We start from the raw sequence: 57,671 nt of genomic DNA on the forward strand, positions 1-57,671 counted from the left end.
CCACCACCTACAAGCCCAAGAGCAAGGTCAACAGCGGTGACATCCCCCTGGTCGTATACTGCCGCCAGTCCCTCAAGCCGCACTTCGACTACGACCACATCTTCAAGGTCACCGAAAACGGCCTGGACTTCTTCCAGGACCTCTTCGACTACCCCTACCCGTACCCCAAGTACGAGCAGGCATTCGTACCCGAATACAACATCGGCGCAATGGAGAACCCCGGCCTGGTCACCTTCACCGAAGACTACATCTTTGTCTCCGGCGCAACCGAGGACGACCTCGAAGGCCGCACCAACACCATCTGCCACGAAATGGCACACATGTGGTTCGGCGACCTCGTCACCATGAAGTGGTGGGACGACCTGTGGCTCAAGGAATCCTTCGCAGACTTCATGGGCACCCTCGGCGCTAAGGAAGCCAACAACTTCAACGACGCATGGGTCACCTTCGCGAACAACCGCAAGGCATGGGCATACATGCAGGACCAGCTGCCCACCACCCACCCCATCGTCGCTGACATCCCCCACCTGGAAGCAGCATCGCAGAACTTCGACGGCATCACCTACGCAAAGGGCGCATCCGTGCTCAAGCAGCTGGTCGCCTACGTCGGCTTCGACACCTTCATCGAGGCAGCACGCGTGTACTTCAAGCGCTTCGAGTGGGGCAACACCTCTCTGAACGACTTCCTGCAGGTACTCAACGAGGTGTCCGGCCGCGACATGCAGGCATGGGCTAACGCATGGCTGCAGACCTCCGGCGTGTCCGCACTGGGCACCAAGCGCGTCTACGGTGAAGACGGCCAGCTCACCGACCTGATCCTCACCCAGGAACTGCCCGCACAGCAGCCCGCAGGTCTGGGCCGCCCCCACGTGGCAAAGCTGGAAACCTTCGCGCTGACCGACGGCAAGCTCACCTCCACCGGCCTGCTCTCCCTCGAGTACCCGGCAGAGCCCGTCTCCGAGCACCGCGTGGATCTCACCGAGGAGCAGAAGAAGCTCGTTGGTGAAGCTGACCTGCTCATGCTTAACGCAGAGGACCACACCTACGCCAAGGTTGCCCTGACCGACGAAGACGGCCTGCAGGCAGCTATCGAAGGTGTCTCCACCCTCGAATCCGCACTCTCCCGCGGTCTCATCTGGGGATCCCTCTGGGAGAACGTACGCGATGCACGCCTGCCCGTCACCACCTACGTCGACGCAGTCGTACGCAACGTCTCCAAGGAACCGAGCGCATCCCTGCTGGGCACCATGGTCAACAACGCACAGGTCGCTATCGCAACCTTCTCCGCACCCACCGGCCGCGAGCGCCTCTACGACGCTCTCTACGACGCATTCGCAGCCGCACTGGCGCAGGCTAAGCCCGGCTCCGACGAGCAGCTGATTCTGCTGCGCGCCCTGATTTCGGTCTCCACCAACGCGACCAAGGGTGAAGAGCTCTGCCGCGATATTGCCCGCGGTGCTTTCGAAGACACCACCGGCGATATTGCTGACGCAACCGGCATTCCTTACGACCAGAACCTGGGTTGGAGTGCACTGGGTGCGCTCGCAAGCCGCGACCTGGTGACCGTTGAGGATCTGGACCGTGCGGCGAAGTACAGCCCCTCCTCGATCTCTTCGAATGGTTACGCGTACGCGATTGCTGCCCTGCCCTCTGCTGAGCGTAAGGCTACCGCGTACAAGACCATCATGGAAGACGAGTCGCTGTCGAACGACGCTCTGGCTTCGACCATTAACGGTTTTGCTCGCGGCCCGGTTGAGCTGCGTGAGTCCTACTACGACTCCTACTTTGAGGCTCTGCTGCCCATTTGGGCGTCCCGTTCGATTGGTATGGCGACCCGCATTGTGCGTGGCCTGTACCCGAAGGCTCCGTACAACACCGGCTCCACCGAGGGTCTGGGCGTTGAGGGTAACCCCTCCGTTGCATTGGCTCAGCGTTGGCTGGAGGCGAACCCCGAGGCTCCTTCGGCTCTGCGTCGTCTGGTTCTGGAGGCTCAGGATCACGGCCACCGTTCGATTGTGGCTCAGAAGTTCAACGCCTCCCTGCAGGACTAAGCTGCATGGTTTGAGGGCTTGTGGCGGGGTGTGAGCCGGTATCTAGACTAGGTTCCACTCTCCCCCGCTAGGTTCTCTAGCCTCTTTGAGAGACTGCCGTTCGGCACGCTCCCGGTAACGTACCGGGACGTGCCGGGCGGTGGTCTTTTTCTGGCTCATCTATAGAATTCATAGCGGCGGTATGCCGTCCAAATATTTCCCTCATACAGTGGTTCACATACTGACAAGGGCACTTATTACCGGGGCAATTTCGCCAGGGCGCAAAACTATATGCACCCGGTGCTAAAAGACAGATAAATGTCACCCGTTTTTGTGAGCTGTCCACGCTGAAAGCATGAGAGAATAGACTAGGTATCCGCTCGCTTAGACACATCAGAAGGAGTTTTCAGTGGTCGATTACGCACTCGGTGACCGCGGTAGCGTTGACATTGTCACCGATGATTACTACGAAGCAGAAACCCTCCAAATCTTTGAGGAACTGCACATCGACCGTGAACGTATCTGGTACGGTGAAGCGCGCCTCGTTCCCGAACCGGATAACCCCTACGAGCCCAATAGCATTGCCGTCTACATTGACGAATTCAAGGTAGGCCGCATGAGCCCGGCAGACTCCGCCGCGTACTGGGATTCCATTACCCGCGTGGTCGCCTCCGGTTACGAACCCATTGCGCACCTGCAGCTTTCCGCCGTTGCCGTGCGTGCTGAAGGCGGCGGCATGCACGTGAAGAGCACCGGTGTGCTCTCCCTGTCCGCACCCGGCTCTCTCTTCCCCCTCAACGACGCACCGACCCGCGCGACCCTGCTACCCCAGGGCCCGTCGATGAAGGTGCTTGATGAGAAGGAACACTCCGAATACCTGCACAGCATCCTGCCGCCCAGCGGTGAAGGTCGCGTGATTCTGACCCTGGAAGCGAACCAGCTCAAGACCTCCGACGGCCGTTTCGTTGACAGTGTTGAGGTGCGCCACGACCGCAAGCTCGTGGGCCGCCTGAGCACCCAGATGTCTGAGCAGCTGACGCCCGTCATCCGTTACGCTTTTGAGAACGACCGCCTCACCAGCGCGTGGGGCACTATCCGCGGTAACACCCTCGAGCTGTCCCTGACCGTTCAGGCTGCACGCCCCGCCGATATTCCGCAGGAATGGTACGAGACCCTGCCCAACAACGTTCCGGCTCTGCTACCCGTTGGTGAAGAGTACGATGTGCCCGCCGCATTCGTGCCCACCGAAGGTGAGCGTCACTACCTGGAGTCCTCCGCACAGCAGGCACCGAAGAGGCGTCGCGGTTTCATGAGCTCCCTGACCGGCGGATCCTCCGCCTCCGAGCCGACCCGCAGCGAACCCGCCGCAGAGAAGCCTATCATCGAGTACAGCATTGAGGAAGAGGAATACTACGAGCCGAACGAACGCGACCGCCTGGTGAACCTGGTCAAGGGTGCAGGCCTCGCCGTTCTGGTCGCCGGCCTGATTTCGATGCTGTGGACCCCGATGCTCGGCATCCTCATCGCTATTCTGGGTGGCGCCGTCGCGGCAGTCGCCTTCTACTTTGGTCGTCAGACCTACTACGAAGCCTACGACGACGAGTACGAGGAAGAATACGAAGAAGAGGGAACTGCTGAAGAAGCAGAAGAAACCACTATGAAGGCATAAGCTCCTCTGCGACAGAGCGTAAAGATACGAAAGGGCGGCTACCCCACCATCACGGTGAGGTAGCCGCCCTTTTGCGTACCCGGTTTCTCCCGGAACGGTTAACCAGGAACGGTTAAACACAGCGGGGGTGAAAGCCTCATCAGCTTTCACCCCCGCAAGGAGTCAGATCTTAGTCCTGGCCGTAAGTCGCCATGAACTGATCCATGCTGTCATGCTGCAAAGCATAGGACAGGTTAGCATTCGCAGCCTGGTTCACGATAACAATCGACTGACCGTCGTAGGACCAACCCGGACCAGCATTCGGCAGGGTGGTCATACGCATCGTGGTGTCACCGCTAGTCAGCACCGGAGCCGCAATTTGGGCAATCTGCGCTGCATCCAGACCGGAGTCCACGCGCATATATCCTGCGATAGATTCAACAGCAGACTGGAAAGAACCCACATTATTCAATGCGCCCTTAGCTTTCATCGTGTTATACATACCACGCAGGAACGCACGCTGGTTACGAACACGCTGGTAGTCGCCGTCAGCGAACGGGTAGCGAGCACGCACGAACGCAAGAGCCGCACCACCATCCATATGCTGCATACCCTGCTTGAAAGACCACGCATTGATATCGAAGTCGAAAGGTACCTGAACATCCACACCGCCGACCGAGTTCACCAGAGCTTTGAAGCCCTCAAACTCAATCTCAGCCACGTGATCAATCTTGATACCCAGCAGGTTCTCAACGGTTGCCACCTGCAGAGAAATACCGCCGTAGTTCAGTGCGGCATTAATCTTTGCCGCGCCGTAGCCGGGGATGTTCACCCAGGTATCACGCATAATCGAGACCAGGTACACGCCCTTACCATCAGCAGGGATGTGAGCAAGCATGATGCTATCTGCACGGGAGCCGCTCACCTGAGCTGCTTCAGAACCGGAACGAGTATCGCTACCGAGCAGCAGGATGTTCTTACCCGGACCCTTCACGACATTGTAGCTGTAACCGTCATCCAGGATGCCGTCGCCGTCCTTATCGTGATCGCTCGCGTTAGCTGCAAGAGCCGCAGCAGCATCGGAGCTGTTCTCACCATTAGCACCGTTCTTGCCGGTATCCGAGTTGGTGACGGTCGGAGCCTTCAGATCCGTCACGTTGAGCTTCTTAGCCTCGCCAAGCTGCTCCTTAATTTTGCTGAGGTCTTCATCCACCTTAGTGATGGAGTCAAACTTCTCGGTCTTGCTATCCCAGGTGTGGCCAGCACGCCAAATAAAGAAACCAATACCGAGGGTAATAACCAGCAGAAGAATCAGCAGGATCAGCAGAATACGCTTGACCCATTTCTTCTTCTGCGACGGTTCAGAGTGAGCGTCGCTCATTAAGTTGTCCTTTGTTTGAGGTGGTGATACGCGAGGCGCGCAGCGCATCCAGCGAAGTCTCTAGAATGCAGAGAGCCGGAGAATACCCGCCGATACGGGGCGGCGCTGGAGGGCACAGAAAATGCACAACTCGCAAAATACTTTCCCATTGTAACGCTGTCAGCGGGTCTGCGCACCGGCGAACGAAAGGTTTTACACTACAACTTTCCTCACGTTCACGCGATTTATTTTGCTATGTGCCGCAGAACGCACAATGCCCCGCCTCCCTGAAAACCAAGGAGAACGGGGCATTGATTTCGCTAAAAAGCAAAACTGGGACAGAAGATTTACTTCTTGCCGAAGTTGCCGAAGCGTGCGTTGAAGCGCTCGACGCGACCTGCGGAGTCCATGATGCGCTGCTTACCGGTGTAGAACGGGTGCGACTCGGACGAGATTTCAACCTCGACGATCGGGTACTCGTTGCCGTCTTCCCACTTCTCGGTCTTGTCCGAGGTCATGGTGGAACGGGTCAGGAAGACCTTGCCGGATGCGAGGTCGCGGAACAGAACCAGGTTGTAGTCCGGGTGGATTTCTGCCTTCATTGATTACCTTCTTCTGCTACTGGATTTTGCCAGTAGCCCTTATATAGATGGAGTAGGTTTTTCGATGTGCAGCTATCGAGAAAATCTCAGAGCGCATCACCATTGTGCCCGCATTGGGCGCGCACAACCCATTAAGGGTACCACCTTCACGGATTAAATCCCAGTACGTTCCCTCACAGACACCAACCCACACACCGCAAACACACCCGAAGAAGGTACTCACGCGGGTTAATAACCAGATTAGGAATCGGGTTATGAACGCGGGCGAGTCTCCCAGAACGCCACGGCGCTCGCCGCCGCAACGTTCAAAGAATCCACACCGTGCGACATCGGAATCATCACCGTATCGTCACACGCCGCCAAGGTGCGGGGCGACAGACCGTGCCCCTCCGTGCCCAGAATCAGCGCAAGCTTCTCATCCCGGCGAGCAGACAGCTCCTCCAGGGTCAGCGAGTCCTCCTCCAGCGCCAACGCCGCGCTCTTAAAGCCCAGCCCGTGCAGGGTCTGCAAGTCAGCAGGCCACGACTCCAAGCGAGCCCACGGCACCTGAAAAACAGTACCCATCGACACGCGAATCGAGCGGCGATACAGCGGATCAGCACACCGCGGAGTCACCAGCACAGCATCCACGTTCAGCGCGGCAGCCGAACGGAAAATAGCTCCCACATTCGTGTGGTCCACAATATCTTCCAAAATCGCCACGCGAGAGGCACCCTGCAGCAACTGCTCCAGAGGCTGCGGCGCCGGACGAGCCATCGCCGCCAACGCACCACGATGCAGATGAAAACCGGTCACCCGCTCCAGCTGCTCTTCACTACCCACATACGCGGGAGTGTCAGGATGGGCACGCAAAACATCCGCCAAATCATCAGCCCACTTCTCACTCATCAGGAAAGAAACAGGCTGATGACCGGCAACGAGCGCACGACGAATCACCTTCGAGGACTCCGCAATGTAAATACCCCACTGCGGTTCCATGGCGCTACGAAGCTTCACGTCAGTCAGCTGCGTATAGTAGCGCAAATCCTGCTCGGGTGCCTGCGCCAGAGCCGTGACCGACTCGATGGCGTAGACACGCTCGGCACGCTCAGCAATCTGTTCGGCGCTCAGCTGCTTCGGGGCACGGCTCATGCGCGCTTGAACGCGGAGTAACGACCCGCGGAGGTGACGGTCAGAGCCAGGTCCATGTCGTAGGTTGCTGCGAGGTTCGCCTCGGTAATGGTGGACAGGATCGGGCCGGCAGCGACCACGCCGCCGTCACGGATCAGCAGGGCGTGGGTGAAGCCCGCCGGGATTTCCTCGAGATGGTGGGTGATAAGCACGGTAGCCGGTGCGTAGGGGTCAGCGGCAAGTGCGGTCAGACGCTCGACCAGGTCCTCACGGCCGGAGATGTCCATACCTGCGCCGGGCTCGTCCAGCAGCAGCATTTCCGGGTCGGTCATGAGAGCGCGGGCAATCAGTGCACGCTTGCGCTCGCCGTCGGAGAGGGAACCGAAGGTGCGGTCAGCGAGGGTATCGACACCCCAGTCAGCCAGCAGCTCGGTTGCACGCTCGTCGTCCATGACGTCGTATTCTTCCTTCCAGCGGCCGGACACGGCGTACGCTGCGGTCACGACGACGTCAGAGACCTTCTCGTTGGCGGGAATCTGGGTAGCCGAAGCACCGGAGGACAGACCAATGCGCGGGCGCAGGTCGAACACGTCAACAGCGCCGAGGGTCTCGTCAAGGATTTCAACCTCGCCGCTGGTCGGGTGCAGGCGGGCTGCCGCAATCGAAAGCAGAGTGGACTTACCGGCGCCGTTGGGGCCCAGAACGACCCAGCGTTCACCTTCGTTCACAGTCCACGAAACGTTGTTAAGGATGGGGCGGCCGCCGCGAATCACGGAGACATTCTGAAGGTTGAGTACGGTGCTCATGGTTCTTCTTCCAGTGAGTTAGATGGATGGGATGCGCCTCTCACCCCGCAACCCGTGCCGGGTTATCGGAGCGGTTGGCGCACATAGTGCGCGGGCACCCCACATTGGGTTCCTCGCGCAAAATCTAGGAGCTATAGGGGGCTCAGGGGCTATAGGTGCCGCCGCGTCGAAGGCGGCGCGCCTCATCAAATGTACCTTGTCAGATGTACCTTGTCAGGGGTGCGGGCGCATCCGCAACGGCACCTATAGCGGCAGAGTTATTAGTCGATGAAGCCGCGTGCGCCGCCGACCAGCTCAACGTGGCCGGTCTCAACGTCTGCGGTGACCATCTTCGCGATTTCCTGCGCGAACTCGTTGACGGTGTAGAGCTTGCCAGCGGTTTCGCGGCGCTGCTCAATAGCGCCGGGGTGCAGGCGGTTCAGCAGGGTTGCGGTGACGGTGCCTTCAATCATGTCAGCGGATACGACGACCAGGGAGATACCCTTCTCGGAAAGCGCGGGAATCTCGGCGATCAGTGCGTCTTCGCCTGCGCGCTTGGACTCTGCGACGGGCTTGTACTCGTCCATGGTCTCAACCTCGCGGATGAAGTGCGCCTGGTGGCTGGTCACGAACACGATGCGTGCGCCTTCGGGCATCTTCTCTGCAGCCAGGCGTGCCAGGTTCAGCTGTGCGTCACGGTTCAGGCGCATTGCGTAGTCTTCGCCCATGCCGGTTTCCATGCCGCCCGAAGCGTTCAGGATCAGGTAGTCCAGGGAGCCGAAGGTCTCCACGGCGGTGTTGACGAGGTTCTGCAGGTCCTCGCTGTTGGTCACGTCAGCCTGCACTGCGATTGCCTTGCCGCCAGCCTCTTCAATAGCCTTGACGATCTTGTTCGCGCGCGGTGCCTTAGAGCGGTAGTTCACCACGATGTTCGCGCCCTCAGCGGCGAGAATCTGCGCGGTGTCTGCGCCAACGCCGCGGGAGGAGCCGGTAATGATGATGGTCTTGCCGGTCAGCTGTGCCATAGTTTTATGTCCTTAAGTCTAGAAAGGGTGCGCCCACGCTCGGGCGCTTCATGCAGTCCGTACGGGGTGGGGTTAGTGACCCATGCCCAGGCCGCCATCAACGGGGATGACAGCGCCAGAAATGTAGCTAGCCTCATCGGATGCGAGCCAGCGAATCACGCGAGCGACCTCTTCAGCCTCAGCGAAACGACCAGCCGGGATGGATGCCAGGTAGTTCTTCTTGGTCTCTTCGGGCAGAACCTCGGTCATTGCGGTGTTAATGAAGCCCGGTGCCACCACGTTAGCGGTGATGTTACGGCCACCCAGCTCACGGGTGATGGAGCGTGCCATGCCGACCAGTGCAGCCTTAGATGCGGAGTAGTTGACCTGACCGGGGGAACCGTACAGACCCACCACGGAGGAAACCAGGATGATGCGGCCGCGCTTGAGCTTCAGCATGCCCTTGATGGCGCGCTGAACTACGCGGAAAGAACCGGTGAGGTTGGTGTCGACCACGTCGGTGAAGTCGGATTCCTTCATGCGCATCAGCAGCATGTCGCGGGTGATACCTGCGTTGGCGACCAGCACCTCCACGGGGCCGAATTCTGCCTCAATTTCCTTGAATGCTTCGTTAATGCTGTCGGCATCGCGTACATCTGCCTTGACGGCGAAAAATTCTTCGGGGGCTTCACCGCTACGGTAGGTGATGCAGACGTTGTGTCCTGCTGCCTGGAATTCCTTGGCAATTTCGTAGCCGATGCCTCGGTTGCCGCCGGTGACCAGCACGGTCTTGGGAGTGTTCTCGCTCATGAGCTTCCTTGATGAGTCGACCCCTCGCAATCAGAGCCGATGCAGCGGCTCCACGGTTGGGGTGTGGACGGATGGACAGTCGAACCTTATTTTACCGCGTTTTAGGGTGATGGTGCCGCAGGCTACACTCCACTCTTGAACACTGAACACCTACTCCCCTTCTTTTGCATACCTCATCGGGCGCGTACACTAGCTGAAGCGGAACAGCCCGCGCCCCCTTTCTACGGGCTCGCGCGGGCACGAAATAACACCGCACGTAGAGGCGCAATAGTAAGGATAAGAAGACATGGATCTGCTCGGTTCACTCTCTCAGGATGCACAGCCCGAGTACGCCAAGTGCTCCCGCAAGGGCTGCCAGCAGGCGGCAGAATTTCAGCTGCTCTGGAACAACCCGAAGGTGCACACCCCCGAGCGCCGCAAGATCTGGTTGGCGTGCTCCGAGCACGTGGGCTGGCTGGAGAATTACCTGCGCGAGCGTGAGTTCTGGAAGCAGACTCTTCCGTTTGAAGGGTAGTGCTATGTGAGAGGTGGCTCCGCTTGAGAGGTGGCTCCGGTTGAGAGACAACCCCGGTTATCGAAAGTAATTTCGATATATGCTATATTTGTTCTAATGAGTTCGGGTGAATATAAGGAGGCACCTCCCCATGATGGGCTATTCGCACACTGTCAGCGCCGCAGCTGGCTGGCTAGTGCTCGTCGAGACGGGAGTGGTGCAGGTTCCCGATACCCCCACCCTCATCGTGACCACCCTGGCGTGCGCCGGTGCGGGCATGCTGCCGGATATTGACCACCACAACGGCAGTATCGCCAACTCCATTCCGCCCATTTCACGCTGGGTAGCACGCATTGTCGGGGCAATCAGCGGCGGACACCGCAAGGGAACGCACTCTATTTTGGGACTGGTGGCCTTCTGGGCGATTGCCTACTTCAGCACCAACCTGAGCTACAACGGAATCCCCTGGGCTTCACTACTTCTTGCCGCATTCTCGGGCGGTCTAGCCTTACGTGTGCTTGGCGCACCGGGTGGATGGATCGGTGCCGTCGCCCTCGGGTACGCCGCCTACACGACCGATTCGCTGGCACTACTCCCCTGGGCTATTTCGGTCGGCGCCACCATTCACCTGATTGGCGACCTACTAACAACCCGCGGACTGCTACCCCTCTACCCCATTGTTATCAAGCCCCTGGTGGCATCTCCCCTATGGAAAAAGAGCGGCTACATGGCGCTCCCGATCCTGGGTGATGCGGGCAGTGTACGCGAGAAGGCACTCGTTCTAGCACTGACCGGGTACGTCGCCTGGTACGCGGCAGCCATGATGGGCTTTACCGAATACCCCCTGCAAATGTTTGGACTGGGTATTCACGCCGCATAACTAAATTCTCAACGCATAACTGAATCCTCCATGAGGACAGCATCACTGAAGACAGCAAAGCGCCCCGTCACTTCCCTACGGAAGCGGCGGGGCGCTTTTCTAATCCTTATCCCGACCTATCGGGGTGAGAGATTAAGCGTCCTGGATGGGCCAGAAGACGTCAACCTCAACGTTCTCTTCACCGGAGGTGGGGTACTTCTCGAACTCAGTGTTGTGCATTGGCAGTTCTCCTTCGTGAGCGGGCGGGAATCTCTTCTCCCCCGCGTTAGCTCACCATCCGTAGTGAGCCCTAATGTTTCGCATTTGCGTCCTCGCAATGGCGGGAACAGTTACAAGTCTACGCCCCATACATGTTGGGTTTCTACCATTTTTCCCACAATGTATGTAGAGACACACGAAAAATTCAAAAAGCCCACACAGACCCCCTGAAATATCGCCTAAGAGCTTTTCTTTCCCTCCGAAAAACCCACAAGGCAACATTATTTCCCGTCAAATACGCCACGAGTTTCGTGTGCCAGAACCCACAGTTCCCATGCACGGGAACGCAATAACACCACATATAATCAGAAAACAATACAACCCCACGGGTCAGGTCACATTTTCGGCACTATTCACGCGAAAAAATACCGACAAAATCTTCCGCAACGCATCTTCAGAACATAGAAATACGCCCCAGACAATACGCCCCGGACAATAGAACAACGCGCACAATAAAACAACGCGCGATACACACAAGACACGCAAAGAGGCCCCGGCGCCACACGGCACCGGAGCCTCTTCCATGCTTTTATGTCGGTGAATAGTGCTTTACGCCAGCCTTTACGCCAGCGAAATCAGATCCTGGTAATCCTTCGACCACAAATCCTCCACCGCATCCGGCAGAAGCAGCACACGCTCAGGATTCAGCGCCTCCACGGCGCCCTCATCGTGAGAAACCATCACAATAGCGCCCTGGTACGCCTTCAACGCATTCAGAATCTCCTCACGCGAGGCGGGGTCCAGGTTGTTGGTCGGCTCATCGAGCAGTAGCACGTTCGCACTCGACGCCACCAGGGTCGCCAGGGACAGACGGGTCTTCTCGCCACCGGAAAGCACACCGGCAGGCTTATCCACGTCATCACCGGAGAACAGGAACGAACCCAGAATCGTACGCACGCGGGTGTCATCCAGATCCGGCGCAGCAGACTTCATGTTCTCAAAGACAGTGCGGTCACCATCAAGAATTTCGTGTTCCTGCGCAAAATAGCCCAGCTTCGCGCCGTGACCGTACACGACCTCACCCGTGTCAGGCTCAGTGGAACCAGCCAGCATGCGCAGCAGAGTGGTCTTACCGGCACCGTTCAGGCCCAGCACCACCACACGCGAACCTCGGTCAATCGCCAAATCAACGTCCGTGAAAATCTCCAGAGAGCCGTAGGACTTCGACAGACCTTGAGCAGAGAGCGGAGTCTTACCGCACGGCGCCGGATCCGGGAAGCGAATCGCCGCAACCTTATCGCTCTGACGCTCCTCCTCCAGGCCGCGCAGAAGCTTCTCAGCACGCTTAATCATCTGCTGAGCAGCAACAGCCTTCGTCGCCTTCGCGCGCATCTTATTCGCCTGCTCCATCAGAGCATTCGCCTTCTTCTGCGCATTCGCACGCTCACGCTTGCGACGGTGCTCATCCTGCTCACGCTGAAGCAAGTAGTTCTTCCAGCCCATGTTGTACTGGTCAATCACGCAGCGGTTCGCGTCCAGGTAGAAGACGCGGTTGACGACCAGTTCCATCAGCTCAACATCGTGGCTAATGACCATCAGGCCGCCCGAGAAGTTCTTCAAGAAATCGCGCAGCCACAGAACAGAGTCGGCATCCAGGTGGTTGGTCGGCTCATCCAGCAGCATGGTGTCCGCATTGGAGAAGAGAATACGCGCCAGCTCCACACGGCGACGCTGACCACCCGACAGAGTGGACAGCGGCTGGGCGAGCACACGCTCCGGCAGGTCCAGGTTGGAGGTGATGACCGCCGCCTCCGACTCCGCCGCGTAGCCGCCGCCGGCGATGAACTCAGCCTCCAGGCGGTCGTAGCGGCGCATACCCTTAGCGCGCACCGCCAGGTCCTCACTCGCCATGTCTTCCTGCGCCTGACGCATCTTGCGCGCCACACCGTCCAGGCCACGCGCCGAGAGGATGCGGTCACGAGCCAGCTGGCTCATGTCATCCACCTTCGGGTCCTGCGGAAGGTAGCCGATAGTGCCGCTACGGGTCACCGTACCGTCAGCGGGCAGGGTCAGACCGGCAAGCACCTTAGTCATAGTGGTCTTACCGGCACCGTTGCGGCCCACCAGACCGATCTTGTCGCCCTTATCGATGCGGAAGGTGACCTCTTCCATGAGCAGGCGCGCGCCTGCACGCAATTCGAGGTTCTGTACAGCAATCATGGGTGCCTTTCCGGATGGCGGTCTGGTGTGTGGTCTTGGGGTGCTCGGTAGGCGGGGCCCGCCGGGGTGTTTATGGTGAGCGCGCGGAGCACCTCATCAATTTTAGTGCAGGTGTGCCGAGTGCGCATGTGGGAAACCTTTTGTTTTTGTGGCGTGAGGTGTACTATACATACCGAACACTATTTGTAGAACATTGTTCAAAAATTGGGTTGTGACAAGCAGTCAACCACCGCTACCCTCAACTCCGTAGAAAAATCTGCGGAGAAATACGTATCAAAGGAGTACCACCTCAATGACCGATTCCGCGCGCGAATCAGCCCAGGCAGCCCAGGCAACCCAGGCACCGCGCCGTAACGTAGCGGCAAAGACCTCGCTTGCCACCGACCTCTCCCTCATCGCAGTGTTCGCGGGCTTCATCGCCGCGCTCGCCATCATGCCCGCCATGAGCCTGGGCGGCATCGCGGTTCCCTTCACCTTCCAGACCCTCGGCATTTACATCACCGCTCAGGTGCTCGGCGGCAAGCGCGCCACCGCCTCCGTGGCGCTATACCTGCTAGTTGGTTTCGCGGGCCTGCCCATCTTCGCTAAGGGCGGCGCCGGTTTGGGTACGCTCGCCTCCCCGAGCGCCGGCTACCTGCTCGGCTTCCTGCCGTTCGCAGCCATTGCCGGTACCCTCGCCTACCTGTTCACCCGCAACACCCGTTCGGTGGGTGCGACCTTCCTCATGGCTCTGCTCGCGAACTTCTGCGGTTTTGTGGTTCTGACCGCCTGCGGTATCGCCGGTATGATGGTGAACGCCCACATGAGTTTTGACGCTGCCTTCGCCGCCGCCATGGTGTTCGTCCCCTGGGATCTGGCGAAGTCCACGATCGCGGTTCTGGTTGGCCTGTCGGTACGCCGCGCCTTCCCGTCCTTGGCTTCTGCCCAGCGTTAAAGGCACACGATGTGCCCCACGAGAGGAAATCTATGTTTTTTCGCCGCTCCACGCGTCAGAACGCACCGCAGGATGCGCACGCAACGCCCGAGCAGACGATGAGCACCTCTTCTAGCATGCCCGCCCTTGAGCTTGAATCGGTGAGTGTTTTCACCGAGCTACCCGAAGGCGGGCATCGCCGTATCCTCAAGGATGTGAGCCTGCGGTTCACGGCGAAGCGCACCGCGGTTCTGGGTCTGAACGGTAGCGGCAAGTCCACCCTACTGGGGCTTTTCAATGGGCTCACCCACCCGGATGAAGGTATTGTGCGCGTGAACGGCGTCGACACCCTGGAGGCGCCGAGCCGCGGCTCGAAGGGTGCGGGTGCTCGCGGTAATTCGCAGGGCGCTTTTGAGGGTGTGGGCATGCTCTTCGCCCAGCCGGAGGCGCAGCTGATTATGCCCACCGTTGCCGAGGATATTGACCTGAGCCTGCGCCGTGCCGCAGCCGTTGAAGGTAGTTCCCTCAGCGGTGATCAGCGCCGCGAACGGATTCGTGAACTGCTCCGTGAGCGCGGCCTCGAACGTCTGGAGGACCAGAGCGTTTTCACCCTCTCAGGAGGCGAAAAGCAGCTGGTCGCTCTCACCAGCGTTCTGGCGGCGCGCCCGCAGATTCTTCTGCTCGATGAGCCGACCACCCTGCTGGATTTGCGCAATCGCGCACGGTTGCTGAAGCATTTGGAGTCGCTGGATCAGATGCTGGTGCTCAGCACGCACGATCTGGATTTGGCGGCGTCCTGCGATGAAGCCGTGATCATTCATGACGGCCGTTTGCTCGCTCAGGGGGATGCGGCGCAGCTGGTTCAGCAGTACCGCACGTGGTGTGCCGAGGGGTTCCCCAACGAGGACGCTACCGAAGGTCTGGATTCGTCAGGAGGCGCGCATGGGCGCTAACACGCCGCGCGTGAACCCTCGCCCCGCCTCCCAGGGCTCGGATTTCAACCCCGGTACCCTGCTGGTGGGTTTCTACCAGCCGTTGAACACGCCGGTGCATCGGGCGCCGCTGTGGCTCAAGGGCACGCTCTTCTTTGGGCTGTTCCTGCTGTTGGCGGTGACCGGCTGGCAGGTGGCGCTGGTGGCTTTGGCTGCGTCCACGCTCTGCGCGTTGTGGGCTGGTGTGCCTGCCTCCCAACTGTGGCTGGTGGTTCGCACACTGTCTCTGCTGCTACTGATCATGGTCGCCTATTACGTGTTTACAGGGCAGTACGCCTCCGGCGCGGATGCTATCGCGACGATGCTGACGGCTTTCTACGCTTCCCGCACCCTGCTGGTGAGCACTCCCCTGCCGGTTCTGATTGACGGTTTTGTGAGGCTCTGTTCGCCGCTGCGTTTCGTGGGTCTTTCTCCCGAGCGTCTGGGTCTGCTGATCGCGCTGATGATTCGGTCGATTCCGGCGCTCATGGACCGTTGGGGTGCGTTGCGCAGGGCGGCGGTGGCGCGTAATCTACCCAAGCGCATGTATTGGCGGCTGCTGATTCCGTGGGTGGTGCAGGCGGTTGATTACGCGACGGCGACCGCTCGTGCTTTGCGGGCACGACACGTGGACGAGCTGAAATAGCGCAGATACGCGAGAGGGGCGGGGTGAACCGTAAAGTTCACCCCGCCCCTTCGCTGTGCCTCGCCTAGCTTAGGCTGGTTTAGGGCGTTTCAATGAGGAGCGCCGCCGGCAGCTGCTCCCACCACAGGTACCAGTCGTGCTGGCCGTAGAGCGCCTCCACAAGCTTGTCGAAGCCGCGGTAGACACGCACCGGCATCGCCGAGGAAACCATCGTATGCTCAACCGCCAGGATCTCTGCGTCGCGGCGGGTTGTGACCGGTACAGGCGTGTAGAACTCGATAAAGTCCGAGGCGATAACAGCCGGGTAGGCGTCGTCGCGTTCAAACCAGTAGCGGGCAATGGACAGCATCGCCTCGGGGCTGGGGCTGGAGTCCCACCCGCCGAAAGGCAGGTAGGCGAACACCCCGGAAGCATCCCACAGCGGCAGGTCCATGATGAGCAGTTCCGCGGCGCTGTCAATGTCGGTGGCTTTGACCTTCTCATTGATAATGCCTGCGGTCAGTTCGAAGGGGTACTCCGCTTTCAGCGGCATAGCGATATCGTCTTCACCGAGTTCGCCGTTTTCCATGAGGAGGCGGTAGGTCTGCAGGTAGGTGCTCTCGTTCAGGTGCCGGAACGCCTCGTGCGCGGCAATTTCTACACCGACCTGGTCCAGGTAACGGTGATGGTCGGTGATGAGGTCGTGTGCGTACCGCTTGATGGTGTCGGCGGTGATGTTCTGCACGGGCGTTGAAGTACGCAGGGAGACGTTATTCTCAATAGTTCCGAGCAGGGTCGGGTCGAGGGCAACCACGATGGGGGTTGTTCCCCGGTTCTTGCCCTCGTAAAGGTGTTCGAGGTATCGCCGGTTAAGTTCGGCTCGTGGGGCGCCGTGGCGGATTCGCTCGTGTGGGTAGGGATACAAGGCGACGAAGCGCTCATAGAGCTCTGCCATGGTGTTCTCCGATGTTTGGTTGCCCCCAGTTTATCGCGTATTTTCGCGCAAAAATACGGGTTTTTGAAGGTTTTAGCAGGGCACGGAGGGCGCGCGATTTTTTCGTTTGATGAGTGTGTATCGGTGTGTGCTAAACACGCTTAAACTGCCTTAGTGTTGGGCGGTTTGTGCGCCGATTTTCGCTAGAAAAAGTTAGAAATTTTTCGCCACCATATGAGATTTTGGGCGAGTTACACCGGGCGGTACCAAAGGGTTCGGCGGACACTTTCGCGGAGGGGCGGGCGCCTCCTGAATGTCTGTTACCAACCGCAGATACGCGGCAGAAAGGGCACCAAACCCACAATTTCAGAAGGAAAAACACCCTCTTTTCTTCTTCGGCGCGTCATATTTGACGTATTAGGGGTTTTTCGGGCGAGTTCCGTCACCGCCGCGTAGCTGCTGGAGTAAAGTGTTGGTACCAGCTACCACCCGTGCCGCGTTGGTACGGAATACGCCGCTGGGACCATCAACTCGCAGGAGTTCAAACCAACGGAGGTTCTCATGTCGAATAACTACTACAAAGAGATGGTTCGCCTGGCTGACAGCATCGCTGATAAGGCGCATGAGGGGCAGACTGATCGTAACGGCTGGCCCTATATCTCCCATCCCCGCCGTGTGGCTCTTGGGGTGCGTAAGCTTGCTAGTGAGTTGGCTGCCGCAACTCACCCTGATATCTCTTTGGAGGAGCTGAAGGCTGAAGCGCAGATTGTGGCGCTGCTGCATGACACGGTGGAGGATACCGGCGTTTCTCTCGCTTTCTTGGCGCGTCATTTCTCGGCGCGTATTGTGGATGCGATTGAGGCTTTGACCCGCCGCCCGGGTGAGTCGCGTGAGTCGTATCTGAGCCGGGTGCGTGTGAATGATTTGGCTCGTCTGGTGAAGCTTGCCGATATTGCGGATAATACTGACCCGCAGCGTTTGGCTCTTCTGGAGGAACCGACTCGAACCTGCCTCATGATTAAGTATGAGCACTCGCTGAAGCTGCTGCACCTGAACGACTAGGTAGACGACGAATAGCCTCGTCTTAGCGATGTAAGGAACCCCCGCCTCCGCCGCGTACACGGTATACGGAAGGCGGGGGTTCTTTTCGCCCTAGTTTGTTTGCCCTAGTTTTTGCCCAGCCCCCAGTCACCCAGTCACTCGGTCGCACAGTCCCCCGGCAGATTCGCCCCTCCCAAAAGACACAAAGACCAGCACACAAAAAAATACCCGCCCGGTGCCGAAGGCATACACCTTCCGCACCGGGCGGGTACCTTATCTGCGAGTCAGGAGCTTAGATGTTGAAGCCCAGCGCGCGCATCATATCGCGGCCGTCCTCAGTAATACGCTCCGGGCCCCACGGCGGCATCCAAACCCAGTTCACACGCCAAGAATCAACCAGGTTATCCAGGTTAGCCTGAACCTGCTCCTCAATAACCTCCTGCAGCGGGCACGCCGCAGTAGTCAGAGTCAGGTCCAGAATGAGGGTTCCATCCTCATCCCAGCGCAGACCGTAGAGCAGACCGAGGTCAACAATATTGACGCCAAGCTCCGGGTCAATAACCTCCTTGAGGGCTTCCTCAATCTCTTCCTGAGGAACACGACCCTGCACAGTCTCAGTCATAGTTCTATCTTTCTGTCAGAATCCGGTAAGGAGAAGAAGCTTACTTCTTACCCACGTAAGCTACGTAGCCCTCTTCTTCCAGGCGGTCAGCCAGCTCGGGGCCGCCCTGGTCAACCATCTTGCCGTCCACGAACACGTGCACGAACTGCGGCTTGATGTAGCGCAGGATGCGGGTGTAGTGGGTAATCAGCATGACGCCCATATCGTTCGCCTCATGCGCACGGTTCACGCCCTCAGACACGATCTTCAGTGCGTCAACGTCCAGACCGGAGTCGGTCTCATCCAGGATGCCGAACTTGGGCTTGAGCAGCTCCAGCTGAAGAATCTCGTGGCGCTTCTTCTCACCACCGGAGAAGCCCTCGTTCACGTTACGTGCGATGAAGTCGGGGTCAATCTCCAGGTTCTTCATGGCTTCCTTAACGTCCTTGGTCCAGGTACGCAGGGAGGGAGCCTTGCCGTCCACAGCGGTCTTAGCGGAACGCAGGAAGTTGGACATGGTCACGCCAGGGATCTCCACCGGGTACTGCATAGCCAGGAACAGGCCTGCGCGTGCACGCTCGTCCACGCTCATCTCGGTGATGTCCTCACCGTCGAGCAGAATCTGACCGGAGTCAACCTGGTACTTGGGGTGGCCAGCAATGGTGGAAGCCAGAGTGGACTTACCGGAACCGTTCGGGCCCATGATTGCGTGAATCTCGCCCGAGTTGATGGTCAGGTTAACGCCCTTCAGGATGGGCTTGGTGGTTTCGTCGTCGAGGATAACCGAGACGTGAAGGTCCTTGATTTCAAGAGTAGACATTGATTTCTCCTGGTAAAGCTTAGTTGTTGCTGAGGGCGAGCTCTGCCTCAAGGGCCTCGGTGAGCTGCTCTTCAAGTTCGGGAACACGAATCTGCTGAATGATCTCGTTCAGGAAGCCGCGCACGACCAGACGGCGTGCCTCAGCCTCCGGAATACCGCGAGCCTGCAGGTACCACAGGTGCTGCTCATCGAGCTGGCCGGTGGTGGATGCGTGGCCGGCGCCCTCAATCAGGCCGGTCTCAATCTCCAGGTTCGGCACGGAGTCGGCACGGGGGCCAACTTCCAGCAGCAGGTTACGGTTCAGCTCGTAGGTGTCGGTGCCTTCTGCATCCTTACCAATCAGAACGTCACCAACCCATACGGAGTGCGCACCCTTACCCTGCAGTGCGCCCTTGTAGGTCACGCGGGACTTGCAGTTGGGTACGGAGTGGTCCACGAACAGGCGGGACTCAATGTGCTGGCCGGCGTCTACGAAGTACAGGCCGTACATTTCAGTCTCAGCGCCGGGAGCGGTGAACTTGGTGGAGGGGGTCACGCGCACCAGGTCGCCGCCGAGGGACACCACAACGTGCTTGAAGCGTGCGTTGCGGCCCAGCTTAGCGTAGTGTGCGGAGGCGTGGATTGCGTCGTCAGCCCACTGCTGCACGGAAACAACGTTCAGCTCAGCCTCGTCGTTCACCACGAACTCAACATTCTGTGCCAGGACGGTGGAGCCGGTGTGGCGCAGAACCACGACAGCCTTCGAGAAAGGCTTAGCCTCAATCACGATGTGCTGTGCGGCAGGCTCGTTGCCGGTGCCGGTGATGTCGATTTCCACGTGCTCAGCCAGTTCAGCTTCGGCGGGGATGGTCACCACGGTTGCTTCGGTGAAGCTGGACCACGCGTTCGCTGCCACACGGTCCTCGGGGATACCTGCGGAGCCGATGCGTGCATCCTCGCGGGAGACGGTCTCAACCTGAACCTGCTCGGGTGCAGTAATCTGCGGTGCCGGTGCGGTGCCGGTCAGCTTCTCCAGGTGCAGGCCGCCCAGACGCTTCAGCGGGGTGAAGCGCCAGTCCTCTTCACGACCGGTCAGGGGTGCGAAGTCCTCCACGTTGTAGGAGGTCTTACGCTCTGCACGGGATGCTTCGAGTACCTTCTGGATGTTGTTCGGGTTGGAGCCCTGGTGGTGTGCCTCGGTGGCACGGTACAGGGTGTCATCGTGGGCGAACTCGGTGGCGAGCTTCTCGCCCTCCTGGTCCATACCGGGGATGATCGGGGAGTGGTAACCCAGGGTTTCTTCGTTGGTCGGCATTAGCCCACAGATCCTTCCATCTGAAGTTCGATCAGGCGGTTCAGTTCGAGTGCGTACTCCATCGGCAGCTCACGTGCGATGGGCTCAACGAAGCCGCGGACAATCATTGCCATTGCTTCTTCTTCGCTCAGGCCGCGCTGCATCAGGTAGAACAGCTGGTCCTCGGAGACGCGGGAAACGGTCGCCTCGTGACCCATGGTCACATCGTCCTCGCGGACATCCACGTAGGGGTAGGTGTCGGAGCGGGAGATGGTGTCCACCAGCAGTGCGTCACAGACCACGGAGGACTTGGAGTGCTTAGCGCCCTCACGAACCTGAACCAGGCCGCGGTATGCGCTGCGGCCGCCGTTACGTGCCACAGACTTGGACACAATGGTCGAGGAGGTGTTCGGCGCAATGTGAACCATCTTCGAGCCGGTGTCCTGGTGCTGACCCTCACCCGCGAATGCGATGGACAGGGTCTCACCCTTAGCGTGCTCGCCGACCATGTAAACAGCCGGGTACTTCTGGGTGACCTTGGAGCCGATGTTGCCGTCCACCCATTCCATGGTGGCACCCTCGTGCGCAACCGCACGCTTGGTCACCAGGTTGTAGACGTTGTTCGACCAGTTCTGGATGGTGGTGTAGCGAACGCGTGCGTTCTTCTTCAGCACAATCTCAACCACTGCGGAGTGCAGGGAGTCGGACTTGTAGATGGGGGCGGTGCAACCCTCAATGTAGTGAACGTAGGAGCCTTCGTCCGCGATGATCAGGGTGCGCTCGAACTGACCCATGTTCTCGGTGTTAATGCGGAAGTACGCCTGCAGCGGGATCTCCACGTGAACTCCCGGGGGAACGTACACAAAGGAGCCACCGGACCATACGGCGGTGTTCAGTGCGGAGAACTTGTTGTCACCAATCGGGATGATGGAGCCGAAGTATTCCTTGAACAGTTCGGGGTATTCGCGCAGACCGGTGTCGGTGTCAACGAAGATCACGCCCTGCTTCTCCAGGTCCTCACGGATCTGGTGGTACACGACCTCAGACTCGTACTGTGCAGCCACACCCGCGACGAGAGAGTTACGCTCCGCCTCGGGAATGCCCAGACGCTCGTAGGTGGTGCGGATGTCCTCGGGCAGTTCCTCCCAAGAAGCCGCCTGACCCTCGGTCGAACGCACGAAGTACTTGATGTTGTCGAAGTCGATTTCGGAAAGATCCGCACCCCAGGTGGGCATGGGCTTACGCTCGAAGAACTTCAGCGCCTTCAGACGCATGTCCAGCATCCACTGGGGTTCGTTCTTCTTTGCAGAGATGTCGCGCACGACATCCTCATCCAGGCCGCGCTTTGCTACCTGGCCTGCTTCGTCGGAGTCTGCCCAACCGTACTCGTAGTTGCCAATGCCCTCGAGTTCGGGGTTCATCTCCAGGATCTCTGAAATGACGGTGTCGTTGGCGTTCTGCCCAACTTTCTCAGTCATTACGGCCTTTCTTCGATGGTTATTACATTTCTCGCCGCCACCTGCCGGTTGCAGGCGCGGTAGTTGAGGGGGGCTGATGCCGCGCTCAACCACGATGCGTGATGCGGTGTACGCGGTGTGCTTGCGGTGTACACCGCGTGGTTGCGGGCGGATTTCAGCGTGCGGCTCGCACCCTTGACGGGTTCATCGGGGTGTGCCGCTGGGTACTGCGGTGATTGTTACGCGGAAGATTCCTCCGAAGGTTTCCCTGCGGATTCTTCTGCGTTCTTCTCACTCTCGGCGGTGACGCGGTTCAGGGGCACATGCGTGGTACACACGTGAGCACCCGAAGCCATGGTTGAAAGCCTACGGACATCAACGCCGAGCAGGTCAGAAATAATCCCGGTTTCCTGTTCGCAGAACACTTGGAAGTCTCCAGCGAGGTCGCGCACCGGGCAGTGACCCTGACAGAGCTGAATACTTGCCAGGAAATGCTCGGGAACAGTTCGTCCTGCAGGAGGAGCGGTGACCTGCGCGGTCGCCACAAAACCATCCTTGCTCATTGCCTCTGCGAGCGCCTGCGCTCGGGCTGCCACATCGTCACCGGCGGCTTCTACGACGGGTCGGTAGCGGGCTTCCATTTCTGCGGCGCGGGCGGAGGCGAAAGCTTCGAGAGCTTCCTGGCCGACCGTGTCGCGGAGCATTTGCAGGGCTTCGCGGGCGATGATGAGGTAGTCGTTGCCGAGGCGTTCGTGGCCCTGGGGGGCGATCACGTAGCGGCGGGCGGGTCGTCCGGCTCCGGCGCCGTGCTTTTTGATGGGCGCAACCTCGATCATGTTGTTGGATTCGAGGGCGTCGAGGTGGCGGCGTACCGCTGCGGGGGTGAGGCTGAGGAGCTCACCGAGGGTTGCTGCGGATACGGGGCCGTTGTTGAGGACTTCACGCAGGACGCGGTCTCTGGTGCGTTCTTCTGCCTCGGCTTTGCGCTTGGATGTGCGTGCCGCGGAGGACTTTGTACTGGAAGCACCAGTAGAGCCCGAGGCGGCGGTTCGGGTGCCGTTTCGGGTCTGCGCCTCGTTCGTTGAGACGCGCTGAGGGGTCTTATTCACGGAATACACAAATAAAGTATGTCCTAATTAGTTTTTCTTTGGCTAGTTAGGTACCCCTACTTGCTAACTTTTCTACCTTAAAGTGAACTTTTAAGTCATAACGGGTGTGCCTTAAACGTGAGTTAGGGCATAAGATGAAGGGGGCACACACGCTCATTCATCGAAAAAATCGAAAGTGACTGTCTATGGAGACCACCACCGCGGGCCAGCAGAACCGCCCGGAGCGTGCATCCGCCGTGCCAACGGCACACGCTGAGCACCACACGGAGCCCAGCGCCTCCCCCACCGCACGACGACGCATCATCACCGAAGAACCGGCGCTCAGTATTAAAGACCTCATCAAAGAGTTCAAACCCTCACGCGCCTTCCGCGCCAAATACCCCGAACGGCTCACCGCCAGCGGGCTCTACCGCGCCGTCAACAAAGTCAACCTGCGCGTCTTCCCCGGCGAGGTGGTCGTCCTGCTTGGAGCTAACGGCGCCGGCAAGACCACGACCCTCGCCTGCGCGCAGGGTCTGCTCAAACCCACCCGCGGTACCGTGCGCCTCCTCGGAGAAAACCCGCTGCAGGCGGACCCGGAGCTGCGCGCCAAGGTCGGCATTATGCTCCAGGACGGCGGCCTGCCCAACGCCATGCACCCCATCCCGCTGCTGGAACACATCTCCACCATGTACACCGACCCGTACCCGGTCGAAGAGCTGGCAGAACGCCTGGGCATTGATGCCTTCAACGGCACCACAATTCGCCGCCTCTCGGGTGGTCAGAAGCAGCGCGTCTCCCTTGCCGCCGCCCTCATCGGCCGCCCGGACGTGCTCTTCCTCGACGAGCCCTCCGCAGGCCTGGACCCGCAATCCCGCAACGTCGTCTTCGACATCATTCGTGAACAGCGTGAACTCGGCACCGCCATTGTGCTCACCACGCACCTGATTGACGACGCGCAGAAACTCGCCGACTACGTGTACATCATTGAAAACGGCACCACGGTTCAGGAAGGTACCGTCTCCGAGCTCATCGCCAGCGACGGCACGAACCGCCTGCAGTACAGCCTGAACGCGCCCACCCCCACCCGTGAGCAGCTGCTACCCGCGCATCTGCGTGCCGGTGTGGAGCTCATCGAGAAGGTGCCCTACACCCCGGCACGTGACGGCGCCCCCTCCGTGCCCGGCGAGTATGAGCTGGTTGGCGCGCTACGCCCCGAGCACCTGGCGGCGTTCACCGCGGCACTCGCCGAGCGTTACCTCATGCCGATTTCTCTGACCATGGAACCGAAGACCCTTGAGGATGTCTTCCTCGACATTTCAGGACGTGATATCCGATGAGCAACACCGCACGCACCAACAACCGGGCCGCAGAAAACGCTGCCGAAAACGCTGCCGAAAACCTTGTAAAAGAGAACCGAGCAGAAGAGAACCGCGCGGAAGGGCACCGCATGGAAGAACGCGCCGCGAACACCCGCCCCAAGGTTTCTTCTATTGACGAAGACGAGGAGTACATTCCCCCGCGCGCGAACTACCCGCTCGTGCGCGTCATTGAGCAGGGCCGCTACGAAACCATGGCGATGCTACGCAATGGCGAACAGCTGATGCTCAACATTATTTTTCCCGTCATGGCGCTCATTGCCCTGCGGTTCACCGGCCTGATTGATGAATACGCTAACTCGGTCGGTGTCTCCCGCATGGACGCGGCGGTCCCCGGCGTTCTGGCGCTCTGCGTGATTTCTACGGCGCTGTCCGGTCAGGGCATTGCCACCGGTTTTGATCGCCGCTACGGCGTGCTGCGGTTCCTGGCGACCACTCCCCTGGGCCGTAACGGCCTGATCATGGGCAAGTGCATTGCGGTGCTGGTGGTCGTGGCGATTCAGTTCACGCTGGTGGCGGTGCTCGGGTACGGTCTGGGGTGGCGCCCGGACGCTATCGCCGTCTCGCGCTCCATCATCACGATGATTATGGGCGCCGGCGCATTTACGGCGCTGGGTCTGCTCATTGCCGGTACGGTGCGCGCGGAGGCGACCCTCGCCATCGTGAATATCGCCTGGGTGATTCTTGCCGGTGCCGGCGGCGTCGTGTTCCCGCTGAAGTCCTTCCCCGACTGGTACGCCGCGGTTGTGGCGTGGTCGCCCTCGGCGGCTCTGGGCGATGCGCTGCGCGGCAACTTCATTCAGCATCAATGGCTTGCCGACCCGCACTGGGTATTGATCGTATGGACCGTGGTCATTGGGTTTATTGCCTCACGCAAGTTCAAGTGGTCCGACTAGTAGTGATCTAACTAGTAGCGACCCAGATAGAAGCATCCCAGCTAGAGGCGACCTGATCGCCCCTGATGGTCACAGCCGCAGGTAAAAAGGCACAGGCAAAAGGCACAGGCTAAGCCGCGGGTTAAAAGGTGGGCGCCGGATATGTTCCGACATATCCGGCGCCCATTTATTTAACACAAACTTTTAGCCTCAACCGCACACAAAATGTACGGTCTGAGACTAAAAGATAGCACCCCCTCCAGAACCTTATATCTCGCCACCACAGCAAGATAGTCATCAGTTTCCGCGCGGAGGAGGGGCTTCAATCACCGAGATGCAGACCGACCCAACCACTGTTTCGGTCTGCAACCTTCCTGCTCAACCTTAACATGAGCTTCACCACTTACACAAAAATTGTTACATTACTGAACAATATTCAGCCACGAGCTCAGCAATACCACCCAAAAGTACGCACCCCACACCCGGAAAGACCAGTCAACAGAGGCATAACAGCCCGTATCACCCTGTGTGTATCACCGCGTATCACCCTGTGAATGTCTGCATTCACACACCGGATACTGCCGTCCGGTGAACTATCCTGTTAAAACGAAAGGGTCGAAACAAACCTCCCGGCTCCCCGCACCTACCCGGGCATTTACCGGGGCATCTACCGGGTGCTTACCAGGGCACTTACCCGAGTACCTACGCAGGTACCCATCGGCGCGGGAATATGCACCCCCGAAGGCACGTTACACCCGACGGACAGCGCGCTAGCACAAGCCTGCTGGCGCATCCACTCACGTTGTGAAAGGACACCCCACGTGGCAGAGAACTTCCAGTGGACTGAAACCGACCAGCGCGCCGTAGATACCGCACGTATCCTCGCCGCAGACGCCGTAGAAAAGGTCGGATCCGGTCACCCCGGCACCGCAATGAGCCTGGCGCCGGTCGCCTACCTGCTCTTCCAGAAGGTCATGAACCAGGATCCCTCCGACGACCGCTGGGAAGGCCGTGACCGCTTCATCCTCTCCCCCGGCCACACCTCCCTCACCCTGTACACTCAGCTGTTCCTCGGCGGCTACGGCCTCGAAATGAAGGACCTGGAAGCCCTGCGCACCTGGGGCGCCCTCACCCCCGGCCACCCCGAATACAAGCACACCAAGGGTGTAGAAATCACCACCGGCCCGCTCGGCCAGGGCCTGGCATCCGCCGTCGGCTTCGCCTACGCACAGCGCCGTATGCGCGGCATGTTCGACCCCGAAGCAGCACCGGGCACCTCCCCCTTCGACCACCACGTCTACGTCATCGCCTCCGAGGGTGACGTGCAGGAAGGCGTCACCGCCGAGGCGTGCGCGCTCGCAGGTCACCAGGAGCTCGGCAACCTGATTGTCGTCTGGGACCGTAACCACATCTCCATTGAGGAAGACACCGACGTTGCCTTCACCGAGGACGTAGCAAAGCGCTACGAGTCCTACGGTTGGGATGTTCAGCGCGTGGACTGGACCCGCACCGGCGACTACGTTGAGGACGTCGCGGAACTGTACGCCGCTATTGAGCGTGCGAAGGCTGTCACCGACAAGCCCTCCTTCATTGAGCTGCGCACCATCATCGGCTACCCCGCCCCCACCAAGCAGAACACCGGCGCAGTGCACGGCTCTAAGCTCGGCGCCGATGAGGTTGCCGCAACCAAGGAACTGCTCGGCTTCGACCCCGCCAAGAGCTTCTTCATCGAGGAGAACGTCCTGGCGCACACCCGTCAGCTCGTTGAGCGCGGCGCAGCGGCACACAAGGCATGGGACGAGAAGTTCGAGGCATGGGCTAAGGCAAACCCCGAGCGCGCCGAACTGTACAAGCGCCTCGTTGCAGGCGAACTGCCCGCAGACTACAAGGCTGCTTTCCCCGTGTTCGAGGCTGGCACCTCCGTGGCAACCCGCGCGGCATCCGGCACCGTCATCAACGCTATCGCTGACACCTTCCCCGAACTGTGGGGCGGCTCCGCTGACCTCGCCGGCTCGAACCTGACCACCATCAAGGGTGCAGAGTCCTTCAACCCGGCATCGCGCAGCACCGAAGACTGGACCGCCAACCCCTACGGCCGCGTGCTGCACTTCGGTATTCGCGAGCAGGCTGCCGCAGCAATCGTCAACGGCATCGTGCTCTCCTCCCCGACCCGCGCTTTCTCGGGCACCTTCTTCGTGTTCTCCGACTACCAGCGCCCGGCTGTTCGCCTCTCCGCACTGATGGGCGTTCCCGCACTGTACGTGTGGACCCACGACTCCATCGGCGTGGGCGAAGACGGCCCCACCCACCAGCCGATTGAGCACCTCTCCTCCCTGCGCGCTATCCCCGGCTTCGATGTGGTTCGCCCCGCGGACGCTAACGAAACCGCCGTCGCATGGCGCACCATCCTGGAGAAGTCCGACCGCCCCGCAGGCCTCGTGCTCTCCCGCCAGAACCTGCCCGTTTGGGCTCGTGAAGACGTGCACGCAGACGCTGAGGGTGAGAAGTTCGCTTCCGCTGAGGGCACCGCACGCGGCGGCTACATCATGGCTGATACCGAGGGCACCCCGGACGTCATCCTGATTGCTACCGGTTCCGAGGTTGAGCTGGCTATTCAGGCTCGCGCAACCCTCGCGGAGCAGGGTATCGCCGCTCGCGTGGTTTCCATGCCTTCGCGTGAGTGGTTCGCTGAGCAGGATGCAGAGTACCGCGAGTCGGTTCTGCCCTCCTCGGTTGCGGCCCGCGTCTCCGTCGAGGCTGGCCTGGCAATGAGCTGGTACGACCTGCTCGGCACCGCCGGCCGCGCCGTATCCATCGAGCACTTCGGTGCATCCGCCGATGCGAAGACCCTGTACCGTGAATTCGGTATCACCGCGGAGGCTGTCGTGGCTGCCGCTAAGGAATCCATCGACGCCGCTAAGTAAGCGATAACAACACCGCGGTAAACAACGTTGCGGTAACTGCCGCGCACACTGCGCTCCCCCCTGTGAGGGTGGGGCGCAGGCGCAACGGGTAGGCTCCGGCTGACCACTCAGCCGGAGCCTCCCGCCGCCCAGTAGATTTCACTGATATCTCAAATTTCAATTTCGACAAAGAATCGAAGGTTTTCACATGTCTGAGTCCACTCAGAAGCTTTCCGACGCCGGTGTCTCCATCTGGCTTGATGACCTCTCCCGTGAGCGTCTGACCAGCGGCAACCTCGCCGAACTCATCAAGACCCACAACGTTGTCGGTGTGACCACCAACCCCACCATCTTCGCTGGCGCGCTCTCCAAGGGTGCCGCATACGCTGAGCAGATGCGTGAACTTGCCGCCGCTGGCGCAAGTGTTGAAGAGGCAGTCTTCGCCGCAACCTGCGACGACGTACGCGCAGCCTGCGACGTGTTCGCACCCGTCTACAAGGCATCCAACGGTTTTGACGGCCGCGTCTCCATCGAGGTTGACCCCCGCCTGGCACGCGATGCTGAGGGTACCGCCAAGATGGCGCGTGAACTCTACGAGCGTGTGGGCCGCGAAAACGTCATGATCAAGATCCCCGCAACCCAGGAAGGTCTGCGCCCCATCGCAGAGACCCTGGCTGCTGGCATCAGCGTGAACGTGACCCTGATTTTCTCCCTGACCCGCTACCGCGAGGTCATCAACGCCTACATGCTCGGCCTGGAGCAGGCGCTGGAGAACGGTAAGGACCTGTCCACCATCCACTCGGTCGCGTCCTTCTTCGTCTCCCGCGTAGACACCGAAATCGATGCGCGCCTCGAAGCTGCCGGCGGCGACGCTGTGCAGCTCAAGGGCAAAGCGGGCCTGGCAAACGCACGCCTCGCCTACGAGGTGTTCGAGGAAATGTTCTCCTCCCAGCGTTGGGCACGTCTGGAAGCACACGGCGCAAACGTACAGCGCCCGCTGTGGGCATCCACCGGTGTGAAGGACCCCGCACTGCCGGACACCCTGTACGTCACCGGCCTGGTTGCCCCCAACACCGTGAACACCATGCCCGAGGCAACCCTGAACGCTGTTGCCGACCACGGCGAAATCACCGGCAACACCATCGTGCCGAACTACTCCGAGTCCAACAAGGTTCTGGACGCTATCGGTGCCGCAGGTATCTCCTACACCGAGGTCGTGGAGAAGCTCGAGGTTGAGGGCCTGTCCAAGTTCGACGTCTCCTGGGAAGAGCTGCTGCAGACCGTGCGTGAGGCACTCGAGCAGGCTAAGTAGCCGCACCTCGGTAGCCCCACAACACCTCAGTAGCCGCCGAAAATATAGTGCGGCACTAACCGCTGTCGGTGTGCACCGCCCGATGCGCACCGCGGCACCTCAACCTAATCTGCCGGGGTTCCCGCCAGAGCTTCACCGCTCGGGGAATCCCGGCGGGTTAGGTGCCCCTCATGTCATTCCGTCAAAACCGGTACAATACAGGGTACACACCTTCCAGAATGCGGCATCGCCTCCGCGCGAATAAGGTACGAACCGCGCGCCGCACGAACCAACCAAGGCAATCAAAGGAATATATTGTGACTAATGGTCATGAAGTGAACCCCCTCAGGGATACTCGCGACCGCCGCATTACCCGCATTGCGGGGCCGTCCGCGCTCGTCTTCTTTGGCGTGACCGGCGACCTTGCCCGCAAGAAGCTGCTTCCGGCAGTGTATGACCTCATGAACCGCGGTTTGCTCCCGCCGAGCTTCGGCCTCGTCGGCTTCGGCCGCCGCCCCTGGAGCGATGACGACTTCCGCGCCTACGTGCGCGAATCCGTTGAGGCAAACGCCCGCACCCCCTTCCGCGAGGACGTGTGGAACCAGTTCCAGCAGGGCATGCGATTCGTTGAAGGTGCCTTTGACGACGACGCAGCCTTCGAAAAGCTCAAGAGCACCCTTACCGAACTCGACGAGCGTGGCGCCCACGGCAACCACGCCTTCTACCTGTCCATCCCGCCGAAGGCATTCGAGCAGGTTCTCACCAAGCTCGCCGAGCACGGCCTCGCATCGCGCGATGAGGATACCGTCAACCCCGTCGACGGTTGGCGCCGCGTGGTCATCGAGAAGCCCTTCGGCCACAACCTTGAAAGCGCCCGCGAGCTGAACTCCATCGTGGAGGCGGTCTTCCCGCCCGACGCGGTGTTCCGTATCGACCACTACCTGGGCAAGGAAACCGTGCAGAACATCCTTGCAATGCGTTTCTCCAACCAGATGTTCGAACCGCTCTGGAACTCCAACTACGTTGACCACGTCCAGATCACCATGGCCGAAGACATCGGCATCGGCTCCCGCGCAGGCTACTACGACGGTGTGGGTGCAGCCCGCGACGTCATCCAGAACCACCTGCTGCAGCTGCTCGCCCTCACCGCTATGGAAGAGCCCCTCAGCCTCGACGCCAAGCACCTGCGCGCCGAGAAGGCTAAGGTCCTCGAAGCAGTCCGCATTGACGACCTGCCGAACTCCTTCGCGATTGGCCAGTACGCCGCAGGTTACCAGGGTGGCGAGCACGTCAACGGCTTCTTCGACGAAAACGACATCCCCGCAGACTCCCGCACCGAAACCTTCGCCGCACTGAAGGTATCCATCGCAAACCGCCGCTGGGAAGGCACCCCCTTCTACCTGCGTGCCGGCAAGCGACTGGGCCGCCGAGTCACCGAAATCGCCGTGATCTTCAAGAAGTCCTCCGACCGTCTCTTCGGCGAACGTGAAAACCCGCAGGTCGGCCAGAACGCCATCGTCATCCGTGTGCAGCCCGACGAAGGCATGACCATCCGCTTCTCCGCGAAGGTGCCCGGCACCCAGATGGAAATCCGCGACGTCAACATGGACTTCGGCTACGGCCACTCCTTCACCGAAGAGTCCCCCGAAGCGTACGAACGCCTCATCCTGGACGTTCTGCTCGGTGAGCCGCCGCTGTTCCCCCGCCACGAAGAAGTTGAGCTCTCCTGGAAGATCCTCGACCCCTTCGAAGAGTACTGGGAAGAAAACCGCATTAAGCCTGAACCCTACGAGTCCGGTTCGTGGGGTCCGCGTTCGGCACACGAGATGCTCGAACGCGACAACCGCGCTTGGAGGCGCCCGTGATCTCGCACCTGCATAACACCACCGTTTCCGCCATCAACAAGGAACTGAGCCACCTGGCGGCAGCCAACGGTAGCCTCAGCAGCGGACGAGTACTCACCCTCGTGGTCCTCGCGGAAAAGGGCCACTCCCGCGAGGCCATGCGCGCGGCAATTCGTGCATCCCACGAGCACCCGAGCCGCGTCATCGTGCACATTTCGCATGACCCGCTCGACCCCGACCAGCTGGATGCAGAAATCCACCTCGGCGGTGATACCGGCGCGTCCGAGATGATTGTTCTGCGCGGCTGGGGTAGCGCATCCCGCCCGACTGAGGCGCTGATTTCCGGTCTACTACTGCCGGACTCGCCGATTGTGGTCTGGTGGCCGCACTCGGTTCCGGAGAACCCCGCGCAGCACTCCATCGGTCGTATCGCTCAGCGTCGCATCACCGACTCTGCGCGCGCAGAAGACCCGAAGGAAGCTCTCAAGCACCTCGCCGAGGTGTACCGCGCCGGCGACACCGACCTGGCGTGGACCCGCCTCACCCTGTGGCGCACCCAGCTGGCTGCGCTCCTGGAGCAGGTGCCTTCCTCCCCCGTACGCCGCGTGGTTGTGTGGGGTTCGAGCAAGTCCCCGTCCGTGGTGCTGCTCGGTACCTGGCTCGGTTGGAAGCTCAACGCACCCGTGCACCTGGCGACCATCGGTGCGGCAAACCGCGGCCTGTACCGCGTCAGCATCGAGCGTGAAGACGGTTCCGTGACCATGTTCCGCCCCGGTATTTCCGTGGCGACCGTTTCCACCCCGTACGCGCCCGATCAGCAGATTGCGCTGCCGGTGCGTACCCTCGCCGAGTGCATCTCTGAGGAACTGCGCCGCCTCGACCCGGACGACACCTACGGTGACGTGCTGAAGCAGGCACTGCGCACCGTAACCCTCGTCGATGACACCTGCCAGCCTGAAGACATGCTGGACCTCGAAGAATACCCGGAGGTTTTCGATGCCTAAGATTCAGAACATGGGCGCATCCACCCCCACCCTGGTGGCGCACCCGACCCGCGAGGCCCTCGCAGCGGACGCGGTGACCCGCATCCTCGACATCATTGAGCACGTGCTCTCTGAGCGCACGATTGCCCACATTTCGCTGACCGGCGGCACCATGGGTATCGCCACCTTGAAGGCGTGGGCTGAGAACGAGCGTGTGAAGGATATCGACTGGTCCCGCGTGCACTTCTGGTTCTCCGATGAGCGTTACGTGCCCGAACGTAGCCCCGAACGTAATGACGGTCAGGCTATTGAGGCACTGCTCGCTCCCCTGCTTTCGCACGGCCTGGTTGTGGGCAATGTGCACCGTATGGGCCCGTCCGATATTTTCACCGGTCTTGAGGCTGCCGCCGAGCACTACGCTTTCGAGATGCGCGACTACGCCGGTTCCGCACCGGCTGTGAGCGTGCAGATGCCCGAGGGCGCAACCGAACTGCCGCTGGCTGGCGGTCACGGTGGCGGCGCAGGTCACGAGCACGGCGGCTCCGGCGGCTGTGGTTGCGGTGGCGGCGGTTGCGGTGGCGGCGGTTGCGGTTCTTCCGCACCCGAGCAGTCCATCGAAGAGACTACCCTCGACGAATTTGACGCTGAGGCTGCTGAGCCCGCAGGTGGTTGCGGATGCGGCGGCGGAGGCTGCGGTGGTGGCGGTGGCGGCCAGTGGCCCGCACCGGTCTTTGACATCACCCTGCTGGGCATGGGCCCGGACGGTCACATTGCGTCCCTGTTCCCGGGCCGTAAGCAGGTTCTGCTGGGTACCGGTCTGCCGGAGGACCCGGTTGAGGGCGGTAAGGCTGTGACCGTGATGGTTTCTGATTCGCCGAAGCCACCGGCTGAGCGTGTGTCGGTGACCCTGCCGATTATCAACAATTCGCGTCACGTGTTCTTCCTCATCACCGGTGAGGATAAGCAGGATGCGACCAGCCGCCTGCTGGCTGGCGCGAAGCTGGACGCTGAGGACCTGAATGCTGAGCTGCTGCTGGAAACCCCGGCGGTGGGTGCGCGCGGTAAGAAGCAGACCCTGATTTTTGCAACCGAGGAGTCGCTGGCTCCTGAGAACCGCCCGTAAGGTTCCGGTTCTGGCGCGGTTCTGAACTGCATCAAGATAAAGAGTGGAGCCCCGGATTGTTTCGACTATCCGGGGCTCCACTCTTTACTACGCCCGCCTACTTTTCAGCAGCGGCAGGATTCTGCGACTGCTGTTCCTGGGGCTCCTCCGCTTCATCCTCGAAGCCCACGTACAGTGCCGCCAGCGACGGAACCGTCGCCTCCAGCACCTCCTGCGCCTCCTCGGGGCTCGGGGCGAGCTTCGCGCCGGTCAGCTGCAGGTACTCGCGCACCGTCATGGGCTGCGCCCAATCGAAGTGCTCACGCACGGCAGTAATGTTCGCGCCGGACTGCAGCACGTTAATGCCGCGGGCAAGACCGATATCCGTCACCTTCACGATGGCATCGGTCTCCTCCGGGATGTCGTACGGGTCGCGGTTCTGCAGGTCCACAATGAACGGCAGCACGCCGCGGCTCTCAGCGCGCAGGGTGAACTTGGTGTGCACCTGGCTCACCTCGTGCACCTCGCCCACACCCACGGCGGGTACCACCATGAAGCCCGCCTGCAGGTCGTTCACCGCGTCCAGGGTGCGCGCCTCTCCGAAGCCGGAGTACAGCTGCACCACCGGCACGAGGTAGCACACCTCCGCCTTGAGCGCCTTGCGTGCCTCAATGTCGATGTACTCCCAGGCGCCGCCGGTACCGTCGGTAATGTCGCCAGAATGGTGCGCGTAAATGGCGCCCTGACTGTTCTTCGCGGTCTGCGACCAGTAGCTGATCTTGTCCATGTAGTTGCCTTCGGCGTCAAACATCATCAGCGACAGGTCAATGTCCACGCCCTCATCCCAGAAGCAGAAGAGGCGAATCACGCCGGTGGGCGACAGGTGCACCGTCGAGGTGTTGTAGCGGCCCATACCGTCCAGGGAGGGGCGGGCGCTGCGGGTGTTCAGCGGCATGATCGTATCGCCCACCTGCTCGGGCAGGTAGATGCTGGTCTCGGCAAGGCGACCGGACAGGCCGATCTCGACCAGGCGCTCCAGCAGGTCCAGCACCGCCGGGCTGTACTCGCGCGCCGGAATCATGGTGGCGATACCGGTTTTGGACAGGTTCATGCGCTGCGGGGCGGCAGGCTGAGCCTTCTGAGCGGAAGTCGCGGCACGCTGAGTGTTTCGCGGGCTCTCGGGGACAGAGGTGTGCGGGTTAGACAGGCCGGCGTTACGGTCAAAGAACGAGCCCAGCGGGTTCGGGATGCCCGCGTTCTGCATGAGGTTCTGAACCCTGGCGACGCCCTCCGCGTTGCGGCGCGCATAGTCGGCCATCTCCCGGTCCTCCTGCACCGCCACAGGGTTGGCGGGGCGTTCCTTCGGCGGGTTCGCGAGCGCGTTACGCTGCAGGGTCACCAGGTTGCGGATCTGCACCAGGATGGGCGCGGAAACGCGCGGCGCCACGGCGGCGAACGCGTCAAAGATGACCTGCTGGCCGGGGCTCGGGGCGGTGTCGATGCCGTAGCGGGGCGCTTCGAAAGCATCCAGGGCGCGCACCAGCTGGCGTGCGAACACGCCGGGGCGGGTCGAGAGCAGACGTGCCACGTTCTGCGCATCCCGAGTTGCGTAGGCGCGGTCCACCAGTGATTCGAAGCTGTACACCTCGCCGCGGTACAGGTCGTCAGCCCAGCGGCTCAGCGCGGTCAGTGACGGGTAGTCGCCGGGGTGAACCGCCTTGACGAGGCGCTTGTACATTTCGGCGGCGGGTGCGCTGTCGTAGCGGGCACCGACCGGGTCAGCCTCCAGTACCCGGTTGAGCAGGTGCGCGATGCGGGTGCGTTCGCTACGGCGCAGCTTCAGGCGCGGCGCGATGCTCAGGCTCAGGTCCCCCACCGTGCCGTTGAAACGCAGACGCGAGTAGGCGGCGGCGAGGGCGAGCGCCTCCTTCATGGTGCGCAGGTGCTCAGCGTCTTCGGGGTGCAGGCAGGCGGCGATGAACACGCGGTTTTCGCGGCTGCTATTTTCCGGTCGGGCAGCCGGCAGCGCGTCATGCTGGGAGAGGAAACGGCGCAACGCCACAAGGTCGCGCTGGTCGGTCTGGTTGTACGCCTGCTGCTGACCGAGCAGCTGCTGGTAGAGGGCACCCGCCATGATCAGGGCGTTCTGCACGCCGCTGACCATCTGCAGGGGTCGGCGGTTGCGTTCCATGCTGGTGAAGTTGGAGCGACTCATCGGCTGCTGCCACTCGTAGGGCACGTAGTTCTCGGGCAGGCCGCCAAGGATACGCTCGGTGCCGTCCGGGTTGTAGTACGGGTTGGAGAGGTAGTGCATGATCTGCTCGGTGTAGCGCTGCTCGTCGGTGAGCGTCAGGGCGCGCAAATCAAAGTCGCGGCGGAACACGCGGCCGGGGCGGTACCCGTATTCGTAGGACCAGATGGTTGCGAACAGGGCGAATTCGTTGGCGCTGGCGTTCAGTGCCTGGGCGAGGGACTCAGGGCTGAGGGTCAGACCGCAATCGCTCAGGACGGATACTCGCCCCAGGTCGGTGTCGAATGCGCCGGAGTGGTGCAGCTCGTTAATGCTCGAGTAGTTCGAGCGGTAGTAGGGGCCGTCCAGGTCGGTGAAGACGTACACGCCGTAGCGGCGCATCAGGATGAGGCGCACGAGGGGGCTGAGGCCCTCGGGCGCTTCGCCGTGAAGGTAGGCGGACTCGTTGAGGTAGGGTGATTCCTGCAGGTAGGGGGATGCGTCGTAGGGAGTGGTCACGGGTCGTCCTTTCCGTTGGTCTCACCCGGCTGTCACCGTCGGTGGTGTGTTTATGTTCTTATCGTAGCGGTGTGGGTGCGGGTTGTCGCTGGGTTTGGTCATCGGTGACCTGCGGGGGCAACAGGCGGTTACGTAAGCGGAGCCTGGGCGGTGTTTATCCGTCGCCTGCTTATCCGCCGAGTGCTTGTCCATCAGCCGCTTATCTGTCAGCCGCGTGGGAACGGGGTTAAAAGAAAAATGGCGGGAAGCGAAGAATCCGACAAATATAAGAAAAAGATATTTCAGAAAGTAGGACTCTTCATGATCCGCCATTGCTTATAGAGTACTCCCGCCCCGCGACGGTGGTCAAGCCGTTTCGTCACCGAAGCATGCTCGGGGGTTTTCCACCCGCCGGTGAGGCTCTAGCTAAGGGGCAAGTAGCATCACCGGCAGGTAGGTTTTTTCGGGTTAGGACTCCCCGAGCAGGGCGAGCGCGGCTTCGCGGGCGGCAAGCGCCTCCTCCGTCTTGCGGGCAGGCACAGCAGCCAGGGCACGCAGTGCCTTCGCCAGCACCGTGGAGCCCTTCATCTTCGGCTCCAGGACGGCGGGGATCTCAACCGGCGTGCCGTACAGTTCGGCAAGCTCCACCGCCAAGCGCACATAGTCGCCGCCCTTCGTCAGCCCACCAACCATCGGCAGCAGCAGACGCAGAACCTGCAGTACACGCCAACCCGCCAGCGGACTAATAGCCGACACCTCACGCAGGGTCGCCACCAGGCGGGTCGGAAGAACCATCCCGTCCTCCAGCGCCCACTTCAGGGTCTCCGCGAAGGTTCCTGTATCCAGCAGGCCCGCCTCAAAGAGTGCCGCAATGGCTTCTGCCGCCGCCAGACGGTACTCGGGGTTCTTCGCGCTCGCCACGTAACCGAGCAGAGTGCAGGTCGGGGCGCCCACCTGCACGGTGGACTCCCTCAACGCACGCATGAGTACGGGAACGGGGGTGATGGTCTTCTCCTCAACGCACTGCGAAGCGGCAAACAGGAAGTATGCCGAGAGCAGGTCCGGGTTGTTCTGAAGCAGCCAGGACGCCCACTCGGTGAGCGCCGGGAGGAAGTCACCCAGCCAGCTGTCAACTCTGTCGAGATTCAGCAGATACACGAAGGGAATAAATGCGGTGTTAAGAGCCTCGTAGGCGATGGCCTCCTCGGGGCTCATGCCAGCGGTTGCACGGCTCAGCGCCTCGCGAGCCTCATCCACGGTATCCGCGATGTCGCCCTTGACCTGCCACATGGGCTGGTACTTCACGAATTCCTCAACGTTAAAGTTTTCGAAGCCTGCCTCGCGGAGACGACCCGACCTGCTGGCCTCCTGGTATTCCCAGACTCGATCATTGTCGAGACCGCGGTTGAAGCCGCTCCAGGGCATATCCATGCCAGAAACAGTGCGATAAGTCCAGTCACTGTAGGTCAGCTGGCGGGCGGGTAGTGGTGCGCTCAGCAGGCGCACCGTACGACCATCCGTGTGGTACTCTCCCCCGGCAGCAACGGCACGCATCTGCTCGCGGAAAATCTCGTGGAGGTCACGGTAACCCTTCAACGGCTTGTAGTCAGCATTCCAGAGATGGTGTTTATTCTGAATAGTCAGACGTATCATCTCTTCCTTGCTCAGGAGCGCGTTACTCGGGCAGGCTCGTGCAACCATCTCACTACGGTCGGAATACTGCAGGAGCGGCGTCAGCTCGGGTAGCTCCCACGATTCGTATCCCGCGGCCTCGGCGTTAGCTTCCAACACGGCGCACAGCGCAGGCATGTACGCGACGTTGTTGTAGTAATATTCGCTGGCAATCTTACGCAGGGTACGAAGCTGCTGCTGATCCACCGGTGCAAGCTTGCCGGTCGCCGCAAAGTGGTAAAGACGAGCCAGGTTCTCTCCCCGAGTGCTGGGAGATTCGTCCCCGGTAATTCGACCGGAGTTTGTGTTCGACTCCTCCGTAATGAGGGTGCAGAACTCACCCAAATCCGCGATGGATGCGACGGATTCTCGGCACTCAACGCCGGGCAACAGCACCGGCGGCACCTCTACGGAGGCGCCCGCCGCCTCCGCCTCTTCCTGCTGGGGCAGGCGGTCTTCGGGCAGGCATGCTTCTGCGGCGCCGCGCAGTTCCAGGGGTAGCACCTCGTAGGCTTCGAGGACGCGCTCGGCAACGTAGTTGGCGAGCGCCACCTGCTCGGCGGTTTGCGTCTTCTTGCGCTTGGCTTTGCTCACGCCGGCGTACTGGGTGGCGATGAGCTTGAGCAGGCGCAGGGCGCCGCGCTGAATCTTCTTTTCGGTGCGGTAGAGGTTCGCGCCGAGTGCGTCGATGAGCTGTTCCAGGTCGAGCTGTTCGAGGGGTTGCAGGTCGGGGGTCTTCTGCAGGTTGGCGGGTGCGCAGGCTTTGAGGACGTTCTGCAGCATGGTCTGCGCGAATCCGACGGAGGCGCTGGGCTCTGCGGTGAGGACAGCCATGAGCTGCCCGAAGCGTGCCCGGTTTTCTGCGTCGGTGGGTTGCAGGTCGGCGTAGACGGAGTGGAACGCAGCCGAGTTGAATGCACTGAAATCGCTGGTCAGGCCGCGTAGCAGGGCGTCCAGAATCTCATCGCGAATGTCAAAGTATTCGCCCATGAGGCGGCAGAGTTCCGCGCTTTCACCCATGTGGTTGCCGTAGCCCTTGAAGAGCACCCCCTCGGTGCGGAAGACCGCCCAGAATTCTTGGTCGAGCAGGGTCATATCGCGGGTGAAGAAGGTCTTGAGCTGGGCGTGGTTGCTGGTGCTTCCTTTCTTCACACAGGGCAGGGCCTCGTGCAGGAAAAGGACCAGGTATTCGGGGGCTTCGCAGCTCAGGTTGCGTGCGCGAAGTAGCGTGTAGCAGGTTTCCCAAATCTTCTTCGAGCGAGCCCAGGAGTTGGGTAGCCCCTCAATGAAACGCAGAATCCACTCGTCGGGTCGTTCGGTGGCGCCGAGCAGGAACGCGTCAATCAGCTGCTGATCCGGGCGCCCCTCCCAGAGCAGGGTGCGCATGGCGCGACCGGCGGAGCGGTGGTATTCCCACGGGTCGCCGTCGGGGGTGCGCACGAGCGCCCCGGCAACATAGGCGGCGAGCGGGGTGCGGTTAATGTGGTCGCTACCAATCACGTTCTTGGGGGTGAGGGTTCGGGCGAGGGAGGCGCGTTCCTCCTCGGTGGCGCCGGTGATGACGGCGTGGTACTCCTGCACGTCAGTTGATTCTGCCGCCATGAGGGCCTTGAGGGCGGCACGGCGCTCTTCGAGGGTGCGCTCCCCTGCGTTATGCTCGCTGGCGCTGCGCTCGTTAGGGTTGTGCGGCTGGGCGGTATCAGTCATTGGTACCTGCTTTCAGAGTTGATGGTGAATGGTTGTGAAGAGTTGAACGGGTGCGGGCGGGGCGGTTAGCCCTGCACCTGCTTGAGGATATTCCGGGCGTACCGCGCCTTCTGCGAAGAACCGGTCAGCGTACCCAACCAGGCACGCAGCGGCTCATCCACGAGCTGCGCACGGGTGGCAGGGTCGATAGTCGCCAACGCCTGGCTGAAAGCGCCCAGCAGCTTACCGAGCGAGTTCGCCCCGGTATCCAGGTGCGGTATGAGGCGCGCGAAGAAGCGCACCGCCGCCCGCGCATCCAGCTGGGCGAAGTCGGTGAGGGCGAGCGCCCAACGGTTCAGCATTGCCAGCGGCACAAAGTTCACGAACCCTGCGGTGGCATCCTCAAGGCTGAGCTGATCGTCCAGCACGCGGTGCATAATTTCCACGGCGAGGGAACGAATTTCGACGCGTTGCTCCGAGAAGCCCGCGGCAAACACGAACGCGCAGGCGGGACCCCACGCGCCGGGGTGCGCCGCCAACGCCAAATACAGGCTCCGGTCAAAGGCGCTGTGGTCCAAGCTGTACCAGTTGCTGCTAGCGCAGTAGAAAGCCAGCGGTTCTGCCCGCGAGGGGTAGAGCAGGGCGTACTGTCCTTCTTCGTCGTGGTGGGCGGTGGCGAGTCCGCGGAAAGCGTTCAGCTCGGGGGTGGAAGCACCGTGCGCCACCCCGTTCAGCTGAAGGCCCCAGCTTTTTTCCCGCTGGGCTACCGTGATGGATTCCAGGTAGGGGTTGACGCGCCCGGTGGCGAGGGTGCCGTCGAGGGCGGAGCGGAGCACACGAATCTGGGTAGGAGCAGAGCGCGGGGCGTCCTCCTGAGCGTTCTTCACGTATTGCTCTTCGAGGCTTTCAAGCAGGGTCAGCGCCTCAGCTCGGCGGCTCTGTGCATCCTGTCGCTGCTCGTCGGTAGCGTACGGAGGCAGCACCTCCGGCACGCGCACACGCAGTAGCGCCGCCGTGAAATCCTGACGTAGGATGGGGGCTCCATCAGCCAGGTTCTTGGCGTACCGGCGCACCAGGGTATCCGGATGTACCCACCCGCCGAACAGCTCAGGGGTGGCGAGCGGCGTGTAGCTCTGCCTGCTCTGCAGCACGCCGAGGGCGTCCTTGAATCCGGTGCTGAAGAACGTGGCGTGGCGGGAGTACATGGTGTGCAGGTTCGGCACCGTACCGGGGTCTTCCTTCGGGGTCATCTCCGACGCCTTCGGGCGCTCACGCAGCTTCCCGGCGGCGGCAAGAACCGTCAAGTGCGCGCGCATGTCGAACCATGTCAAACCCCAGTGGTTCAGCTTTTTCAGGCAGATAGGAACCAGCTGTTCGAGCAGGTTCGGGCTTTGCGCGGTGCCGTCGGCGCTGAGCAGGTAGGCGGTGAGCAGTTCCAGTTCCAGCTCGCATCCGGCGTGCGTTTCGGGAAGTTCCGCTTCATTGAGCGTATCGGGGGTAGTGCTGGGCGCGACCTGATGGTGCAGGAGCGCACGGGCGCGTTCTTGCACGTCAGATGCGGTAACGGGGCGCACGGGGGTGTCCCAGTACCGGTGGATTACGGCGCGGGAGGCGGCGAGCGCCTCCGCGGCGGCGGCCTCAATGTCAGCAGCTTCAGTGAGGGCGGCGCTGTCCTCGCCGCTCCCCCGGCTATTCTCCGGGCTGTACCCATCTTCGAGGAGCGGCGAGCCCTTTTCCTGAATCTGTGCCACAACCAGCGGATCGAGCTGGGATCGGTAGTCGCAGTAGAGTTCGCGGGCGCGCTCGGCGAACACGATAGTCTCGGCGCTCGCATCGTCTGCGGCACCCGCCTGAACCCATTCTTCGAGGTGTTTGAGGGCGGCGGCCTGCACCTGCGCGTGGGTGTGGCTGAGCGCCATGACTACAGCGTCTTCGCAGGCGGCAGCGTCGAGGGTGCCCGCCCGGTAAAGCGCCTGGAGCATGGTCAGGATTTTGAGTGCGTTTGCTTTGGTTCCGGCGCATACGGCGGGTGCCGCGTAGGCAAAGGCGGTGGCATCCAGCGCCTGCGGGTTTTTGCTCCAGAGGCGGTGAATATGCTGCACGCCGAGGGCCACGCTCGGGCCGATAGGCGAGGAGAACAGCGTCAGAAATTCGCTCTGACGTACCGCGATTTCTTCGGCGGTGAGTTTGAGTCCGGTGACCAGGCGTGAGAACCAGCCGACCCGGTACGCCGGGAAGTCGCTCATGAGGGAGCTCAGGAGCGCGTCAATGAGGCGGTCGCGGCTGATCAGCCGGGTTTCGGTGGCTTCGATGAGGGCACAGGACCAGCCGGGGTTGTTGTCCTTCTGTCCAGGCTTGTAGGAGTCGCGCTGGGTGAGGGATACGTCCCGGGTACCTTCGACGGCGAGCATGCCCCAGATGAGTTCTTCGCGGAGCTGTTCGTCCTCGCGCAGCAGCGGGAGGATCAGCTCACGGTCGCAGTTGATGAGGGCAGTGTAGTATTCCTCGTTGTGTTCGAGGCACGCCCCACCGTAGAGCTCAGCTAGGCGCATGGCAACGCCTCCGGTGAACCAGCCGAACTCTGCGTAGGCTTTGACGCGGTCCTGCGTGACGGTTCCGGGCGTGTTTTTACCGAGCTGGGAGCCGTATGGGGTGGTGACAATGTCGAAGTACTGCCAGCGGCGGTAAATCTGTTCGAAGGTACCGCCGACCGCCAGGATGTTGGCGAGATTGCGGTTGAAGTGCATGATGTCGCTCCAGGTTTTTTGCTGCCTAGTGAGCGGGTAAATGACTTCGCCGGGGAGTGGCTCGGTGATGACACCTTCGGGGAAGGTGTGTGTTTCGGGGCGTTTGCGCATGGTGGTCTTTCGGTAGGAAGCTGAGGCGAGCTTTTGGGGCGTCGTCTTTTAGTGCGGTGCGTGATGTGTCGGGGTGTTTACCCTAGCCGGCGGCGTGTTCGCGGTAAAGAATACTGACCGCCAGGGCGTGCTTGCAGGGGCCGCGCGTACCGCGGTACTTCAACCACCAGGGGCAGGAGCAGAGGTACCCCTCCACGGCGTACGGGTTGGCGGGTAGCACCACGGTGTACATGTTCGCGCCGCTGCGCACACTGTACTCACCGGTGCCGTGCTCCCCCGCCCCGACTCGCTCAATGGCTCCGGAATCGGCAAGCTTTTTCGCGCCAACCAGGCGCGGATGCATGGCGGTCAGCGCCTCCGGATGCACGGGCAGCGGGCGGTGGAAATACTCGCCAGCGTGCGCGTCAAAACCAACCTGACCGGAGGAAGCCAGCAGGGCGAGGGCGTCGCGGGTTGCCGCCTCGTCCAGGCCTGCGCGGGCAGACATGACGGGCACGTCAATGCGCGGCTCGAAGGAAAGCAGCACACTGAGCATGTCAGCGTTCTGGGCGGTGTTCGGATTAGACAGCGCCTGCAGCACGGATCCCTCACCGGAGAACCCACGTGACTTTTCAGGGCTCAAACCAATGCTCAGGCGTGCACCGGGCAGGTGCGCCACCCACACGCTGGGCACGGGCGCGTTACCGGCGCTCACGGGCTCACTGTACGCGTCCAGGCGCTGAATGTGGCGGATGAGCGGCTCAAGCACGCGCAGACGCTCGGGGCCCGCCACGCATACGGATCCGGCGGTGGCGCGGGTGGCAAGCCGCAGGGAACGCACCGCGCGGGTCGCCCACAGGACCGCCTTGGTGCTGGAGTTACGCGGCAGGGAGTGGATGAAGGTTCGGGCGGCGGCAGCGTCCAGGCTGTGCACCGGGCTCATGCGGGATGAGAGCATCTGCGTTTCTGCAAAGCCTTTGAGCCAGCGGATGGGCAGCGGCACTTTTTCTTCCATGACGGAGCCGTCAAGGGTGGTGGTGAGCAGCCCGTCGTCGCCGACGTTCAGGTGGATGGGCTCCCCTGCCCTGAGGGAGGCGAGCGCGGCGCGCAGGGGCGGGTTGACGTCTACGTTGGTGACGCCTACGGCGCTGTGGCTGGCGTCGAGTGCGCTGGAGTCAACGTCGAGGCGCGCGTACACTCCGCAGCAGGCGCTGAAGGATTCGAAGCGTAGGCCTTCGGCGGTGCTGGTGACGACTGGGTCTGCGGCGCGTAGGGCTCCGGCGAGGGAGCTGGGCGGTACGTAGAAGCGGGTGCGGGCGACCCTGGCGACGACCAGTAATGCGGTGGCGTAGACGTCTGCTCGTTCGAGGAACCCGGAGAAGAAGTACGGGTGGGAGATGGCACCTTCGGGGGTGCTGCCGCCGCTGGTGGCGAGGCTGAGCGCGCGGGAGTCGGCGCCGTCGATGAGGGCTGACGGGGCGGTGTACGTATAGTCGAGGGTGTAGGCGCTCATGGCTTCTTTGCCTTTCGTATGTGGTGTATACGTCCTATCATGCCGTAAAGATTCGCGCCCCGCTACCGCTTTCGTCATTGCCGTTTGGTGCATAAAAAATCCCCGGCATTCTCGGTTGAGAAGTGCCGGGGAGAAGCTCTACTGGCTCACCCTCGGTGGGGTGGGCGTGGGCTCTGATGAGAGGCTCTGGCTAGACGACGATCTGGCCGTTGAAGCGCATTGCCAGGCCGTACAGGACCACTGCGATAACCCAGATGACGATCACGGTGACGGTCAGGCGGATCAGGTTCTTGGACGCCATACCGGAGGAGTTCAGGGAGTTGGTCATACCGCCGCCGAACATGTCGGAGAGGCCGCCGCCCTGACCGCGGTTGAGCAGCACAAGCATCACTGCGATCACGCTGGTGATGGCGATGATGACCATGAGTACGTTCATGATGACGTCCATGGGGACCTTCCTTCGTTGTCTTCTGGTGGGGTGCCTGGGCTGCGGGGTGCAGACAGACGGGTTTAACTATACGCTACAGCCGCCTTTCGGTCACGTTGAGGCGGCTTTTTATGCGGCGCGGTTGCTGCGGCGCTGGTATTCGCTGGGGGTCAGCTGCAGTGCTGCGGGGCGGTCGGTGAGCACACGCTGGGCGGTGAGTTCGTCGCCTTCGGTGTCGTAGGCGCGCACGTATCCGCCGTCGATGAGGTAGTAGGTGAACTGCTGCGCGGCTGCCCAGTAGGCGCCTCCTTCAGCGTAGAAGCCCTGGTCTACCCAGTCGCGCAGGGTGAGGGTGACGGGGATTTCCGGTGAGGAGGTGCGGCTGTAGAGCTGGTCGAGGAATGCTTCTCGGCGGCTCTCGAAGTACTGGTATTCGGGCGAGGGTTCCTGGTATTCTGCGCCGCCTGCGTAGCCGATGTTGCCGCCGTCATTGCCGGGTAGGCGCGGGGCACTCACTTTGCGGTTGCGCAGGTAGCTGTAGAGGATCATGCCGACGAGGGCTGCGACGACCAGGGAAAAACCAAAGCTGAACATGCCGTTAAGTGTACGGGGCGAACCGCGGGGTCGGCGTGTTCTGGGTGGGTTTTGCGGTTAGGGGCGAACGCGCCCGCCTCTTCTCCCCCGCCTCTTACGTCTGGCTCCTACTCCCGGCTCTAACCCCCGGCTCTTGCGCCCGCCGCTATCTCCGGTGGCGGTTTAATGGTTCAGCGCCCGGTCGGGTGGGTACCCGCCGGGCGCTGTAATGCTATGAGACGCTGTGGTGCGTCGGGGTTTTATGCGTCGAAGCGCGCGATTGCTGCGAATTCGTCAGCCTGCAGGGATGCGCCGCCGACAAGCACGCCGTCCACGTCTTCCTTGCCCATGATGGAGGGTGCGGAGGAGGACTTGACAGAGCCACCGTAGAGAACGCGGACCTTCTCTGCAACGTCTGCGGAGTAGAGCTTAGCGATTTCTGCGCGGATTGCTGCGGACATTTCCTGTGCGTCGTCTGCGGTTGCGACCTTGCCGGTGCCGATTGCCCAGACGGGCTCGTATGCGATGACGAGGGTTTCTGCCTGCTCTGCGGTCAGACCTGCGATGGAGCCGCGCAGCTGCTCGAGGGTGTACTCGACGTGGGTGCCTGCTTCGCGAATTTCGAGGGGCTCACCGACGCAGAGGACGGGGGTCAGGCCGTGCTTGTATGCTGCCTGGACCTTTGCTGCGCACAGCTCGTCGCTTTCGTGGTGGTAGGTGCGGCGCTCGGAGTGGCCGACGAGCACGAAGGTTGCGCCGAGCTTGGAGAGGAATGCGCCGGAGATTTCGCCGGTGTATGCGCCGGAGTCGTGGACGGAGAGGTCCTGGCCGCCGTAGAGGATGTCCAGCTTGTCGCCTTCGACGAGGGTCTGCACGGAGCGGATGTCGGTGAAGGGCGGGAAGACGGCTACTTCGGTTGCGGAGAAGTTGAAGTTTGCGTCGTCGAGGGTCCATGCGAGCTTCTGGACGAGGGTGACTGCCTCTGCGTGGTTGAGGTTCATCTTCCAGTTGCCTGCGATGAGGGGCTTACGCGACATAGTTCGCTCCTTAGCTTTCCCGCGCGGTATGCCGTGCGGGGTTGTTGTTCGGAATTTTCCTTTTCTATTTTAGAGGGTTGGCGGCATATTTTCACTGGTTCGGCGCGGTTTTATGCTGTGCCTTGACTATTCTCACCCCGCGTTCATCGGTTTCTTTCGACCCTTGCCGTTTTGCGGGTTCTGTAGCCATTTAAACGGGTGCAGGGGAAGCCTCATGGTGGCTTCCCCTGCGGATGCACTTCCTCGGTTTATTTGAAAGCTACAGCTGCCCGAATCCTTGCGGGTAGATCGGCTCGTAGGTGTTGCGGTTGCTGTAGCCGTCGCGGTCAACCACAATCACCCACTGCCCACGCAGATGCTCCACAGCCAGCGAGAAACGCCCCAGATACTTCAAATATTTGCGGATATCCTGCTTCTCCCCCGTCTCCTTAACATAAAATGCAAGGTCCTTAGCCTTAGTCGTGTACAGGGTGCTCACCAGGATTTTTCGGCTCGTATTTTTAGCCTTTTCACCGGCGATAAGATCATCAGCGACATTGGCGCTCAGCACATTCTTATCAGCCGAAATAACCCACCCGCGCTTCTCCCTGTACAGGCGAAGAATTTCGGGGTGCAGCACCTTTTCGGGGTCCGTGACCTTAGAAAGAGGCTCCGTGTCGCCCGTGTGGTAGAAGTAATTCATCGACGCGAAGTAGTACGCCAAGAACGCGTACAGGCCAGCGCGGTCGTAGTTATCCATTCCGGGCTGTTGAATAGGGTACGGCACGTTCTGCGCCGCCTGCGCCTCGGTGGCAGGAATGAAGCGACCCTTACGCTCAAACGCCGTGTAAACCAACGGCCCGGAAGAGGTCCCCAAGGTACGGAGCTCATCGTACTTTTCCGTGGGTTCCAGGCGCACAAATTCCTGGTCACGCTTCTTATCGGCTTGAGACTCCGAACCCGTCCCGTTGAGCAGTTTAGTACCCCAACCAAAAGCCACCGCAACGAGGGCGGCACCAGCGAACACGCCAGCTCGTATAAACTTGGCGCGAGTAATCACAGACCTCATGAGCGCTCGTTGCTCGTTATATCCAGATCGGTTATATCCGGGTCCGCCAAAGTTATTCGTCATGCTTCTCTCCCCTCCTCTAGCTCAGGCTATTTTCTGGAATGAATTGGACGGGCCTCCACTCATTCGTGAATTGTGTGCGTAGAGTCCCGTGGATTGCGCCGTCACGGATCAGGCCGCGCGTATCAAAATCAGTGATGGGGTACACCTGGTTCGTGTCTTTGCGGTACACCTGAACTTCGGGAAGGATATCGAACCGCACGTTCCATTCCACAATTTTTAGCGTCTCGTCGATGAGGCGCGGCTGCCTCTCCAGCAGGTTCATGGTCAGAATCTGGGGGTTAGGGGTAATGACCCAGCCTTTACCTTCTTCGTAGAGGTCCTGAATGGCGGGGAAAAACATTTCTTCGCTGATATTGTCCATCCTCAGAACTGCCGGTTCCGAGGCGAGAATCATGTAGTTTTGGCAGGCGTAGTAGTAGCCCAGGTAGGGGCGCAGGTTCCTCGCCGCATAGTGCCTCGGCCTGTACCTCACGCCCGGGGCGGGTGCCGAGTAGGCGGGGTGGTCCCGGTTTGCGGGTGTGTAGGGTCCAATCACGCCATCGGCAACGTACGGGTATGTTCCGGTGTAGTCTTTTTCGTCAAAGAGCGCTTGAGTGTCTATGGGCATTCTTTCCCTCCCTGGATTCCATGTTCATGAGCTACTGAGTACACGAGCTGCTGAGTTTGCGAGCTGCCGAGGCGGTTCTGGGCTGCTCGGGGCGGCTGGGCTCAGCACCTGGGCGTCTTCGCCCGCCTGTATTTGCTTGTCGGTAGAGGTGCGTGTGCTCCCTGCTTCATCCCCCCCCCCGCGGTAACCGTATGGGTACCGCCCGGTGAGCGCCGAGGCCCTCTACATTTCCAGTCTAGTAAAGCCACTCCTCAGCCTCCCCGATACAAGTGGCAAACCCAGGGAATCCACAGCATATAGCCAGGAAACAGCCCCACCCCTGCCCGCGCAGGATTATCCGGGCATGAGCGGGCATGCAGAAACCCCCGCCGGAACGGTACCGAAATACCGCCCCGACAGGGGTTTCTTACGCTAAAACTCTGCGCTACTGTACGTAGAGTCAGATGAGCCGCGCCAGATTAGGCGCCCAGTGCCTCCAGGCCGGGCAGGGTCTTACCCTCAATGTACTCGAGGGAAGCGCCACCGCCGGTGGAGATGTGGCCGAACTGCTCATCCTTGAAGCCCAGGTTACGGACTGCAGAAGCAGAGTCGCCACCACCAATGATGGAGAATGCGTCAGAGTCGACGATCGCCTGTGCAACCGCGCGGGTACCCTCAGCGAAGGGAGCAATCTCGAACACGCCAACGGGGCCGTTCCAGAAGATGGTCTTTGCGCCCTTGATCTTCTCAGCGAAGATCTCACGAGTCTTGGGGCCAATGTCCAGACCCTCAGCCTCTGCACCCAGCTTGCCGCCGGTCAGGTCCTCAATGGGGCGGATCTCGGTGTTAGCATCAGCGGAGAATGCGTCAGACCAGACAACGTCCACTGCGGTGATGATCTCGGTGCCCTTCTCGGGAGCTTCCTTCAGGTAACGCAGAACGTTCTCGACCTGGTCCTTCTCCAGCAGCGACTGGCCAACCTCGTAGCCCTGTGCGTATGCGAAGGTGTAGCCCATGCCGCCACCAATGAGGATGGTGTCAGCCTTACCGATCAGGTTGTCAATCACGGCGAGCTTATCGGAAACCTTAGCGCCACCCATGACCACGACGAAGGGACGCTCGGGGTCGTTCAGGGTCTTAGCCAGAACGTCAACTTCCTTCTTCACCAGGTCACCCAGGTATGCGGGCAGACGCTTAGCAACGTCGTAGACAGAAGCGTGCTTGCGGTGAACTGCACCGAATGCGTCGTTCACGTATGCGCCGTTCTCGCCGGTCAGTGCGACCAGCTCGTCAGCGAATTCGCCGCGCTCTGCGTCGTCCTTGGAGGTCTCGCGTGCGTCGTAGCGGACGTTCTCAACGACCAGAACTTCGCCGTCAGCCAGGGCTGCTGCCTTAGCCTTTGCGTCCTCGCCTACCAGGTCGGTTGCAACCTTCACGGGCACGGATGCCAGCTCAGCCAGGCGTGCAGCTGCCGGTGCGATGGAGTACTGGGGGTCGACCTTGCCCTTGGGGCGGCCCAGGTGTGCAGTCACGATAACGCGTGCGCCAGCCTTGGCAAGCTTCTCAATGACGGGCAGGGATGCGCGGACGCGGCCATCATCGGTGACAACGCCGTCCTTCAGGGGTACGTTCAGGTCGGAACGGACGAGAACGTGGCGGCCTGCGACGCCTTCTTCGAGCAGTTCGGACAGTGCCTTAGCCATAGGAATTCCTCCTGGATAGGTGGGTTTATATACCGTTTCCATCATACCGAACATTAGGGTGTTTGACAGCCTAAAAAATAGCTTTTATATGGTGTTTCTCCGCAGAATATCGCGGATATTCGCACACTCTATCAGCTATTTTCTTACGGTACTTTTGACCCAAAAAGGGCGACGGAAAATAGTATGTTTATACGTTTTTTGGGGTTTTATTCAAGGCCCTCATAAAGAGTCTTGGTACAGCAAACCCCGACTCCCCCGCTTAATGCGGTGGTGCCGGGGTTCACTATGCGTTAGTTACGCGGGGTGACGCTTACACTCGGTGAGCATCGTAAGCCTATTGGGGCTTAGAGGGAAGCCACAACCTTGTTGGTGAACTTCACGAGGCGTGCAACGTAGCCGTACTCGTTGTCGTACCAAGCGATAACCTTCACCTGGTCGCCGATGACCTTGGTCAGCGGTGCGTCGAAGACGGTGGAGATGGGCTCACCCTCGATGTCCTTGGACACGATGGGATCCTCGTTGTACTTGATGATGCCCTTCAGGGGACCCTCAGCTGCTGCCTTGACTGCTGCGTTGACTTCCTCAACGGTGACCTCGCGCTCAGCGGTGAAGGTCAGGTCGGTGATGGAGCCGGTGATGGTGGGAACGCGCACTGCGAAGCCATCCAGCTTACCCTTCAGCTCGGGCAGAACCAGACCAACAGCTGCTGCTGCACCGGTGGAGGTGGGGACCATGTTCACAGCTGCTGCGCGTGCACGGCGCAGGTCGCGGTGGGGAGCATCCTGCAGACGCTGGTCAGCGGTGTATGCGTGGATGGTGGTCATCAGACCCTGCTTGATGCCGAATGCATCGTTCAGAACCTTAGCCATCGGAGCGAGGCAGTTGGTGGTGCAGGATGCGTTGGAGACGATGTGGTGGTTAGCTGCATCGTACTGGTCGTCGTTCACGCCCATGACGAAGGTGCCGTCGATGTTCTTACCGGGAGCGGAGAGGATAACCTTCTTAGCGCCAGCCTCGATGTGTGCCTTTGCCTTGCTGCCTTCGGTGAAGAAACCGGTGGACTCGAGGACTACGTCAACGCCCAGGTCCTTCCAGGGGAGGTTCTGGGGGTCACGCTCAGCGAGGATCTTGATTTCCTTGCCGTCAACAACCAGCGCGCCTTCCTTGACCTCAACCTCTGCGTTGAAGCGACCCATGATGGAGTCGTACTTGAGCAGGTGTGCCAGGGTCTCAACATCGGTGAGGTCGTTGATTGCGACGATCTCGAAGCCGACGCCCTCGGTCTGAGCTGCGCGGAAGAAGGTGCGGCCGATGCGGCCGAAGCCGTTGATTGCTACGCGTACAGTCACTGGAGTATCTCCTTGTCAGTGCGTTGGTGGCGGTGTACAAATCCGATGCCTTGTGGGCTCTGGTTTAGTCGGATTCGTCCGTGCTCTATGTTGCCCGGTGCGTTCCGCCGTTGTTGGTAACAATCCTACCCTAGTTTGTGTGTGTTTTGGTGTGTTCTATCGAGAAATTTTTGTGAGTTGCGCCATAAAAACCGGCAAAAACCCGTTGTTTTCTGTTGGTTTGCGTTGTGTTCACCCTTAGAAAATGTTGCGATACGGTCACGGCAACATAAACACACATGAAACGCACATTTGCTAAAAACCGCGCCATATCAAGGCAAAATGTGAGGGTAAAAAATACCCTTTCACTTGCGAATGGCTTTCAAAGAGGCCCCGTGAACTCACGGGCAGTGCAAATTCTCACGCGAAAACAAACGACCCCAACGTAAGACACACCACAGCCCAAAACGGGTTAAAAACTCCCCCGGAGCACAGTTTTCGTGTCGCGTTTCGTGTCGCCCGCGGCGCATCGCACGGAAACACCGCATGAGCACATCCGCGGACACACAGCACAAGCACACAGCACAGGCTCAACACGCGCACGCCGGGTAGTCGGCTAGTACACGATCCTAATAAACAACCAGCGCCACAGCACCCAAACCCGAATGAGCCGACAGCACCGGCGGTAGCGCGCTCACCAAAAACTCCGGCGCCGAAGAAGCGGCGGCATCATGAACTAGGGAGCTCTCCCCCAGCATCTGCTGAACCTGCTCGTACAGCTGCACCGCCTGCGCCGCATTACCCACATGATGCACCGCAACCACCTCACCGCGCGGGGATGCGGCAAGCGAAGAACTGGCGGGGTCGGCGGTAGCAGAGCCCGCTGAAGCCGAGGTGAGCGCCGCCGCATGCTGATGCTCACGGCAGGTCTGCACGGTCACCTCCACCAGGCGCTCCAGGGCGCGCGCCGCAGTGCGGGGGCGCTCCACATACGCCAGCTTGCCCTCGGTAATCGTGCCAATCGGCTTAATCTGGAACATCTGCCCCACCATCGCCAACGCCGGGGAAACACGGCCACCGCGGCGCAACGCATCCAGGGTCGGGATATAGAAGTAGAGCGTGGACTGCTCGCAGACGGACTGAATGTAGTCCACCAGCTGCGCCACAGTCGGATAGTCAGAGCTTGGGTGGTCAGGGCTCGGAACAAAATCAGAGGAAGCAGAGTTCAGCATCTCCAGGGCGCGCACCACCGCATGACCGTAGGCACCGGCGACCGTGCGGCTATCCACCACGCTCACACCCTTAGAACCCAGGCGGCTCAGGCGGGCACCGGTGCGTGCCGCCTCCACCGTGCCCGAGAGCTCACCGGACAGATGCACCGATACCACATGCGTAAAACCTCGCGACGCCAACTCGTCATACACATCAGCAAACACGCCCGGCGCGGGCCCGGAAGTGCTCACCGTCTGACCCATCACGTGCGCGAGCATAATCGCCTCATCCACCTCGGCGGTGGTCAAATCCTGCAGCTGACGATCCGGCTCACCGGGCGTGCGAATAGTCACCGGCATCGGAACCAGTACAAAATTACCGCGAGCGCTCAGGCGCTGCACGAGCTCCGGGTCGAGGGCGGCGGCGCTATCGGTCACCACGGCAATGCGGTTCTCTGCTTTGTTCTCTCGCTCCATATTCCGGCCCTTCTTCCGGTTCGTCAGTGCGTGATTCGATGACGAACCCTCTCCTAGCGTTCCCTGAACATTATGGCACTCATCACTACCGCAGTACAGCAAAGCCCCGCCGCGCCTCCGGGTTCGTTCCATTGAACGATCCGAAGCCACAGCGGGGCTTGTACTTTATCTAAGAAACTTCTTTATCTAAAAAGCTTAGATCACGATGTTCACGAGCTTAGGCGCACGCACAATCACCTTACGGATCTCGGCGTCACCAATCGAACGCTGAACAGCGGCATCCGCCAGAGCCAGCTCCTGAAGCTCCTGCTCGGAAATATCCTTCGCAACCTCCAGACGAGCCTTGACCTTGCCCTTAATCTGCACGATAGCGGTGACGGTGTCATCCACCAGCAGAGCCGGGTCAGCCTCGGGGAAGCCCGCGGTCAGAACCGGGGTGTCGTGGCCGAGAGCGTGCCACATGTCCTCAGCGGTGTACGGTGCGTACAGAGACAGCAGAATAGCGACAGTCTCAGCAGCCTTACGGACAGCCGGGTCAGCCGCACCAGCACCGGAGTCAATAGCCTTACGGGTAGCGTTCACAAGCTCCATGGTCTTAGCAACAACCACGTTGAACTTGCCGTTATCCAGCAGGCCCTGAACCTCGTGCACGGTGCGAGCAATCAGCTTCTGCAGCTCCAGGTCACCGGTGGTTGCGTCAACGCCGGGTTCGCTGGTGACGTCCTGGGCCACACGCCATGCGCGAGCCAGGAACTTCTGCGAACCGGACGGGGAAACATCCGCCCAGTCCACGTCATCCTCGGGCGGGGACGCGAAAATCATGGTGGTGCGGATAGCGTCCACACCGAACTTGTCGAGCTGCTCACCCAGGTTCACGCCGTTACCCAGCGACTTGGACATCGCCTTACCGCCGTTGAGCACCTGACCCTGGTTCATGAGAGCCTTGAACGGCTCATCGTGCTTGATCAGACCCAGGTCGCGAACAACCTTGGTGAAGAAGCGTGCGTACAGCAGGTGCAGAATAGCGTGCTCCACACCGCCAACGTACATGTCGACGGCACCCCACTCGCTCATAGCCTGCGGGTCGAAAGGAGCCTTGTCGTAGTTCGGGGAAACGTAACGCAGGAAGTACCAGGAGGAATCCACGAAGGTGTCCATGGTGTCCGAGTCACGGCGAGCCTGCTTGCCACACTCAGGGCAAGGCACAATCGCCCAGTCATCGGCAGCGGCAAGAGGCGACTGGCCCTTAGGAGCCAGCTGCTCACCGCGCAGGTTATCGGGCAGCAGCACCGGCAGCTGATCCTCAGGCACCAGAACCTCGCCACAATCCTCACAGTGAATCACGGGGATGGGGGTACCCCAGAAACGCTGGCGAGACAGCAGCCAGTCACGCAGACGGTAAATGACCTTACCCTCACCGGTGCCGGCAGCCTCAACCAGCTCAATAGCCTTAGCGAGCGCCTCAGCCTTCGGCAGGCCGGTCAGCTCACCGGAGTTGATGAGCACGCCGTCACCAGCTGCGGCAACACCGCTGGTAGCCGGGTCCTCAGCACCCTCAACGTCCAGAACCTTCACGATGGGCAGGTCGAACTTCAGGGCGAACTCAAGGTCGCGCTGGTCGTGCGCGGGCACAGCCATAATCGCGCCGGTACCGTAGTCGGCGAGCACGTAGTCAGAAGCCCACACGGGCAGCTTCGCGCCGGTCAGCGGGTTAATTGCGTAGCGGCCGGTGAATACGCCGGTCTTCTCACGGTCGGAGGACTGGCGGTCAATGTCGCTCAGTGCCTTAATGTCTTCGCGGTACTGCTCCAGGGCAGCCTTCTGCTCGGGCGCCACAATCTGCTCGGCGAACGCCGCATCCGCAGCAACCACGATGAAGGTTGCACCGTACAGGGTGTCCGGGCGGGTGGTGAACACGGTGAAGGACTCAGCAGCCTGGTCCTCGGTCGCCTCAATCTCGAAGCGCACCTCAGCGCCCTCAGAGCGGCCAATCCAGTTGCGCTGCATGAGCAGCACGCGGTCGGGCCACTTGCCCTCCAGCTGCTCCATATCGTCCAGCAGCTGCTGCGCGTAGTCGGTGATCTTGAAGTACCACTGGTTCAGGGACTTCTTAGTCACGGTAGTACCGCAACGCTCACACGCACCGTTCACAACCTGCTCGTTCGCGAGCACGGTCTGGTCCTTGGGGCACCAGTTGACCATGGAGTCCTTACGGTATGCCAGGCCCTTCTTGTAGAACTGCTCGAACAGCCACTGAGTCCACTTGTAGTACTCGGGGTCCGAGGTGTGCAGGCGGCGGCTCCAGTCAGCGGCAATAGCGTAACGCTTGAACGACTCAGCCTGAGTCTCAATGTTCTTGTACGTCCACTCCTTGGGGTGAGTGTCGTTCTTAATGGCTGCGTTCTCAGCGGGCAGACCGAAGGAGTCCCAGCCAATCGGGTGCAGAACATCGTAGCCGCACTGCTTGAAGTAGCGGGCGTTCATGTCACCAATAGCGAATGCCTCCGCGTGACCCATGTGAAGGTCACCGGAGGGGTACGGGAACATATCCAGCACATACTTGCGGCCCTTGGGGGCGTCACCGGTGGGCTGGAAAACCTTCGTTTCGTCCCAGTAGGGGCGCCACTTGGCTTCCATAGCGCGGAAGTCGTACGCATTTTCGTTGCGTTCGGTCTCTACCTGAGCAGACACAGCGATTCCTTAAATAAAGACAGGTTGATAAAAACTTAACCCTCCAAGTGTAACGCGAAACCCGCACCGCGCCAGAGTTGAGGCCGAGCCGACTACCAAATGGACGGCACCACCCACCCGACCACCTGCGCAATCACACGCCCAACCACCGATGCGGCAGTCGGGTTTCAGAGCCCTTTCAGGCTTCTCCCCTAGAATTAAGAACGGGACTTTGCCGTCCCAGTACCCAACCCGCGAAAGGTACCCATGACCTCCACCGTTACCCCGGACTCCCCCAACACCTCAGTTCTTGAGGGTGTGCCCGGCCCGCTCATTCCCGGCACCCGCCACGACGCCCTCATCGGTGAGGGCGCGCAGGCGGTCATGACCCGCTACTGGCAGTACGGCAAAGGCATGAACGGCGGCACCTTCCCCGAAGGCTCCTACCCTGTGCTGCTCGTGCACGGCTTCCGCGGCGACCACCACGGCCTGGAAATCATCGCGAACTACCTGCTGAAGCTCATCCCGAACGTCAGCATCATCAGCCCCGACCTGCCCGGCTTTGGCCGCTCCGCAGACCTGCCCGAAAATGCTCAGGGCGGAGACAACATCAACGCGTACGTGGCGTGGCTGAACGACTTTGTGAAGCACACCAACCCCGCCCGCGAGGATGCACAGCCCCTACCGCTGCACCTGGTCGGCCACTCCTTCGGCTCCATCGTCACCAGCGCCTTCGCCGCCGCACACCCCAACTCGCTCGCGCTCCTCTCGCTCATCAACCCGATTAGCGAACCCGCCCTCGAAGGCAGCCAGCGCGTCGCCTCCCGCCTCGCATCCCTCTACTACCGTGCCGGCGCGGTACTACCCGAAAAAATCGGCTACCCGCTGCTGCGTTCGCAGCTGATTACCCGCGCCTCCAGCGAAGTCATGATGCGCACCAAAGACAAGGCAATGCGCCGCTTCATCAACGGCCAGCACGCCGCATACTTCGGCTCCTTCGGTTCCCGCCGCGGAGTGCTCAGCGCCTACGAAGCGTCCATTACGCACACCGCCGCCGAATACGCCGCCGCAATCCGGGTGCCGGTGCAGATGCTCGTCGCCGAAGACGACGACCTGGGCACCCCCGAAACAGCGCGCGCCATGTACGCGACGCTGACCTCCCGCGACCTGCCCGCTTCTTCGTCCGGCGCCCGCGAGCGCCTGGACATGATCCCCGAAGTCGGGCACCTCATCCACTACGAAACCCCTCGCCGCGCCGCGGAACTCATCGCCGATTTCGCCGCCGACCACTCAGGGAACGAGAAGTAAGGAACCAACATGAAACTCATGGTTGACGCCCGATACACCCGTATCGGCTTCCACGACGGCATCAGCCGCTACACCGCGTCCCTGCTGGGCGCGCTCAAAACCCTCATCGACACCGGTGACGAAGCCGCCGCCGACCTCAACCTCACCATGATTATTAGCGACGAACGTCAGCTGGACATGCTACCGGATTTGCCGCACGTGAAAATCTGCTCGCCCACCGGCCCGCTCGAACCGACCGCAGCCCTGCAGCTGAACAAGTATGCGCCGGACGTGGTGTTCTCCCCCATGCAGACCATCGGCTCCACCGGACGCAAATTCAAACTGATTCTCACCCTGCACGACCTGATCTACTACTCGCACCCAACCCCGCCCGGGTTCCTGCCCGCACCGGTGCGCGTGGGCTGGCGACTCTTCCACAAGACCTACACCCCGCAGCGCTTCCTGCTCAACCACGGCGACGCGGTCGTGACTGTTTCTGAGTCGACCGCCTCACTGATTCGTGAGCACGAGCTGACCACCAAGCCGCTGTTCGTGGTGCCCAACGCCCCGCAGCCCGGCAGCGTCGTCTCCCGCCAGACCGCGCTGGAACGCGCCACCACCCGCGAGGAGCAGCCCGTCAAGCACCTGGTGTACATGGGTTCGTTCATGCCGTACAAGAACGTTGAAACCCTGCTGCTGGCGATGCGCGCGCTGCCGGATTACCGCCTGCACCTGCTGTCGAAGATGCCGCCGCAGCGCCTGGTGCAGCTCACCGACGAGCGCCTCATCGGTGAGAACGTGGAGGTGCACAACGGCGTGAGCGATGAGGAGTACCAGCAGCTGCTCCGCCAGGCGCACGCGCTGGTGACTGCTTCCCGCGAGGAGGGTTACGGTCTGCCCGTGGTTGAGGCTCAGGCTGCCGGTTGCCCCGCGGTGATTAGTGACATCCCGATTTTCCGTGAGATTGCCCCGCACGCCGTGTTTGCGCCGGTTGACGGCGCCCCGGAGGCGAACGTCGCCGATTGGGTGAAGGCTATCCGCTCCCTGGAGGACACCGCCGTTCGTGAGCGCGTCATCATTGACGGCCTGTCGGATGTGCGCCGCTACTCCTGGCGCAACTCCGCGCTCAAGCTGCTGGAGGTCGTGCGCGGGCTCTAAGGCCTGCGTTAGGCAAAGAAATGCCGCCGCACTCCCCCGAAACTCGGGAGGGTGCGGCGGCATTCTCGTATTTAGTTTGTGGTCGCCGGGTGGCGTACGCGGCATACAGCAAACGATGTACAGCGGCGGTTCGCTACACACTTCCTCCGCGCCTACGCAGGGAACCTGCCCTCGCAGAGCTCGGGCACCCTGAGGGCGCATCCGGAAGGTGCAGTCTCACCGCATCACACCGGAGCAGAAATCCTTAGACCGTAGCAAAGCTACCAGTACGAGCCGCTTCCTTCGCGGCCAGCTCATCCGCATGACCGTACGCGTAGAAAATCTTCGCGTCATCCAGCTCAGCGAAACGAGCCAGGTAGCGGCACACCGCGCCACGCTGAGCCTTCGTCATCGAGGACAGCAGCACAGGGTCCGGGTGAGTAATGCCG

At 61.0% G+C, this 57,671-nt stretch carries 44 protein-coding genes (2 of these 44 running past the window's edge); 17 read left to right on the forward strand and 27 right to left on the reverse strand.

What is annotated here, in order from left to right; genetic code table 11:
* A protein-coding gene (gene pepN / locus RM6536_RS08550) for an aminopeptidase N (protein WP_060824805.1) crosses the window boundary here: on the forward strand, nucleotides 1–2,051 show its 3' portion. Its footprint begins 622 nt before the window's first position; 2,051 of the gene's 2,673 nt are visible here — the last part of the coding sequence; its start codon lies beyond the left edge, outside the window; the stop codon is at nucleotides 2,049–2,051.
* A 388-nt stretch (nucleotides 2,052–2,439) separates the two neighbouring features.
* Nucleotides 2,440–3,699 carry an HIRAN domain-containing protein gene (locus RM6536_RS08555; RefSeq protein WP_060824806.1) on the forward strand — a complete coding sequence of 420 codons (1,260 nt, stop codon included), beginning with the start codon at nucleotides 2,440–2,442 and terminating at the stop codon, nucleotides 3,697–3,699.
* Between the two features lie 169 nt (nucleotides 3,700–3,868).
* Here RM6536_RS08555 and RM6536_RS08560 read toward each other — a convergent pair whose 3' ends face one another.
* The 6 genes from RM6536_RS08560 to RM6536_RS08585 form a co-directional block, all read right to left on the reverse strand.
* Nucleotides 3,869–5,059: an LCP family protein gene (locus RM6536_RS08560; protein WP_060824807.1), complete on the reverse strand. Its 1,191-nt coding sequence runs from the start codon at nucleotides 5,057–5,059 to the stop codon at nucleotides 3,869–3,871.
* A 326-nt stretch (nucleotides 5,060–5,385) separates the two neighbouring features.
* Nucleotides 5,386–5,640 carry a type B 50S ribosomal protein L31 gene (locus tag RM6536_RS08565; RefSeq protein ID WP_005506069.1) on the reverse strand — a complete coding sequence of 85 codons (255 nt, stop codon included), beginning with the start codon at nucleotides 5,638–5,640 and terminating at the stop codon, nucleotides 5,386–5,388.
* A 252-nt stretch (nucleotides 5,641–5,892) separates the two neighbouring features.
* Nucleotides 5,893–6,771: a TrmH family RNA methyltransferase gene (locus RM6536_RS08570; protein ID WP_060824808.1), complete on the reverse strand. Its 879-nt coding sequence runs from the start codon at nucleotides 6,769–6,771 to the stop codon at nucleotides 5,893–5,895.
* On the reverse strand, nucleotides 6,768–7,556 hold the full coding sequence (locus tag RM6536_RS08575) for an ABC transporter ATP-binding protein (protein ID WP_060824809.1): 789 nt from the start codon (nucleotides 7,554–7,556) through the stop codon (nucleotides 6,768–6,770). The genes RM6536_RS08570 and RM6536_RS08575 overlap by 4 nt, the downstream gene beginning before the upstream one ends.
* Before the next feature lie 260 nt (nucleotides 7,557–7,816).
* Nucleotides 7,817–8,560, reverse strand: a complete 744-nt coding sequence (locus tag RM6536_RS08580) for an SDR family oxidoreductase (RefSeq protein ID WP_060824810.1) — start codon at nucleotides 8,558–8,560, stop codon at nucleotides 7,817–7,819.
* A 72-nt stretch (nucleotides 8,561–8,632) separates the two neighbouring features.
* Nucleotides 8,633–9,349 carry a beta-ketoacyl-ACP reductase gene (locus RM6536_RS08585; protein WP_005509097.1) on the reverse strand — a complete coding sequence of 239 codons (717 nt, stop codon included), beginning with the start codon at nucleotides 9,347–9,349 and terminating at the stop codon, nucleotides 8,633–8,635.
* Between the two features lie 286 nt (nucleotides 9,350–9,635).
* Between RM6536_RS08585 and RM6536_RS08590 the strand changes: the two genes are divergently transcribed.
* Nucleotides 9,636–9,863, forward strand: coding sequence for a hypothetical protein (locus RM6536_RS08590; RefSeq protein ID WP_005506080.1), 228 nt, complete (start codon nucleotides 9,636–9,638; stop codon nucleotides 9,861–9,863).
* A 130-nt stretch (nucleotides 9,864–9,993) separates the two neighbouring features.
* Nucleotides 9,994–10,722: a metal-dependent hydrolase gene (locus RM6536_RS08595; RefSeq protein WP_060824811.1), complete on the forward strand. Its 729-nt coding sequence runs from the start codon at nucleotides 9,994–9,996 to the stop codon at nucleotides 10,720–10,722.
* Between the two features lie 819 nt (nucleotides 10,723–11,541).
* Here RM6536_RS08595 and RM6536_RS08600 read toward each other — a convergent pair.
* Complete coding sequence (locus RM6536_RS08600) at nucleotides 11,542–13,140, reverse strand: ABC-F family ATP-binding cassette domain-containing protein (protein ID WP_060824812.1); 1,599 nt, start codon at nucleotides 13,138–13,140, stop codon at nucleotides 11,542–11,544.
* A gap of 292 nt (nucleotides 13,141–13,432) precedes the next feature.
* On the opposite strand from RM6536_RS08600, the gene RM6536_RS08605 reads away from it, so the two are divergent.
* Genes RM6536_RS08605 through RM6536_RS08615 form a run of 3 tightly spaced genes read left to right on the forward strand, consistent with a single transcriptional unit; the run spans nucleotide 13,433 to nucleotide 15,670 of the window.
* Complete coding sequence (locus RM6536_RS08605; protein ID WP_060824813.1) at nucleotides 13,433–14,074, forward strand: biotin transporter BioY; 642 nt, start codon at nucleotides 13,433–13,435, stop codon at nucleotides 14,072–14,074.
* A 32-nt stretch (nucleotides 14,075–14,106) separates the two neighbouring features.
* A complete protein-coding gene (locus tag RM6536_RS08610) occupies nucleotides 14,107–15,006 on the forward strand; it encodes an energy-coupling factor ABC transporter ATP-binding protein (RefSeq protein ID WP_060824814.1) in 900 nt (299 codons plus the stop codon).
* Complete coding sequence (locus RM6536_RS08615; RefSeq protein ID WP_060824815.1) at nucleotides 14,996–15,670, forward strand: ABC transporter permease; 675 nt, start codon at nucleotides 14,996–14,998, stop codon at nucleotides 15,668–15,670. Before RM6536_RS08610 ends, RM6536_RS08615 begins: the two co-directional genes overlap by 11 nt.
* Before the next feature lie 79 nt (nucleotides 15,671–15,749).
* On the opposite strand, the gene RM6536_RS08620 is transcribed toward RM6536_RS08615, so the two are convergent.
* The gene (locus RM6536_RS08620; RefSeq protein WP_060824816.1) at nucleotides 15,750–16,604 is read right to left on the reverse strand and encodes a DUF4253 domain-containing protein; all 855 of its coding nucleotides are present in this window, start codon (nucleotides 16,602–16,604) and stop codon (nucleotides 15,750–15,752) included.
* A 540-nt stretch (nucleotides 16,605–17,144) separates the two neighbouring features.
* On the opposite strand from RM6536_RS08620, the gene RM6536_RS08625 reads away from it, so the two are divergent.
* Nucleotides 17,145–17,645: an HD domain-containing protein gene (locus RM6536_RS08625; RefSeq protein ID WP_060824817.1), complete on the forward strand. Its 501-nt coding sequence runs from the start codon at nucleotides 17,145–17,147 to the stop codon at nucleotides 17,643–17,645.
* 271 nt (nucleotides 17,646–17,916) lie between these two features.
* Here the strand turns inward: RM6536_RS08625 and RM6536_RS08630 are convergent, their stop codons facing one another.
* The 5 genes from RM6536_RS08630 to RM6536_RS08650 form a co-directional block, all read right to left on the reverse strand.
* Nucleotides 17,917–18,246 (reverse strand): metal-sulfur cluster assembly factor, encoded by a 330-nt coding sequence (locus RM6536_RS08630; protein WP_060824818.1) that lies wholly within the window; start codon nucleotides 18,244–18,246, stop codon nucleotides 17,917–17,919.
* Between the two features lie 40 nt (nucleotides 18,247–18,286).
* Nucleotides 18,287–19,045 (reverse strand): Fe-S cluster assembly ATPase SufC, encoded by a 759-nt coding sequence (gene sufC / locus RM6536_RS08635; RefSeq protein ID WP_060824819.1) that lies wholly within the window; start codon nucleotides 19,043–19,045, stop codon nucleotides 18,287–18,289.
* 19 nt (nucleotides 19,046–19,064) lie between these two features.
* Nucleotides 19,065–20,339, reverse strand: coding sequence for a Fe-S cluster assembly protein SufD (gene sufD / locus RM6536_RS08640; RefSeq protein ID WP_060824820.1), 1,275 nt, complete (start codon nucleotides 20,337–20,339; stop codon nucleotides 19,065–19,067).
* On the reverse strand, nucleotides 20,339–21,796 hold the full coding sequence (gene sufB, locus RM6536_RS08645) for a Fe-S cluster assembly protein SufB (protein ID WP_060824821.1): 1,458 nt from the start codon (nucleotides 21,794–21,796) through the stop codon (nucleotides 20,339–20,341). Before sufB ends, sufD begins: the two co-directional genes overlap by 1 nt.
* A gap of 218 nt (nucleotides 21,797–22,014) precedes the next feature.
* Entirely contained in the window at nucleotides 22,015–22,893 is an 879-nt protein-coding gene (locus tag RM6536_RS08650; protein WP_060824822.1) for a helix-turn-helix transcriptional regulator, read from the reverse strand.
* 176 nt (nucleotides 22,894–23,069) lie between these two features.
* Between RM6536_RS08650 and RM6536_RS08655 the strand changes: the two genes are divergently transcribed.
* The 7 genes from RM6536_RS08655 to RM6536_RS08685 all read left to right on the forward strand — a co-directional run bounded on the left by RM6536_RS08655 (nucleotide 23,070) and on the right by RM6536_RS08685 (nucleotide 33,261).
* Entirely contained in the window at nucleotides 23,070–24,203 is a 1,134-nt protein-coding gene (locus RM6536_RS08655; protein WP_060824823.1) for an ABC transporter ATP-binding protein, read from the forward strand.
* On the forward strand, nucleotides 24,200–25,138 hold the full coding sequence (locus RM6536_RS08660) for an ABC transporter permease (RefSeq protein WP_060824824.1): 939 nt from the start codon (nucleotides 24,200–24,202) through the stop codon (nucleotides 25,136–25,138). Before RM6536_RS08655 ends, RM6536_RS08660 begins: the two co-directional genes overlap by 4 nt.
* An 800-nt stretch (nucleotides 25,139–25,938) precedes the next feature.
* Nucleotides 25,939–28,041 (forward strand): transketolase, encoded by a 2,103-nt coding sequence (tkt, locus tag RM6536_RS08665; RefSeq protein WP_060824825.1) that lies wholly within the window; start codon nucleotides 25,939–25,941, stop codon nucleotides 28,039–28,041.
* A 187-nt stretch (nucleotides 28,042–28,228) separates the two neighbouring features.
* Nucleotides 28,229–29,332 carry a transaldolase gene (gene tal, locus RM6536_RS08670; RefSeq protein WP_060824826.1) on the forward strand — a complete coding sequence of 368 codons (1,104 nt, stop codon included), beginning with the start codon at nucleotides 28,229–28,231 and terminating at the stop codon, nucleotides 29,330–29,332.
* A 296-nt stretch (nucleotides 29,333–29,628) separates the two neighbouring features.
* Nucleotides 29,629–31,176: a glucose-6-phosphate dehydrogenase gene (gene zwf, locus RM6536_RS08675; RefSeq protein WP_060824827.1), complete on the forward strand. Its 1,548-nt coding sequence runs from the start codon at nucleotides 29,629–29,631 to the stop codon at nucleotides 31,174–31,176.
* Nucleotides 31,173–32,159: a glucose-6-phosphate dehydrogenase assembly protein OpcA gene (locus tag RM6536_RS08680; RefSeq protein WP_060824828.1), complete on the forward strand. Its 987-nt coding sequence runs from the start codon at nucleotides 31,173–31,175 to the stop codon at nucleotides 32,157–32,159. Before zwf ends, RM6536_RS08680 begins: the two co-directional genes overlap by 4 nt.
* Nucleotides 32,152–33,261, forward strand: coding sequence for a 6-phosphogluconolactonase (locus RM6536_RS08685; protein ID WP_060824829.1), 1,110 nt, complete (start codon nucleotides 32,152–32,154; stop codon nucleotides 33,259–33,261). The genes RM6536_RS08680 and RM6536_RS08685 overlap by 8 nt, the downstream gene beginning before the upstream one ends.
* A 97-nt stretch (nucleotides 33,262–33,358) precedes the next feature.
* On the opposite strand, the gene RM6536_RS08690 is transcribed toward RM6536_RS08685, so the two are convergent.
* The 13 genes from RM6536_RS08690 to leuS all read right to left on the reverse strand — a co-directional run bounded on the left by RM6536_RS08690 (nucleotide 33,359) and on the right by leuS (nucleotide 54,819).
* Nucleotides 33,359–35,989 carry a hypothetical protein gene (locus RM6536_RS08690; RefSeq protein ID WP_060824830.1) on the reverse strand — a complete coding sequence of 877 codons (2,631 nt, stop codon included), beginning with the start codon at nucleotides 35,987–35,989 and terminating at the stop codon, nucleotides 33,359–33,361.
* 447 nt (nucleotides 35,990–36,436) lie between these two features.
* Nucleotides 36,437–39,346, reverse strand: a complete 2,910-nt coding sequence (locus RM6536_RS08695) for a hypothetical protein (RefSeq protein WP_060824831.1) — start codon at nucleotides 39,344–39,346, stop codon at nucleotides 36,437–36,439.
* Nucleotides 39,347–39,411: 65 nt separating this feature from the next.
* Nucleotides 39,412–42,183 (reverse strand): DUF6493 family protein, encoded by a 2,772-nt coding sequence (locus RM6536_RS08700; RefSeq protein ID WP_060824832.1) that lies wholly within the window; start codon nucleotides 42,181–42,183, stop codon nucleotides 39,412–39,414.
* Between the two features lie 82 nt (nucleotides 42,184–42,265).
* Complete coding sequence (locus RM6536_RS08705) at nucleotides 42,266–43,675, reverse strand: SWIM zinc finger family protein (RefSeq protein ID WP_060824833.1); 1,410 nt, start codon at nucleotides 43,673–43,675, stop codon at nucleotides 42,266–42,268.
* A 190-nt stretch (nucleotides 43,676–43,865) separates the two neighbouring features.
* Nucleotides 43,866–44,123 (reverse strand): preprotein translocase subunit SecG, encoded by a 258-nt coding sequence (gene secG, locus RM6536_RS08710; protein ID WP_005506130.1) that lies wholly within the window; start codon nucleotides 44,121–44,123, stop codon nucleotides 43,866–43,868.
* A gap of 108 nt (nucleotides 44,124–44,231) precedes the next feature.
* Entirely contained in the window at nucleotides 44,232–44,696 is a 465-nt protein-coding gene (locus RM6536_RS08715; protein WP_060824834.1) for a hypothetical protein, read from the reverse strand.
* Nucleotides 44,697–44,935: 239 nt separating this feature from the next.
* Nucleotides 44,936–45,712, reverse strand: a complete 777-nt coding sequence (gene tpiA, locus RM6536_RS08720) for a triose-phosphate isomerase (protein WP_005509126.1) — start codon at nucleotides 45,710–45,712, stop codon at nucleotides 44,936–44,938.
* Nucleotides 45,713–45,971: 259 nt separating this feature from the next.
* Nucleotides 45,972–46,760 carry a DUF6318 family protein gene (locus RM6536_RS08725; protein WP_231917960.1) on the reverse strand — a complete coding sequence of 263 codons (789 nt, stop codon included), beginning with the start codon at nucleotides 46,758–46,760 and terminating at the stop codon, nucleotides 45,972–45,974.
* Nucleotides 46,761–46,839: 79 nt separating this feature from the next.
* A complete protein-coding gene (locus RM6536_RS08730) occupies nucleotides 46,840–47,430 on the reverse strand; it encodes a DUF6318 family protein (RefSeq protein ID WP_060824836.1) in 591 nt (196 codons plus the stop codon).
* Between the two features lie 458 nt (nucleotides 47,431–47,888).
* The gene (locus tag RM6536_RS08735; protein ID WP_044150479.1) at nucleotides 47,889–49,112 is read right to left on the reverse strand and encodes a phosphoglycerate kinase; all 1,224 of its coding nucleotides are present in this window, start codon (nucleotides 49,110–49,112) and stop codon (nucleotides 47,889–47,891) included.
* Nucleotides 49,113–49,456: 344 nt separating this feature from the next.
* Nucleotides 49,457–50,461, reverse strand: a complete 1,005-nt coding sequence (gene gap, locus RM6536_RS08740) for a type I glyceraldehyde-3-phosphate dehydrogenase (protein WP_060824837.1) — start codon at nucleotides 50,459–50,461, stop codon at nucleotides 49,457–49,459.
* A 608-nt stretch (nucleotides 50,462–51,069) separates the two neighbouring features.
* Complete coding sequence (locus RM6536_RS08745) at nucleotides 51,070–52,128, reverse strand: DegV family protein (protein WP_060824838.1); 1,059 nt, start codon at nucleotides 52,126–52,128, stop codon at nucleotides 51,070–51,072.
* Nucleotides 52,129–52,323: 195 nt separating this feature from the next.
* The gene (gene leuS, locus RM6536_RS08750) at nucleotides 52,324–54,819 is read right to left on the reverse strand and encodes a leucine--tRNA ligase (protein WP_060824839.1); all 2,496 of its coding nucleotides are present in this window, start codon (nucleotides 54,817–54,819) and stop codon (nucleotides 52,324–52,326) included.
* A 246-nt stretch (nucleotides 54,820–55,065) separates the two neighbouring features.
* Between leuS and RM6536_RS08755 the strand changes: the two genes are divergently transcribed.
* Nucleotides 55,066–56,106: an alpha/beta fold hydrolase gene (locus RM6536_RS08755; protein WP_060824840.1), complete on the forward strand. Its 1,041-nt coding sequence runs from the start codon at nucleotides 55,066–55,068 to the stop codon at nucleotides 56,104–56,106.
* A 9-nt stretch (nucleotides 56,107–56,115) separates the two neighbouring features.
* Entirely contained in the window at nucleotides 56,116–57,243 is a 1,128-nt protein-coding gene (locus RM6536_RS08760; RefSeq protein ID WP_060824841.1) for a glycosyltransferase family 4 protein, read from the forward strand.
* A 244-nt stretch (nucleotides 57,244–57,487) separates the two neighbouring features.
* Here the strand turns inward: RM6536_RS08760 and RM6536_RS08765 are convergent, their stop codons facing one another.
* On the reverse strand, nucleotides 57,488–57,671 hold the 3' portion of the coding sequence (locus tag RM6536_RS08765; RefSeq protein ID WP_005509134.1) for a hypothetical protein. It continues 68 nt past the right edge of the window; only the last 184 of its 252 coding nucleotides appear in the window; the start codon falls outside the window, past its right edge — the gene reads right to left on this strand; its stop codon occupies nucleotides 57,488–57,490.

It is taken from the genome of Rothia mucilaginosa, assembly GCF_001548235.1.
Taxonomy (GTDB): Bacteria; Actinomycetota; Actinomycetes; order Actinomycetales; family Micrococcaceae; genus Rothia; species Rothia mucilaginosa_B.

What these genes read in the sequence shown, in the direction of transcription:
- RM6536_RS08560 (WP_060824807.1), bottom strand. Translation starts at nt 5,059, where the DNA reads ATGAGCGACGCTCACTCTGAACCGTCGCAGAAGAAGAAATGGGTCAAG.
- RM6536_RS08565 (WP_005506069.1), bottom strand. Translation starts at nt 5,640, where the DNA reads ATGAAGGCAGAAATCCACCCGGACTACAACCTGGTTCTGTTCCGCGAC.
- RM6536_RS08570 (WP_060824808.1), bottom strand. Translation starts at nt 6,771, where the DNA reads ATGAGCCGTGCCCCGAAGCAGCTGAGCGCCGAACAGATTGCTGAGCGT.
- RM6536_RS08575 (WP_060824809.1), bottom strand. Translation starts at nt 7,556, where the DNA reads ATGAGCACCGTACTCAACCTTCAGAATGTCTCCGTGATTCGCGGCGGC.
- RM6536_RS08580 (WP_060824810.1), bottom strand. Translation starts at nt 8,560, where the DNA reads ATGGCACAGCTGACCGGCAAGACCATCATCATTACCGGCTCCTCCCGC.
- RM6536_RS08585 (WP_005509097.1), bottom strand. Translation starts at nt 9,349, where the DNA reads ATGAGCGAGAACACTCCCAAGACCGTGCTGGTCACCGGCGGCAACCGA.
- RM6536_RS08590 (WP_005506080.1), top strand. Translation starts at nt 9,636, where the DNA reads ATGGATCTGCTCGGTTCACTCTCTCAGGATGCACAGCCCGAGTACGCC.
- RM6536_RS08595 (WP_060824811.1), top strand. Translation starts at nt 9,994, where the DNA reads ATGATGGGCTATTCGCACACTGTCAGCGCCGCAGCTGGCTGGCTAGTG.
- RM6536_RS08600 (WP_060824812.1), bottom strand. Translation starts at nt 13,140, where the DNA reads ATGATTGCTGTACAGAACCTCGAATTGCGTGCAGGCGCGCGCCTGCTC.
- RM6536_RS08605 (WP_060824813.1), top strand. Translation starts at nt 13,433, where the DNA reads ATGACCGATTCCGCGCGCGAATCAGCCCAGGCAGCCCAGGCAACCCAG.
- RM6536_RS08610 (WP_060824814.1), top strand. Translation starts at nt 14,107, where the DNA reads ATGTTTTTTCGCCGCTCCACGCGTCAGAACGCACCGCAGGATGCGCAC.
- RM6536_RS08615 (WP_060824815.1), top strand. Translation starts at nt 14,996, where the DNA reads ATGGGCGCTAACACGCCGCGCGTGAACCCTCGCCCCGCCTCCCAGGGC.
- RM6536_RS08620 (WP_060824816.1), bottom strand. Translation starts at nt 16,604, where the DNA reads ATGGCAGAGCTCTATGAGCGCTTCGTCGCCTTGTATCCCTACCCACAC.
- RM6536_RS08625 (WP_060824817.1), top strand. Translation starts at nt 17,145, where the DNA reads ATGTCGAATAACTACTACAAAGAGATGGTTCGCCTGGCTGACAGCATC.
- RM6536_RS08630 (WP_060824818.1), bottom strand. Translation starts at nt 18,246, where the DNA reads ATGACTGAGACTGTGCAGGGTCGTGTTCCTCAGGAAGAGATTGAGGAA.
- sufC (WP_060824819.1), bottom strand. Translation starts at nt 19,045, where the DNA reads ATGTCTACTCTTGAAATCAAGGACCTTCACGTCTCGGTTATCCTCGAC.
- sufD (WP_060824820.1), bottom strand. Translation starts at nt 20,339, where the DNA reads ATGCCGACCAACGAAGAAACCCTGGGTTACCACTCCCCGATCATCCCC.
- sufB (WP_060824821.1), bottom strand. Translation starts at nt 21,796, where the DNA reads ATGACTGAGAAAGTTGGGCAGAACGCCAACGACACCGTCATTTCAGAG.
- RM6536_RS08655 (WP_060824823.1), top strand. Translation starts at nt 23,070, where the DNA reads ATGGAGACCACCACCGCGGGCCAGCAGAACCGCCCGGAGCGTGCATCC.
- RM6536_RS08660 (WP_060824824.1), top strand. Translation starts at nt 24,200, where the DNA reads ATGAGCAACACCGCACGCACCAACAACCGGGCCGCAGAAAACGCTGCC.
- tal (WP_060824826.1), top strand. Translation starts at nt 28,229, where the DNA reads ATGTCTGAGTCCACTCAGAAGCTTTCCGACGCCGGTGTCTCCATCTGG.
- RM6536_RS08685 (WP_060824829.1), top strand. Translation starts at nt 32,152, where the DNA reads ATGCCTAAGATTCAGAACATGGGCGCATCCACCCCCACCCTGGTGGCG.
- RM6536_RS08695 (WP_060824831.1), bottom strand. Translation starts at nt 39,346, where the DNA reads ATGACTGATACCGCCCAGCCGCACAACCCTAACGAGCGCAGCGCCAGC.
- RM6536_RS08700 (WP_060824832.1), bottom strand. Translation starts at nt 42,183, where the DNA reads ATGCGCAAACGCCCCGAAACACACACCTTCCCCGAAGGTGTCATCACC.
- RM6536_RS08705 (WP_060824833.1), bottom strand. Translation starts at nt 43,675, where the DNA reads ATGAGCGCCTACACCCTCGACTATACGTACACCGCCCCGTCAGCCCTC.
- secG (WP_005506130.1), bottom strand. Translation starts at nt 44,123, where the DNA reads ATGGACGTCATCATGAACGTACTCATGGTCATCATCGCCATCACCAGC.
- RM6536_RS08715 (WP_060824834.1), bottom strand. Translation starts at nt 44,696, where the DNA reads ATGTTCAGCTTTGGTTTTTCCCTGGTCGTCGCAGCCCTCGTCGGCATG.
- tpiA (WP_005509126.1), bottom strand. Translation starts at nt 45,712, where the DNA reads ATGTCGCGTAAGCCCCTCATCGCAGGCAACTGGAAGATGAACCTCAAC.
- RM6536_RS08725 (WP_231917960.1), bottom strand. Translation starts at nt 46,760, where the DNA reads ATGAGGTCTGTGATTACTCGCGCCAAGTTTATACGAGCTGGCGTGTTC.
- RM6536_RS08730 (WP_060824836.1), bottom strand. Translation starts at nt 47,430, where the DNA reads ATGCCCATAGACACTCAAGCGCTCTTTGACGAAAAAGACTACACCGGA.
- RM6536_RS08735 (WP_044150479.1), bottom strand. Translation starts at nt 49,112, where the DNA reads ATGGCTAAGGCACTGTCCGAACTGCTCGAAGAAGGCGTCGCAGGCCGC.
- RM6536_RS08745 (WP_060824838.1), bottom strand. Translation starts at nt 52,128, where the DNA reads ATGGAGCGAGAGAACAAAGCAGAGAACCGCATTGCCGTGGTGACCGAT.
- RM6536_RS08755 (WP_060824840.1), top strand. Translation starts at nt 55,066, where the DNA reads ATGACCTCCACCGTTACCCCGGACTCCCCCAACACCTCAGTTCTTGAG.
- RM6536_RS08760 (WP_060824841.1), top strand. Translation starts at nt 56,116, where the DNA reads ATGAAACTCATGGTTGACGCCCGATACACCCGTATCGGCTTCCACGAC.